The sequence below is a fragment of the Pseudonocardia cypriaca genome, assembly GCF_006717045.1.
Taxonomy (GTDB): domain Bacteria; phylum Actinomycetota; class Actinomycetes; order Mycobacteriales; family Pseudonocardiaceae; genus Pseudonocardia; species Pseudonocardia cypriaca.
Map to the genome: position 1 here is coordinate 2,169,625 of NZ_VFPH01000002.1, position 55,001 is coordinate 2,224,625.

General features: G+C 72.3%; 56 protein-coding genes and 2 pseudogenes (2 of these 58 only partly in view). 35 read left to right on the top strand and 23 right to left on the bottom strand.

Features of this window, described 5'->3' with window-relative positions; all coding sequences use genetic code 11:
- On the bottom strand, window positions 1-69 hold the start of the coding sequence (locus FB388_RS27825; protein ID WP_142105083.1) for an ArsR/SmtB family transcription factor. It extends 522 nt beyond the left edge of the window; the window shows 69 of its 591 coding nt (coding positions 1-69); it begins with the start codon at window positions 67-69; its stop codon lies beyond the left edge, outside the window.
- Window positions 70-144: 75 nt separating this feature from the next.
- Here FB388_RS27825 and FB388_RS27830 point away from each other — a divergent pair, with 75 nt between their 5' ends.
- The 3 genes and pseudogenes from FB388_RS27830 (at window position 145) to FB388_RS27840 (ending at window position 1,393) form a co-directional block, all read left to right on the top strand.
- Window positions 145-354, top strand: coding sequence for a hypervirulence associated TUDOR domain-containing protein (locus FB388_RS27830; RefSeq protein WP_142105084.1), 210 nt, complete (start codon window positions 145-147; stop codon window positions 352-354).
- A gap of 47 nt (window positions 355-401) precedes the next feature.
- A pseudogene (locus FB388_RS27835) lies at window positions 402-675 on the top strand (DUF3140 domain-containing protein).
- 43 nt (window positions 676-718) lie between these two features.
- Window positions 719-1,393, top strand: a complete 675-nt coding sequence (locus tag FB388_RS27840; RefSeq protein WP_142105085.1) for a class I SAM-dependent methyltransferase — start codon at window positions 719-721, stop codon at window positions 1,391-1,393.
- On the opposite strand, the gene FB388_RS27845 is transcribed toward FB388_RS27840, so the two are convergent.
- Window positions 1,377-2,678, bottom strand: a complete 1,302-nt coding sequence (locus tag FB388_RS27845) for a lipopolysaccharide biosynthesis protein (protein ID WP_142105086.1) — start codon at window positions 2,676-2,678, stop codon at window positions 1,377-1,379. The two genes, FB388_RS27840 and FB388_RS27845, sit on opposite strands and share 17 nt — an antisense overlap.
- The gene (locus FB388_RS27850; protein ID WP_142105087.1) at window positions 2,671-4,341 is read right to left on the bottom strand and encodes a choline dehydrogenase; all 1,671 of its coding nucleotides are present in this window, start codon (window positions 4,339-4,341) and stop codon (window positions 2,671-2,673) included. The genes FB388_RS27845 and FB388_RS27850 overlap by 8 nt, the downstream gene beginning before the upstream one ends.
- A 362-nt stretch (window positions 4,342-4,703) precedes the next feature.
- On the opposite strand from FB388_RS27850, the gene FB388_RS27855 reads away from it, so the two are divergent.
- Genes FB388_RS27855 through FB388_RS27865 form a run of 3 tightly spaced genes read left to right on the top strand, consistent with a single transcriptional unit; the run spans window position 4,704 to window position 7,743 of the window.
- Complete coding sequence (locus FB388_RS27855) at window positions 4,704-6,113, top strand: APC family permease (RefSeq protein WP_142105088.1); 1,410 nt, start codon at window positions 4,704-4,706, stop codon at window positions 6,111-6,113.
- Window positions 6,110-6,952: a class I SAM-dependent methyltransferase gene (locus FB388_RS27860; RefSeq protein WP_142105089.1), complete on the top strand. Its 843-nt coding sequence runs from the start codon at window positions 6,110-6,112 to the stop codon at window positions 6,950-6,952. The genes FB388_RS27855 and FB388_RS27860 overlap by 4 nt, the downstream gene beginning before the upstream one ends.
- On the top strand, window positions 6,949-7,743 hold the full coding sequence (locus FB388_RS27865; protein ID WP_142105090.1) for a transporter substrate-binding domain-containing protein: 795 nt from the start codon (window positions 6,949-6,951) through the stop codon (window positions 7,741-7,743). The genes FB388_RS27860 and FB388_RS27865 overlap by 4 nt, the downstream gene beginning before the upstream one ends.
- 3 nt (window positions 7,744-7,746) lie before the next feature.
- Here the strand turns inward: FB388_RS27865 and lexA are convergent, their stop codons facing one another.
- The 3 genes from lexA to FB388_RS27880 form a co-directional block, all read right to left on the bottom strand.
- On the bottom strand, window positions 7,747-8,382 hold the full coding sequence (lexA, locus tag FB388_RS27870) for a transcriptional repressor LexA (RefSeq protein ID WP_142106340.1): 636 nt from the start codon (window positions 8,380-8,382) through the stop codon (window positions 7,747-7,749).
- Between the two features lie 100 nt (window positions 8,383-8,482).
- The gene (locus FB388_RS27875; protein ID WP_142105091.1) at window positions 8,483-9,088 is read right to left on the bottom strand and encodes a nitroreductase family protein; all 606 of its coding nucleotides are present in this window, start codon (window positions 9,086-9,088) and stop codon (window positions 8,483-8,485) included.
- A gap of 45 nt (window positions 9,089-9,133) precedes the next feature.
- Entirely contained in the window at window positions 9,134-11,776 is a 2,643-nt protein-coding gene (locus FB388_RS27880) for a helix-turn-helix transcriptional regulator (protein ID WP_142105092.1), read from the bottom strand.
- A gap of 181 nt (window positions 11,777-11,957) precedes the next feature.
- On the opposite strand from FB388_RS27880, the gene FB388_RS27885 reads away from it, so the two are divergent.
- The 3 genes from FB388_RS27885 to FB388_RS27895 are packed head-to-tail and all read left to right on the top strand — an operon-like array spanning window position 11,958 to window position 14,619.
- Window positions 11,958-13,229, top strand: coding sequence for a TRAFAC clade GTPase domain-containing protein (locus tag FB388_RS27885; protein ID WP_142105093.1), 1,272 nt, complete (start codon window positions 11,958-11,960; stop codon window positions 13,227-13,229).
- A gap of 4 nt (window positions 13,230-13,233) precedes the next feature.
- Entirely contained in the window at window positions 13,234-13,983 is a 750-nt protein-coding gene (locus FB388_RS27890) for a hypothetical protein (protein ID WP_142105094.1), read from the top strand.
- Between the two features lie 24 nt (window positions 13,984-14,007).
- Complete coding sequence (locus FB388_RS27895) at window positions 14,008-14,619, top strand: LysE family translocator (protein ID WP_142105095.1); 612 nt, start codon at window positions 14,008-14,010, stop codon at window positions 14,617-14,619.
- Window positions 14,620-14,629: 10 nt separating this feature from the next.
- Here the strand turns inward: FB388_RS27895 and FB388_RS27900 are convergent, their stop codons facing one another.
- Entirely contained in the window at window positions 14,630-15,232 is a 603-nt protein-coding gene (locus FB388_RS27900; protein WP_142105096.1) for a TetR/AcrR family transcriptional regulator, read from the bottom strand.
- Between the two features lie 77 nt (window positions 15,233-15,309).
- On the opposite strand from FB388_RS27900, the gene FB388_RS27905 reads away from it, so the two are divergent.
- Window positions 15,310-16,176, top strand: a complete 867-nt coding sequence (locus FB388_RS27905; RefSeq protein WP_142105097.1) for an NmrA family NAD(P)-binding protein — start codon at window positions 15,310-15,312, stop codon at window positions 16,174-16,176.
- Here the strand turns inward: FB388_RS27905 and FB388_RS27910 are convergent, their stop codons facing one another.
- Window positions 16,177-16,779 (bottom strand): dihydrofolate reductase family protein, encoded by a 603-nt coding sequence (locus FB388_RS27910; protein ID WP_142105098.1) that lies wholly within the window; start codon window positions 16,777-16,779, stop codon window positions 16,177-16,179.
- A gap of 350 nt (window positions 16,780-17,129) precedes the next feature.
- On the opposite strand from FB388_RS27910, the gene FB388_RS27915 reads away from it, so the two are divergent.
- Window positions 17,130-18,722, top strand: coding sequence for a GMC family oxidoreductase N-terminal domain-containing protein (locus FB388_RS27915; RefSeq protein ID WP_142105099.1), 1,593 nt, complete (start codon window positions 17,130-17,132; stop codon window positions 18,720-18,722).
- 6 nt (window positions 18,723-18,728) lie between these two features.
- Here FB388_RS27915 and FB388_RS27920 read toward each other — a convergent pair whose 3' ends face one another.
- Together FB388_RS27920 and FB388_RS27925 are read right to left on the bottom strand one after the other, a co-directional pair.
- Complete coding sequence (locus FB388_RS27920; protein WP_142105100.1) at window positions 18,729-19,232, bottom strand: hypothetical protein; 504 nt, start codon at window positions 19,230-19,232, stop codon at window positions 18,729-18,731.
- 58 nt (window positions 19,233-19,290) lie between these two features.
- On the bottom strand, window positions 19,291-20,175 hold the full coding sequence (locus FB388_RS27925; protein ID WP_142105101.1) for an intradiol ring-cleavage dioxygenase: 885 nt from the start codon (window positions 20,173-20,175) through the stop codon (window positions 19,291-19,293).
- Window positions 20,176-20,389: 214 nt separating this feature from the next.
- On the opposite strand from FB388_RS27925, the gene FB388_RS27930 reads away from it, so the two are divergent.
- Entirely contained in the window at window positions 20,390-21,928 is a 1,539-nt protein-coding gene (locus FB388_RS27930) for an SGNH/GDSL hydrolase family protein (RefSeq protein ID WP_142105102.1), read from the top strand.
- 413 nt (window positions 21,929-22,341) lie between these two features.
- Window positions 22,342-24,108, top strand: a complete 1,767-nt coding sequence (locus FB388_RS27935; protein ID WP_142105103.1) for an alpha-amylase family glycosyl hydrolase — start codon at window positions 22,342-22,344, stop codon at window positions 24,106-24,108.
- Between the two features lie 19 nt (window positions 24,109-24,127).
- Here the strand turns inward: FB388_RS27935 and FB388_RS27940 are convergent, their stop codons facing one another.
- The 3 genes from FB388_RS27940 to FB388_RS27950 all read right to left on the bottom strand — a co-directional run bounded on the left by FB388_RS27940 (window position 24,128) and on the right by FB388_RS27950 (window position 25,708).
- Window positions 24,128-24,799 carry a TetR/AcrR family transcriptional regulator gene (locus FB388_RS27940; protein WP_170225857.1) on the bottom strand — a complete coding sequence of 224 codons (672 nt, stop codon included), beginning with the start codon at window positions 24,797-24,799 and terminating at the stop codon, window positions 24,128-24,130.
- Between the two features lie 226 nt (window positions 24,800-25,025).
- Window positions 25,026-25,319 carry a hypothetical protein gene (locus FB388_RS27945; protein ID WP_142105105.1) on the bottom strand — a complete coding sequence of 98 codons (294 nt, stop codon included), beginning with the start codon at window positions 25,317-25,319 and terminating at the stop codon, window positions 25,026-25,028.
- Entirely contained in the window at window positions 25,316-25,708 is a 393-nt protein-coding gene (locus tag FB388_RS27950; protein ID WP_142105106.1) for a hypothetical protein, read from the bottom strand. The genes FB388_RS27945 and FB388_RS27950 overlap by 4 nt, the downstream gene beginning before the upstream one ends.
- A 332-nt stretch (window positions 25,709-26,040) precedes the next feature.
- Here FB388_RS27950 and FB388_RS40585 point away from each other — a divergent pair.
- From FB388_RS40585 to FB388_RS27960, 3 genes and pseudogenes are all read left to right on the top strand, one after another.
- Window positions 26,041-26,367, top strand: a pseudogene (locus FB388_RS40585) (anion permease); the annotation flags it as partial.
- A 6-nt stretch (window positions 26,368-26,373) separates the two neighbouring features.
- Complete coding sequence (locus tag FB388_RS40590; RefSeq protein WP_246122635.1) at window positions 26,374-26,592, top strand: hypothetical protein; 219 nt, start codon at window positions 26,374-26,376, stop codon at window positions 26,590-26,592.
- A 14-nt stretch (window positions 26,593-26,606) separates the two neighbouring features.
- Window positions 26,607-26,852, top strand: a complete 246-nt coding sequence (locus FB388_RS27960) for a hypothetical protein (RefSeq protein WP_142105107.1) — start codon at window positions 26,607-26,609, stop codon at window positions 26,850-26,852.
- A gap of 7 nt (window positions 26,853-26,859) precedes the next feature.
- Here FB388_RS27960 and FB388_RS27965 read toward each other — a convergent pair whose 3' ends face one another.
- Window positions 26,860-27,483, bottom strand: a complete 624-nt coding sequence (locus FB388_RS27965) for a CBS domain-containing protein (RefSeq protein ID WP_142105108.1) — start codon at window positions 27,481-27,483, stop codon at window positions 26,860-26,862.
- Between the two features lie 103 nt (window positions 27,484-27,586).
- Entirely contained in the window at window positions 27,587-28,480 is an 894-nt protein-coding gene (locus tag FB388_RS27970) for a squalene cyclase (protein ID WP_425468591.1), read from the bottom strand.
- A 174-nt stretch (window positions 28,481-28,654) separates the two neighbouring features.
- Here FB388_RS27970 and FB388_RS40045 point away from each other — a divergent pair, with 174 nt between their 5' ends.
- Genes FB388_RS40045 through FB388_RS27985 form a run of 3 tightly spaced genes read left to right on the top strand, consistent with a single transcriptional unit; the run spans window position 28,655 to window position 32,762 of the window.
- Entirely contained in the window at window positions 28,655-30,634 is a 1,980-nt protein-coding gene (locus FB388_RS40045; RefSeq protein WP_142105109.1) for an MFS transporter, read from the top strand.
- A complete protein-coding gene (locus tag FB388_RS27980) occupies window positions 30,634-31,506 on the top strand; it encodes a tryptophan 2,3-dioxygenase (RefSeq protein WP_142105110.1) in 873 nt (290 codons plus the stop codon). Before FB388_RS40045 ends, FB388_RS27980 begins: the two co-directional genes overlap by 1 nt.
- Window positions 31,503-32,762 carry a kynureninase gene (locus FB388_RS27985; protein ID WP_142105111.1) on the top strand — a complete coding sequence of 420 codons (1,260 nt, stop codon included), beginning with the start codon at window positions 31,503-31,505 and terminating at the stop codon, window positions 32,760-32,762. The genes FB388_RS27980 and FB388_RS27985 overlap by 4 nt, the downstream gene beginning before the upstream one ends.
- A gap of 17 nt (window positions 32,763-32,779) precedes the next feature.
- Here the strand turns inward: FB388_RS27985 and FB388_RS27990 are convergent, their stop codons facing one another.
- Window positions 32,780-33,013 carry a hypothetical protein gene (locus FB388_RS27990; protein ID WP_142105112.1) on the bottom strand — a complete coding sequence of 78 codons (234 nt, stop codon included), beginning with the start codon at window positions 33,011-33,013 and terminating at the stop codon, window positions 32,780-32,782.
- 112 nt (window positions 33,014-33,125) lie between these two features.
- Between FB388_RS27990 and proS the strand changes: the two genes are divergently transcribed.
- Window positions 33,126-34,535, top strand: a complete 1,410-nt coding sequence (gene proS, locus FB388_RS27995) for a proline--tRNA ligase (protein ID WP_211362242.1) — start codon at window positions 33,126-33,128, stop codon at window positions 34,533-34,535.
- Between the two features lie 652 nt (window positions 34,536-35,187).
- Here the strand turns inward: proS and FB388_RS28000 are convergent.
- Window positions 35,188-36,426 (bottom strand): PP2C family protein-serine/threonine phosphatase, encoded by a 1,239-nt coding sequence (locus FB388_RS28000; protein WP_142105113.1) that lies wholly within the window; start codon window positions 36,424-36,426, stop codon window positions 35,188-35,190.
- A gap of 41 nt (window positions 36,427-36,467) precedes the next feature.
- On the opposite strand from FB388_RS28000, the gene FB388_RS28005 reads away from it, so the two are divergent.
- Window positions 36,468-37,457: an LLM class flavin-dependent oxidoreductase gene (locus FB388_RS28005; RefSeq protein WP_170225859.1), complete on the top strand. Its 990-nt coding sequence runs from the start codon at window positions 36,468-36,470 to the stop codon at window positions 37,455-37,457.
- On the opposite strand, the gene FB388_RS28010 is transcribed toward FB388_RS28005, so the two are convergent.
- Entirely contained in the window at window positions 37,441-38,043 is a 603-nt protein-coding gene (locus FB388_RS28010; protein ID WP_142105115.1) for a dihydrofolate reductase family protein, read from the bottom strand. The two genes, FB388_RS28005 and FB388_RS28010, sit on opposite strands and share 17 nt — an antisense overlap.
- Before the next feature lie 128 nt (window positions 38,044-38,171).
- On the opposite strand from FB388_RS28010, the gene FB388_RS28015 reads away from it, so the two are divergent.
- On the top strand, window positions 38,172-38,681 hold the full coding sequence (locus FB388_RS28015) for a hypothetical protein (protein WP_142105116.1): 510 nt from the start codon (window positions 38,172-38,174) through the stop codon (window positions 38,679-38,681).
- Window positions 38,682-38,705: 24 nt separating this feature from the next.
- Here FB388_RS28015 and FB388_RS28020 read toward each other — a convergent pair whose 3' ends face one another.
- Both FB388_RS28020 and FB388_RS28025 read right to left on the bottom strand, forming a co-directional pair.
- A complete protein-coding gene (locus FB388_RS28020) occupies window positions 38,706-39,047 on the bottom strand; it encodes a cupin domain-containing protein (protein ID WP_142105117.1) in 342 nt (113 codons plus the stop codon).
- Between the two features lie 24 nt (window positions 39,048-39,071).
- A complete protein-coding gene (locus FB388_RS28025) occupies window positions 39,072-39,344 on the bottom strand; it encodes a hypothetical protein (protein ID WP_142105118.1) in 273 nt (90 codons plus the stop codon).
- Window positions 39,345-39,588: 244 nt separating this feature from the next.
- Here FB388_RS28025 and FB388_RS28030 point away from each other — a divergent pair, with 244 nt between their 5' ends.
- The 6 genes from FB388_RS28030 (at window position 39,589) to FB388_RS28055 (ending at window position 46,274) form a co-directional block, all read left to right on the top strand.
- Window positions 39,589-40,368, top strand: coding sequence for a DeoR/GlpR family DNA-binding transcription regulator (locus FB388_RS28030; protein WP_142105119.1), 780 nt, complete (start codon window positions 39,589-39,591; stop codon window positions 40,366-40,368).
- Between the two features lie 276 nt (window positions 40,369-40,644).
- The gene (locus FB388_RS28035; protein WP_142105120.1) at window positions 40,645-41,730 is read left to right on the top strand and encodes an ABC transporter substrate-binding protein; all 1,086 of its coding nucleotides are present in this window, start codon (window positions 40,645-40,647) and stop codon (window positions 41,728-41,730) included.
- Between the two features lies 1 nt (window position 41,731).
- On the top strand, window positions 41,732-43,318 hold the full coding sequence (locus FB388_RS28040) for a sugar ABC transporter ATP-binding protein (RefSeq protein ID WP_142105121.1): 1,587 nt from the start codon (window positions 41,732-41,734) through the stop codon (window positions 43,316-43,318).
- Entirely contained in the window at window positions 43,311-44,273 is a 963-nt protein-coding gene (locus tag FB388_RS28045; protein WP_142105122.1) for an ABC transporter permease, read from the top strand. The genes FB388_RS28040 and FB388_RS28045 overlap by 8 nt, the downstream gene beginning before the upstream one ends.
- The gene (locus tag FB388_RS28050; protein ID WP_142105123.1) at window positions 44,270-45,292 is read left to right on the top strand and encodes an ABC transporter permease; all 1,023 of its coding nucleotides are present in this window, start codon (window positions 44,270-44,272) and stop codon (window positions 45,290-45,292) included. The genes FB388_RS28045 and FB388_RS28050 overlap by 4 nt, the downstream gene beginning before the upstream one ends.
- Window positions 45,285-46,274: a Gfo/Idh/MocA family protein gene (locus tag FB388_RS28055; RefSeq protein ID WP_142105124.1), complete on the top strand. Its 990-nt coding sequence runs from the start codon at window positions 45,285-45,287 to the stop codon at window positions 46,272-46,274. Before FB388_RS28050 ends, FB388_RS28055 begins: the two co-directional genes overlap by 8 nt.
- Window positions 46,275-46,295: 21 nt before the next feature.
- Here FB388_RS28055 and FB388_RS28060 read toward each other — a convergent pair whose 3' ends face one another.
- Window positions 46,296-46,796, bottom strand: coding sequence for an NUDIX domain-containing protein (locus FB388_RS28060; protein ID WP_142105125.1), 501 nt, complete (start codon window positions 46,794-46,796; stop codon window positions 46,296-46,298).
- Between the two features lie 188 nt (window positions 46,797-46,984).
- Here FB388_RS28060 and FB388_RS28065 point away from each other — a divergent pair, with 188 nt between their 5' ends.
- The gene (locus FB388_RS28065; protein ID WP_142105126.1) at window positions 46,985-47,965 is read left to right on the top strand and encodes a sensor histidine kinase; all 981 of its coding nucleotides are present in this window, start codon (window positions 46,985-46,987) and stop codon (window positions 47,963-47,965) included.
- Window positions 47,966-47,968: 3 nt separating this feature from the next.
- Here FB388_RS28065 and FB388_RS28070 read toward each other — a convergent pair whose 3' ends face one another.
- The gene (locus FB388_RS28070; RefSeq protein WP_142105127.1) at window positions 47,969-48,598 is read right to left on the bottom strand and encodes an MFS transporter; all 630 of its coding nucleotides are present in this window, start codon (window positions 48,596-48,598) and stop codon (window positions 47,969-47,971) included.
- Between FB388_RS28070 and FB388_RS40595 the strand changes: the two genes are divergently transcribed.
- Both FB388_RS40595 and FB388_RS28080 read left to right on the top strand, forming a co-directional pair.
- On the top strand, window positions 48,574-49,080 hold the full coding sequence (locus FB388_RS40595; protein ID WP_142105128.1) for a CGNR zinc finger domain-containing protein: 507 nt from the start codon (window positions 48,574-48,576) through the stop codon (window positions 49,078-49,080). The two genes, FB388_RS28070 and FB388_RS40595, sit on opposite strands and share 25 nt — an antisense overlap.
- 148 nt (window positions 49,081-49,228) lie before the next feature.
- Window positions 49,229-49,861: a dihydrofolate reductase family protein gene (locus tag FB388_RS28080; RefSeq protein WP_142105129.1), complete on the top strand. Its 633-nt coding sequence runs from the start codon at window positions 49,229-49,231 to the stop codon at window positions 49,859-49,861.
- 27 nt (window positions 49,862-49,888) lie between these two features.
- Here the strand turns inward: FB388_RS28080 and FB388_RS28085 are convergent, their stop codons facing one another.
- A complete protein-coding gene (locus FB388_RS28085) occupies window positions 49,889-51,067 on the bottom strand; it encodes an ROK family transcriptional regulator (protein ID WP_142105130.1) in 1,179 nt (392 codons plus the stop codon).
- A gap of 128 nt (window positions 51,068-51,195) precedes the next feature.
- Here FB388_RS28085 and FB388_RS28090 point away from each other — a divergent pair, with 128 nt between their 5' ends.
- The 4 genes in view from FB388_RS28090 to FB388_RS28105 are tightly spaced (at most 53 nt apart) and all read left to right on the top strand, a layout consistent with a single transcriptional unit that may run on beyond the window.
- Window positions 51,196-52,287, top strand: a complete 1,092-nt coding sequence (locus tag FB388_RS28090) for a substrate-binding domain-containing protein (protein ID WP_142105131.1) — start codon at window positions 51,196-51,198, stop codon at window positions 52,285-52,287.
- A gap of 53 nt (window positions 52,288-52,340) precedes the next feature.
- Window positions 52,341-53,075, top strand: coding sequence for an ATP-binding cassette domain-containing protein (locus FB388_RS28095; RefSeq protein WP_142105132.1), 735 nt, complete (start codon window positions 52,341-52,343; stop codon window positions 53,073-53,075).
- Between the two features lie 5 nt (window positions 53,076-53,080).
- Window positions 53,081-54,286 carry a sugar ABC transporter permease gene (locus tag FB388_RS28100; RefSeq protein ID WP_211362244.1) on the top strand — a complete coding sequence of 402 codons (1,206 nt, stop codon included), beginning with the start codon at window positions 53,081-53,083 and terminating at the stop codon, window positions 54,284-54,286.
- Window positions 54,283-55,001, top strand: partial view of an ROK family protein gene (locus FB388_RS28105; RefSeq protein WP_142105133.1) — the 5' portion only. Its footprint extends 181 nt past the window's final position; 719 of the gene's 900 nt are visible here — the first part of the coding sequence; the start codon lies at window positions 54,283-54,285; its stop codon lies beyond the right edge, outside the window. The genes FB388_RS28100 and FB388_RS28105 overlap by 4 nt, the downstream gene beginning before the upstream one ends.

Here is a 55,001-nt window from a genome sequence, read left to right on the forward strand (position 1 = left end):
CCGGGCCCGGATCGGGTCGAGCGAGACGCCGGCAGCCGCCGGATCGTCGATGACGGTGAGCTCCTGCACCCGTCGACGGTCTCACCGACAACTTTTTTTGTCAAGCCATCGTTTGTCGCGGTCGGTGCCGGGTACGAGGACGACGTGGCTGAGCGATTCCGCAAGGGCGACCGCGTCACCTGGTCCTCGCACGGCGGCACGGCGGAGGGCGTGGTCGAGGAGGAGATAACCTCCGACACCGAGGCGGCCGGGCGCACCGTGCGTGCGAGCGAGGACGACCCGCAGTACCGCGTGCGCAGCGAGAAGAGCGGCGGCGAGGCCGTCCACAAGCCGTCGGCCCTGAAGCGGAAGTGAGCGACGACAGCGACCGCGTCCGCACGGATTTCGACGACGCGGTGAACATGACCGGCCGCGCGCTGGCTCGGGACCGACGAGTCGAAGTCGGTCGGCGTGTCCAAGGGCGGCGGCGAGTCGGTCGGGCACGGGTCCGGGCGGAGGATCGTGGAGATCCTCGGGAAGAAGAACCAGCTCGCCGACGACGACTACGCCCACATGCGCAAGGTCGTCGGCTACGTCCGGCGACACCTGGCCCAACGACCGTCCGAGGAGGACATCGAGGGCTCCCGCTGGCGCTTCTCCCTGATGAACTGGGGCCATGATCCCCTGAAGCGCTGAAGAGGCACTCCATCCACCCGGCGCCGCCGTGCACACTGGCCGGATGGAGCCGCCGTCGCCGACCGAGATCGCCCGGCGCCCGGCACCCACCGATCCGCGTCTCGACCTCCTCGCCGGCTCCATCGACCTGCACGAGGGCCGGATCCGGTTCGTGCACCCGCGCAACCCCGCCGCCCTGCTGTACGAGGACGACGTCGCAGCCGACCAGGCCTACCCCCCGTACTGGGCGGAGCTGTGGCCGAGCGGGATCGAGCTGGCCCACGCCGTGTCGGAGCGCGACTGGACCGGGACGCGAGCCGTGGAGCTGGGCTGCGGCCTGGCCCTCCCCGCAGTGGCCGCCGCTCTTGCGGGCGCGCGGGTGCTGGCCACCGACCGATCAGCGGACGCGCTCGCCTTCGCCGCGGTCAACGCCGAGCAGAACGGAGCGAGCATCGAGACCGCCCGCTGCTCGTGGGAGGACCCCGGCGAGCTCGTGGCCGAGGCACCGTTCCAGCTCGTGCTCGCCTCCGACGTCCTGTACGGCCAGCGCAACGTGGACGAGATGCAGGCCCTGCTCCCCCGGCTCGTCGGCGACGGCGGTCAGGTCTGGATCGCCGACCCGGAGCGCCCGCTGACCGGGGAGTTCCTCGCCGCCGCACGCACGCGCTGGGCGTCGGTGGAGACCTCGCCGACCCGGCTGCCGAAGGTCTGGATCCACCGGCTCACGTGGGCCGGCTGACCCGCTTCCTCGAGATCCAGTAGCCGACCAGGATCGCTGCCGCCACCACCGACTGCCCGACCAGCAGCGCGACGCCCACCCCGGTGAGCCCGAGCGCGGGCATGAGCACCAGCGCGGGCGGGATGACCAGCACCGCGAGCACCGCGGGCACCCCGATCAGGACGCCTCGTCGCTGCTGCACACGGGCGCCGAAGAGGGCCGCCGTGACGATGACGTTCGGCACCGCCGAGAGCGCGGCGAGCGCGAGCAGGGTGGTGCCCGTCGCGGCGTAGTGCGCGCCGAAGACCGACAGGATCAGCCCCGCGCCCGGGACGATCACGAGCGCGGCGGGCAGGACGAGGGCGAGCGACCGGGTGACCGTGCTGCGCCGGGCGGCGTCCAGCGCAGCGGGGTCGGTCGCCACGTGCGCCACGAGCGACTGCCCCATCCCGTGCGACACGAGGTAGAGCCCGTACGCGATCGCCCACGCCACACCGAACGTCGCGGCCTGCTCGGCCCCGAGCGTCACCAGCACGAGCAGCGGCAGCCCGAACTCGACGGCGTTCGTGAACAGCCCGCCGGTCCAGTCGGCCGACACGAACCGGGCGACGGCGCGGGGACGCACCGGTGACGCCGCGGGCGACTCGCCGGGCACCGGAGCGGGCAGCACCCGCAGCAGGTACGCGGTGATGGCGAGCACGATCAGCGCGGTGGCCACGATCCAGGAGACGGCGATCGACCCGCCGAACGCGACCATGGCCCCAACCCCGAGCAACGCGATCTTCAGCAGGGAGAAGACCAGGTTCTCCAGCGGCACGACCGTGGCCCGCTTGACGGCGGTGAGGACGTAGTCCTGGATGACGAACACGGTCCAGATCGGCGTGGACAGCACGAAGAACAGCGCCAGCGGACCCGCACCGACCGCGCCCTGCAGCTCGGGAGCCCACCATCCGGCGCCGAGCGCGAAGATCCCGCCCGCCAGGGCGGCGGCCACGGCCCCCACGGCGTAGCAGGTGAGCACCAGGCGCCTGGCCGAGCGCTCCGCAACGGGCACGAAGCGCAGCAGGGCGTTGCCGAGGTTGAGCTGCGCGGCCACGCCGATCAGCGTCATCGTCGAGATCAGCGTGTTGTTGACGCCGACGACGTCCGGCGGGAACAGCCGGGCGGCCACCACCCAGTAGAGCAGCCCGATGACCGACGTGAGACCCGAGCTGAGCACGAGCGCGAGCCCGTCGCGGTGCTGCGGGGCGCTCCAGCCGGCGAGTGCTCCGCGGAGCCGGGACGCGCCCGCGGGAGCGTCAGGCATTGCCCGCGGTGTCACCCACCGGGGACGGCACAGCCGGGTACTCCGGCGCGAGCGGGGTGTTGCCGAGGACGATGTCGGCCGCCTTCTCCGCGATCATCAGCGCGGGAGCGTAGGTGTTGGCGTTGGTGATCGACGGGAACGCGGCGGCGTCGACGACCCGCAGGCCCTCCACGCCGCGCACCCGCATCGTCGCCGGGTCGAGCACCGCGCCGTCGTCGGCGCCCATCCGCGCGCTGCACGACAGGTGCAGGCCCGTCTGCCCGGTGCGGGTCACCCAGTCCATGATCTCGTCGTCGGTGCGGACCTCGGCGCCGGGCAGCCACTCGCCGCCGTCGAGCTGCTGCATCGCCTCCTGGGAGAGCAGCTCACGGGCGAGCCGCACGGCGGCCAGCCAGCGCGAGCGGTCCTCCGGCCCGGAGAGGAAGTTGACCTGCACCGCCGGGTGGGCAGCGGGATCGGCCGACCTGATCTGGACGGATCCGCGGGCCTCGGACCGCATCACCTCGACGTGCATCTGGTAGCCGTGCTGGTCGACCGGCATCGATCGCTCCTCGCTCTGCATGGCGAGCGGGGCGAGCACGAAGAACAGGTCGGGGTAGGACTGCTCCGGCGAGCTGCGGACGAACCCGCCGGCCCGCATCGGGTTCCACGCGCCGGGCCCGCGGCCGAACAGCAGCGCGTCAGCGACGATCTTCGGCCAGTGCGACTTGCGGCGGACCGCCGCCATCGACACCGGCTGCGTGCAGGTGTGCTGGATGTGCACGGCGAAGTGGTCCTGCAGGGACTGTCCGACACCCGGGAGGTGCTGCACCACGGGCACCCCGAGCGCCTCCAGGAGCGTCTTGTCGCCGATCCCGGACAGCTGCAGGATCTGCGGCGAGCCGACCGCCCCGGCGGACAGCACGACCTCCTTCGCCCGCGCGAGCGTCTCGGTGGCGCCGTGGCGGAACCGCACGCCGACCGCGCGACCGCCCTCGATCTCGACCTTCGTGACCAGCACCCGTGTGCGGACGTCGAGGTTGGCGCGCCCGCGCACCGGCCACAAGTACGCCCGGGACGCCGACTCCCGCCTGCCGCCACGCACACCCTGGTCGAGCGGCGCGAAGCCCTCCTGCTCGGAGCCGTTGGTGTCGTTCAGGACCCGGTAACCCGCCTGCGCTGCCGCCGCGAAGAACGCCTCGAAGATCGGCCCCTCGGTCGGGCTCGGCGCGATGGTGTGCGGGCCGCTGCGACCGCGGAACGCGTCCTCCGCCGGACCGACCCGCCGTTCCAGCCTGCGGAAGTAGGGCAGGCAGTGTGCGTAGTCCCACTCGTCGGTGCCGGTCTCCTGCCCCCACCGGTCGTAGTCGGCCCGGTTGCCCCGGGTGTAGAGCATCCCGTTGATGCTGGTGGAGCCGCCGAGGATCTTGCCGCGGGGGTGCCCGAGCCGCCTGCCCTGCAGCAGCGGCTCCGGCTCGCCCTCGTAGCGCCAGTCGTGCGCCGGGCTGCCGACCGGCATGCCCATCGCGAGCGGCAGGTGAACGGCGAGGTCCCACCAGTAGTCCGGCCGTCCCGCTTCCAGGAGCAGCACCTTGGTGTCGGGGTCGGCGCTCAGCCGATTGGCGAGCACGCATCCAGCCGCCCCGCCGCCCACGATCACGAAGTCGTACATCTGCTCGGACATGCGGGCTTCACACCTCGGGTTCAGCTGTCATCCGGTGGACGGCGGCCAGGCTAGCCCCGAAGCCTGAAAGCAAACTGTGAGTGACGGATGACGGAACGCTCGCCGACACCGTCGTGTCACGGGGTCGAATGTGCCCCACGTCACATGAATCCCGTTCGGACACCGCCCAGATCGAGGAGCGGCGCACCCTGCTGCGCCACCTCGACGACCTGCCCGCCGCGCGCGTCGCCTACCGCCGAGCACGTGACCGAGGCCGCCCCCCGGTCCGAGCAGCGCCCGGCTGCCTACGAGTCGTCAGACAGGTCTGGCCCATCGGTCCGACAGGTGTGATCATCGATTCCTCCTCGGAGGAGGTAGCGCTCATGACCGACCACGAAGGCACCGGCTTCATCAAGGCCCTCGGACGCTGGGACACCCTGGCCGTGGGATTCGGAGCGATGATCGGCTTCGGCTGGGTCGTGCTCACGGGCGGCTGGCTCGAGGACGCCGGCACGCTCGGCGCCGCGCTCGCGTTCGTCGTGGGCGGCCTGATCATGACGCTCGTCGGGCTGGCCTACGCGGAGCTGGTCTCCGCGATGCCGAAGGCGGGAGGTGAGCACAACTACGCGCTGCGCGCCCTCGGCTCCCGGCCGGCCTTCGTCACATCGTGGGCGATCGTGCTCGGGTACGTCTCGGTGGTCGCGTTCGAAGCCGTCGCGCTGCCGCAGACCGTGCTCTACCTCGCCCCGGACATGCTCGCCGGGCGGCTGTGGTCCGTGGCCGGCTACGACGTGTACGCGACGTGGGCGCTGGTCGGGATCGCCGGCGCGGTCCTGATCACGTGGATCAACTACATCGGCATCCGCCCGGCCAGCGTCGCGCAGACCATCGCCGTCGCGTTCCTGATCGCGGTCGGTCTCGTCCTGCTCACCGGCGCGTTCGTGGGCGGCGAGACCAGGCACCTCGAACCGTGGTTCACCGGCGGGCTGGCCGGGTTCGTCGGGGTGCTCGTCGCCACCCCCTTCCTGTTCGTCGGCTTCGACGTGATCCCGCAGTCGGCGGAGGAGATCAACCTGCCGCAGCGGCAGGTCGGCAAGCTGCTCGTGGTCTCCGTCCTCATGGCGACCGTGTTCTACATCGTGGTCGTCCTCAGCGTCGCCTCCGCGCTCCCGCACAGCGAGCTGGCGGCGGCCGAGCTGGCCACGGCCGACGGGATGACCGCCCTGTGGGACAGCCCGACGATGGGCACCCTGCTCATCCTCGGTGGCATCGCGGGCATCCTCACCAGCTGGAACGGGTTCCTCATCGGCGCGAGCCGCATCCTCTACGCCATGGCCGAATCGGGCATGCTCCCCCGCTGGCTCGCCTACCTGCACCCGCGCTACCGCACGCCGACGCACGCGCTGCTGGTGATCGGTGGCCTGTCGGTCATCGCCCCCCTGTTCGGGCGGCAGATGCTGGTGTGGCTCGTCGACGCGGGCGGGGTCAACATCGTGATCGCCTTCTTCCTCGTCTCCCTGTCGTTCATCGTGCTGCGCCGCCGCGAGCCGGACATGCCTCGGCCCTTCCGCGTGCCGGCCGGTCCGGTGATCGGCTGGGCCGCCGCCGGGCTGAGCCTCGTGCTCGCGGTGCTGTACCTGCCCGGTATGCCGGCGGCGCTCGCCTGGCCGGCGGAGTGGCTGATCGTCGGCCTCTGGTGGGTGGCCGGCCTGTGGTTCGTGCTGCGGCTGCCTCGGATCGCCGCCGGACCGGACGCGGAGGAACAGCTCATCGCCGCGACGGGGAAGAGATGACCGAGATCGACCCGTCCAACGCCGACGCCGCCACCGCGTGGGACGGCCCCACCGGGGAGTTCTGGGCCGACAACGCCGACCTGTTCGACGCGGGCGTCGCCCGCTACCTGCAGCCGTTCCTGGACGCAGCGGCGATCAAACCCACCATGCAGGTGCTCGACGTCGGCTGCGGCAACGGGCTGACCACTCGCGAGGCGGCCCGGCGGGCGGCCGGCGCCACCGGGGTGGACCTGTCCGCTCGGATGCTCGACACCGCCCGCAGGCGGGCCGCTGTCGAGGGCGTCGCGAACGTCTCGTTCGTGCAGGCCGACGTGCAGGTCGCCGACCTCGGTGAGGCCCGCTACGACCGGATCATCAGCCGCAACGGCGTGATGTTCTTCGGCGATCCCGTCGCCGCCTTCGCCAACCTCGCCCGCGCCCTGAAGCCCGACGGCCGGATGGTGCTGCTGGTCTGGCAGGACATGGGGTCGAACCCGTGGCTCACGGCGTTCCGCCGGGCGGTTGCCGTCGGCCGGGACCTGCCGATGCCGCCGCCCGACGGCCCAGGACCGTTCGCACTCGGCGACCCCGGCCGCGTACGCACCCTGCTGACGGCAGCGGGCTTCGCCGAGCCGCAGCTGCAGGGCGTCAGCGAGCCGATGTACTACGGCCCGGACGTGCCCGCCGCCCAGCGGTACGTGGCGGCGCTGCTCGGCGGCCTGCTCACCGAGCTCGACGACGCTGGCCGAGCCGAGGGAGAGGCCGCCCTGCGCAGGACGCTCGAGGAGCACGTCGGACCCGACGGGGTGACGTACCCCTCGGCGATGTGGATCATCACCGCACGCCGCGCCACGTCATGATCGCCCGGATCGTCGCGGGCGCGGTCGCCGCGGTGGCGCTCGTCGCCGGGTGCTCGACGGAGCCCCGACCCGAGCCGGCCCCCGCGCAGAGCGTGCTCGACGCCGTGCTCGCGAACGGCGAGGTCAAGGTCTGCAGCACCGGCGACTACCGCCCCTTCACCCACCTCGACGAGGCCACCGGGCAGTGGACCGGCATCGACGTCGACATGGCCGGCGACCTGGCCGCGAATCTCGGCGTGCGGCTCACGCTCGTGAAGACCACGTGGGGCACGCTCGTGGACGACCTCGGCAGGACCTGCGACATCGCGATGGGCGGCATCTCCGTCACCACCGACCGCGCGAAGCGCGCGTTCTACAGCGACCCCTACCTCGTGGACGGCAAGACGCCGATCACGCGCTGCGAGAACGTGGCCCGGTTCCAGACCCTGGAGCAGATCAACCAGCCCGGGGTGCGGGCGGTGGTCAACCCCGGCGGCACGAACGAGAAGTTCGCCGACGCCAACCTGACGCGGGCCACCATCGTCCGGCACCCCGACAACAACACGATCTTCGAGGAGATCCTGGCCGGCCGAGCGGACCTGATGATCACCGACGCCACCGAGACCCGCTGGCAACAGCAGCAGCACCCCGAGCTGTGCGCGGTGCACCCCGAGGCGCCGTTCACGTTCTCCGAGAAGGCGTACCTGCTGCCCCGGGGCGACGTCGTGCTGAAGGAATGGGTTGACGGCTGGCTGCGCATCGCGCAGAACGACGGCACGTACGCCCGCTTCGCGCAGCCGCACCTCGGGTGAGGCTCAGACGCTGCGCAGCACCGAGACGATGATGCCCAGCACCGCGGCCTCGTCGCCGTCGATCACCTCGTACGCGGGGTTGCGCGGCTCGAGGTACACGTGGCCGTTCCGGCGGCGGTACACCTTCACGGTGGCCTCGCCGTCGATCATCGCGGCCACGATCTGACCCGAGTAGGCCTCGGACTGCTGCCGCACCACCACCGTGTCGCCGTCGCAGATCGCGGCGTCGATCATGGAGTCGCCGCGGACGCGGAGGGCGAAGACGTTGCCGCGCCCGGCGAGCTCGCGAGGCAGGGTCAGGACGTCGTCGACGTGCTCCTCCGCCAGGATCGGGGTGCCGGCGGCGATGTCGCCGACCACGGGCACGGACACCGAGTCGCCCGCGTCCCGCGCCTGCGGCTCGTGCAGGAAGGCCCGCACGTCGATCGGCCGGGCCACGGTGGCGCCCCGCCGCAGGAACCCCTTCTCCTCCAGGCTCGCGAGGTGCTTCGACACCGACGACGGCGAGCGCAGCCCCACCGCGTCACCGATCTCCCGCGTGCTGGGCGCATACCCGTACCGGACCACCCAGTCCCGGATCGCGAGCAGGATCCGCTGCTGCCGCAATGGCAACGAGGCGGCATCCAGCAGCTCGAACATTTCCAGGTCATCGGTGACGGACACCCGCGAATGATAGAGGCACCCCGCGGAGCCCCGATGGAGCTGCTGGCCGAGTGACCGGATGGGAACGGGGAACTGCTCACACCTGCCAATGACCACGGTGCACCACGTCGGCCACCGAGCGGCGGCCGCGCCGCAGCGAGGGGGAGCGCCTGTCGTCCTTTCCCTCGTAGCCGACGGATATGCAACCGATCGGGCGGTATTCCGCCGGCACCCCGAATTCCTCCCGGAAGCCGGCGGTCCGGTCGGGCGGAATACCGAAGAAGCACGCGCCGAGGCCCTCGTCCACCGCGGTGAGCAGCATGAGCAGGGCGGCCATCCCCGTGTCGATGTCCCAGTAGGGCACGGGCCAGCGCCGCTCGTCGCGGTCGGACCACCCCTTGTCCGGCTCGGCGTAGCGATCCAGGTACGCCGCCTTGTGCGAGAGCGGCACGATCAGCAGCGGCGCGCGCCGCATCCGGCTGAGCCAACGGTCGGGCGCGCCGTCACCGGCGGTCGCCGCCCAGAACCGGTCCCGCTCCTCGGGGGACTCCAGCACCAGGAACGCCCACCCCTGGCTGAACCCCGCCGACGGCGCCCGGATCGCGTGCGCGAGCAGCCGCTCCCGCACCTCGGGTGGCACCGGACGGTCGGGGTCGTAGTCCCGGACCATGCGCCGGCGGCGCACGACGTCTGCAAACTCCACAGCGGAACACTGCCCGATACCGACGAACGGCGCGTCGGTCGGTACCTATCCGACGAACGGACCGTTCGTCGATGATCGGTTATGCCCTTGGCGGAACCGAGGCCTAGCGGCCCTCAACGCGGGCTCCAGCTCGCCTCGACGGGTGATGCCGAGCTTCACGTACGCCGATCGCAGGTGGTTCTCGACGGTGCGCACCGACAGCACCAGCTCGGCGGCGATCGCCCGGTTGCTGAGACCGCGGGCGGCGAGCAGAGACACCTCTCGCTCACGAGGCGACAGATCGTGCCGGTGGTACGACGGCCACCACGGCAACGGCCCGACGTCGCACTCACCCAGCAGCTCGTCCCGAAGGGCCGCGGCAGCCGCGGCCGCTCGTACCCGCTCGGCAGAGGCGTGCCGTGCGGCGGCCATGTCGGCCGCCTCAGCAGCCGTGTGGAAGGCGCCGAGACGCGCATAGCCGTCGGCCACCGCGAGGAGTGCACCGGGCTCGCGGGTCCGCAGTGCCTGCACGTGCTCGGTCTGCACGCGCAGCAGCGGCGTGTCCGCGTGCCCGGTCGCCTCCTCGAACAACCGCCCCGCAGTCGTCGGGTCGCCGAGCCGGGCGAGCAGGGTCGCAGCCACCGCGACGTACAGCAGGGCGCCCTCCTTCGCGCAGACCTGGCCCAGCACGGCGAGGGTCTCGCGGGCATGGGCGATCCGGCCGAGGGAGGCCAGTACGAGCGCGTGGGCGACGTCCTCGTTCTCGGCCACCATCCGCTTCGCCGGCCGCGCTTCGCGCAGCGCCCTGGCCTCGGCGTCGAGCTGCGCGGCGGTCTCGCCTGCTCCGGCCATCGCCTCGGCGGCGGCGAGCCACGCGAGGCCGAACCGCACCATGCCGTGCGGGTCGTTCGAGCGGCCGAGGCTCACCCCTTCCCGCAGCAGCCGCGCAGCGTCGCGGCAGCGGCCTCGCTCCAGCACGACGGGCCCGCCGAGGAAGCAACCGTTGGCGAGAGCGCCCGGATGACCGGACTCGACGCCCCACGAACGCAGCTCCTCGGCGGCCCGCTCCGCCTCGTCGAGCAGGCCGGCGTGGTGCAGGGCATTGACCAGCGCCGATCGCGCGGCGAGAGCGGTCTCCCCGGTGCGGGGCCCGGCGAGCACGCGGCGGACCACCTCGATCGCGGCCGGCGGATCTCCGATCTGGGTCAGCGCCACCGCGTGCGTGCTGGTCCCGATCCCCAGGTCATCCCGCCCGGACGCCTCGAGCTCGCTCGCGTACCGCCGGTGCACGTCGACCGCGTCCCGGTAGCGGCCGGCGAAGGTCAACGTGGTCACCAGCGCATCGACGAGATCGACCCGGTTCTCGTCGGTGGCCCCGGAGAGCGCCTCCCGGAGCAGCTCGCTGGCCCGATCCGGCCGGTGCAGGCCGAAGGCGAGGTTCCGCGCGCGGACGGGCAGGAGCGAGCCATCGCCCGAGCCCGCGAGGAGCGCCTCGGCCTCGGCCGCTCGTCCTTGCAGCGCAAGGGCACGAGCCAGCAGGACGGTGCGCTCCGGCCTCGTCTCGGGCATCACCGCTGCGCAGCGTTCGGTGAACGCGCCGTCGAACAGGTCGACCGCGACGGTCGCCGCCCGAACCAGTTCCTCGGCGTCGGGCGGCTCCTCGGCGTCCAGGCGCAACGCAACCGAGCGCAACAGCTGCTGCGGATCGACGTCGCCGGAGGCGGTCATCGCGTCGGCGAGTGCGCGCCGCAGCCGCTGGACGAGGAGCGGGGTCGCGGTCACGAGGACGGCGTCGGCATACAAGGGGTGCGGCATCCGGAACGCGTATCCGTTGCCCGCGCGCTCGACGGCGAGCAGCCCCGCGTGAGCGAGGTCGTCGAGCGTGCGAGCCGAGCAGAGCCGGTGCAGCGTCGCGCTCTCCAACGGTTCACCGAGGGCGACCAGGACGAGCGCCTCCCGCTGAGGGGCGTCGAGCACGCCGATGCGGTCGCCGAGCAGGTCGAGCACGCCCGCCGACACACCAGAGGGCCCCACCCAGCTCCAGAACCCGTCGGTGAGGACGAGCCGTCCCATGCCGCGTCCCGCCCGGACGAGCTCGTGCAGGAACAGCGCATTCCCGCCCGTCCACCGCCACAACCGGTGGGCGCTCAGGGAGTCGATGGGACCGCCGAGCCCCTCGGCGAGGAAGGCGCGGGTGCGGTCGAGGTCGAACGGCTCGACGTCGATCAGGGCGGCGAACCGGTCCAGCCACAGCCTGCGTACCGCGTCGGTGACCGGCTCGTCCGACCGCACCGTCAGCAGCATCGGCACCCGGCCGGACACGGCCAGCTCGTGCACCAACGCGGCCGACCCCTCGTCGAGGTGCTGCGCATCGTCGACGACCAGCAGCTCCGGGACGCCGGAACCCGGCGCGACGAATCGCGAGATGATGCCGCGGAGCACCTCGGTGCGGTTGGTGAGGTCACGGACCTCCGGGCCGACGAACCTGGTGAGAGCCCCGAACGGCACCGACCGCATGGCCGCGGTCGCCGACACCCACTCACTCGTCCAGCCCCGGCCCGTGACGGCTCGGGCCACGGCACGCGCGAGGTGCGTCTTACCGACGCCGGCTCCGCCCCTGAGCACGACGCGCCCCGGAGCGGACGTCACCCCGGCGAGGATCGTCTCGAGCTCGGCCTTCCGCGCGTGCGACGGCCACACCTGCGTCACCGGCTCCCCCCACCGCCACCCTCACTCATTGTGAGGGTTCGACACCACGGTGCACAGCAAGTTGAGTAGTCGACCTCCTGGGCGACGCGGCGCTGCCCCACCACACTCCCGCCAAGGACAGAGCGTGAGGAGCACGCCGTTGGAACTGGTCATCTTGGTCGTCGTGGTGGTGGTGATAGTCATGGCCGTCAAATCCCGCCGACGCGGCAAGGCCGACCGGCACGCGGAGCAAGCGCCCGACGAGGCCGGCAGCGAGCAGCTGGCCGCGTCCGTCCCCACCTTCAAGGTCGTGGCACTCGGGCTCCCCGGATCCGGGAAGACCGTGCTGCTCGCCAGCATGTTCCACGAGCTCGACCACCTCGCGCCCGGACGCTCCTTCTACCTGGACGCCACGCCGGAGCAACGCGTCGCGCTCAACGGCGTGTACCGGACCGTCAGCGACACGCGGCGCGAGTGGCCGCGATCCACCCGGATCGCCGAGCTCACCGACTACGTCTTCAACTGCGTGGCGCTCGACGACGGCGGCGCCCGCCACCACCTCCTCGACGTCGTCTACCTCGACTACGCGGGCGAGCTGCTGGAGCACGCGCCGGAGACGGGGCGGAGCAGCTTCCAGGAGCTGCAGGGTCACATCCGCTCGGCGCAGGCGCTGCTCGGGCTGCTCGACGGGCAACGGATCCTCCAGTTGCTGCGGGGAGAGCCCGCCGGTCACGACTACCTCCAGTTCGAGCTGCGCTCCTTGCTCGGGCTGCTGCAGAGCGCGCGGGCGCCCGTCCAGCTCGTGATCACCAAATGGGACCTCGTGCGCGGCTTCGGCGAGCCACCGGATGCCGACGACGAGCTGCGGCTCGACCGCGTTATCGGCGCGTTGATGGCCTTCGACCACGTCCGCGGTCTCGTGTACTCGAGCCCGAACCAGCTCGTCCGGCTGATCCCGGTGAGCGCGGTCGGCCGCGGTTTCGCCGAGCTGCGGGAGGACGGCTCCGTCGTCAAGAGATCGGGCGGGACCGTCCGGCCGATGAACGTCGACGTCCCGCTGTGCGCTGTGGTGCCGGACCTCTTCCGCCAGGTCGAGCGCACGATCGACGACGAGACGCGGCGGAAGTTGGAGGAGTCCCTTCGCCGGTCGCTGAAGGGCCGCTCGATGCGGGTGCGAGCCGTCGACGTGCTGTCGGGTCTCGGGACGTTCTTGAACGGGTCCGCAGGACGCGCGCTGGGGGCGGTGTTCGCCGGCATGATGCCCGGGGTCGTCGGGGTGGCGGCCACCGAGGTGACCCGCATGTTCGCGGAGTGGGCCGCAACCCCGTACGAGCGGGTTGCCGACGCACGCGAGCTGCACGAGGCGGAGTTCGGCCGGTACCGGGCTGCGCGCGAACGGGTGCTCGTCCAGTTCGACACCGCGGTGCGCAGGCTCGAGGCGATCATGCCCAACTCCGAGCTGGGCAGGAGGTGAGCGGGTGAGCCGATGGCCGTTCCTCGTGGCGCGCGGGCGGCGCGTCGGGTACCGCGTGGTGCTCGCCCCCGACTTCCTGGTGCGGAACCGGCAGCACCACCTCCTGGCCGAGCACGTGGGCGCCGGGCCTGCCGGTCCGGACGGCCGCTCGGTGGTGGAGCTGCCGACGACGGGGTTCGGCCCGGTGGTCGTGACGTACCGGGAGGAGCACGCGGCCGCGGCGGAGCTGCTGCCCGGCAGCGAGCCGGAGACCCTGCGCGATCGTCACGGGCGGCCACTCGAACTGCTCTACGGCGTGGTGACCGCCGGCCGACCCGAGCCCGTCGACGACCGCGACCTGGCCGAGGCCCGTGATGCGGCGATCGAGGCCTACCGGCGGTTCCTCGCCGACGAGGAGGGTGCCGACGTGCAGCCCTCGCCGGGGTCGGCGCCGCACGCCGCACCGCCTGCGCCACAGCCGGTGGCCCGGCCGGAGCGGCCGGCCCGACCTGTCCCGGCGCGACGACCGGCACCGCAGGCCCGGCCGGGCGGCCGACGATGGGTCGTGGCCGCAGCGGCGGTCGTGGCGGTCGTGGTCGCGGTGCTGTTCGGCGGCCGGTTGCTCGCCGGGGACGGGGACGGAGACCCCGTAGGCGTCACCGAGACGCCGGGAGCGACCCCGGCGAAGTGCAGCGAGGTCGAGGCCGGGCCGATGACCGAGCAGCCGGAAGGCCCGGACCGGAAAGGCGAGCCGGACAAGGTGCCGTGCCGCTGATCCGCGAGCCGTACGCTCCGCGGCATGGAGCTCTACCTCGCGTTCGTCGCCCTGGTCGCCGTGCTGGTCACGATCCCGGGCCCGGCCGTCGTGCTGGTCATGCAGAACGCGATGGGCCGCGGCGCCGGGGCCGCGCTCGCGATCGCCGCCGGTGTGTTCATCGCCGACCTGATCTGGGTCGGGGCGGCGGTGGCGGGCGTGACGGCGCTGCTGGTCTTGTCCGGGCCCGCGTTCACGGTGCTGCGGCTCGTCGGCGCCGCGTACCTGATCTACCTGGGCCTGCGCCTGGTGCTCGCGCGGCGTCAGGCACCGGCCGTCGTCGGCGCGACGGGCCCGGTCTCGACGGCCCGCGCGTTCCGCCAGGGCTTCGTCTGCGACCTGTCCAACCCGAAGACCGTGCTCGTGTTCACGAGCGTGATCCCCCAGTTCGTCCCCCACGACGCCGGTCCGCTGCTCCCCACCGCGCTGGGCCTCACGTTCGCGGTGCTCGGCCTCGGCTCCCTCGTGGGCTACGCCGTCGCCTTCGCCGGGGCCGGGCGGTTGGTCAAGCGTTCCGGGTTGCGCGAGTGGCTCACCCGCGCATCCGGTGGCCTGCTCATCGCCTTCGGCATCGGCGTCGCCGCCGACGCCCGCTGAGCCGGCCGCATCACGTCGACCGGCGCAGCCGCAGGAAGGCGGACACCGCGCCGCGGGCCCGGGAGTCGATCTCCGCGGGTGTCGGCGGGTCGGTGACGCGGAGCAGCAGGGTGATCATCAGGTCGCCCCACAGCAGCGCGGCGAGCTGCTCGGCCAGCTCCGGCGGGCGCCCCGTGAGCAACTCGTGGGCCACGGCCTGCTCCATGATCCCGGTCAGGGCGGCGCGGGCGGGCTGCTGCCCGAGCACGTGCAGCGTCCGTGCGATCTCGGGCGCCCGCACCGCCTCCGCGATCGCGAGCCGGAAGACGGCGACGACGGTGGGATCCGTCGTCGCGCGCAGGAGCTGCGTCCCGAACCCGACCAGCACCGCCTGGAGGGTCTCGACGTCGCGGGGCTCGGGTAGGTCGGCGGGCACCCGCAGCCGCGCGGCGCGCTCGCGGACACAGGCCTCGAGCATCTGCTGCTTGTTGCCGACCAGCGCGTAGAGCTCCCGTTTGGACACCCGTGCCCGGGTGGCGATCTCGAGCGTGCTGGTCGCGGCGTAACCGCCCTCCACGAACGCCGAGAAGGCGGCGCTGAGGATGCGCTCGCGTGCCCCGTCCGCTGCCGGCATCGCCCCTCCTTGACATCTGGTACCTGTTGGTACCACAGTCGCTGGTACCAGGTGGTACCAGCGGAGGAGGGGACGTCATGGCGAGTGGAACCGTGCTCGTGACCGGCGCGGCCGGCGGGCAGCAGGGCAGGACGGGCCGACGCGTCACCGAGTTGCTGCTGCAGCGGGACGTGCCCGTGCGCGCGATGGTCCGCACACTCGACGATCGGGCCGAGTACCTGCGCGGTCTCGGGGCGGAGGTGGTCGAGGCCGACTTCCTCGACTTCCTGTCGGTCCAGCGCGCGGTGGAGGGCGTCTCCGCCGTCTACTTCGCCTACCCGGTCCAGGCCGGGCTGCTCGACGCCACCGTCAACATGGCGGTCGCCGCCCGGAACGCCGGGGTGGAGCGGCTGGTCGACATGGTGATGCTGGTGTCCGCTCCGGACGCGCCGACACCCCGCATGCGGGAGAACTACCTGTCCGAGCAGGTCTTCGAACGGGCCGGGATCGGAGCCGCCCACGTCCGGGCCACGGTGTTCTTCGAGAACATCCACGCGCTCGCGACCGCCTCCGGAGCACTCACGATGCCCCTCGGCGACGACAGCACCGTGCTCCCCCTGGTCGCCGGGCAGGACGTGGCCCGCGTCGCCGCAGCCGTGCTCACCGCGGCGGACGTGCCGGAGGGCAACGCGTACCCCGTGGTCGGCCAGCTCCTGACCGTGAAGGAGATCGTCGCCACCCTGTCCGCCGGGCTCGGCCGGGACGTCGCCTACGAGAACGTCACAGACGAGTCGTGGGCCGAGGCCGTCGGCGGCCGCATCAACGCCCACGCCGTGGCGCACCTGTCCAAGCTGTGGGCGACGCTGCGCACCCGCCCCCAGGACGTGGAGGTGACCGACACGATCGAGAAGCTGGGCGGACGCAGGCCGAAGACGTTCGCGGAGTTCGTCGCGGAGGCGGCGTGACTAGCGGCCGCCGCCCACGGCGTAGCGCACGTGCGTCACCAGGTCGGTGTGCCGAGCCGCGACGACCTTGAGGTCCAGCCGGCCGACGCCCTCGAACAGGCGCTCGCCCTTGCCGAGCACCACCGGCGCGACGTGCAGGTGCAGCTCGTCGACCAGGCCGGCGGCGAGGTACTGGTTCACGGTGGCGGCACCGCCGGCGATCGCGATGTCCCGGTCGCCCGCGGCGGCGCGGGCGCGGTCGAGCGCCTCGGTGATCCCGCCGGTCACGAAGTGGAACGTGGTGCCGCCCTTCATCTCGACGGGCTCCCGCTCGTGGTGGGTGAGGACGAAGACCGGCGCGTGGTACGGCGGCTCCTCGCCCCACCAGCCGGTCCAGTCCAGGTCCCACTCCCCGCGGCCGGGGCTGAACATGTTGCGGCCCATGATGTAGGCCCCCGCCGAGGTGAGCGCCTCGATCTCGGCGGTGTTCTCGTCGGCGGCCTCGAGCATCCACCGGTGCAGGCTCTCGCCGACCCCGTCACCGAACGGGGCGTCGGCCCGCTGGTTCGGGCCGGCCGTGTAGCCGTCCACCGACATCGCGATCCCGCAGATGACCTTGCCCATCGTCGCTGCTCCTCGTGCCCCGCGGGGGAGCTGCTCTCCCCCGCCTCGCCAACTGGTCGGAGCAGGACGACAGCCTTCGACATCCCGGCCGAAGATTTTTCTGGGCGGCCCGGCCGGGCGCGGCATCCGCGCGGGACGATCGCCGGGAGTGGGGTGTGGGCGACGGATCTGGCGTCTCCCACCACTTCCGTGATCACCGCCAGAACCCCGGCGGCCGCCGCGAAGTGCGCCGGGTCGACCGGCCGCGACCCGGTCACGCCGTGTACCGTCCAGCGCGATCAAGAGGCGCTCCTGCGCTCCGATCGGGTGAAGCGACCCGCCATGGCCGGCATTGCCACGAGGGGGACCCCGTGACCGGGTCGTTCGATCACGTCATCGTCGGTGGTGGTTCGGCGGGCTCGGTGTTGGCGAACCGGTTGTCGGCGGATCCGGCGCGCCGGGTGCTCGTGCTCGAGAACGGACGGGCCGACCACTCGTGGGACGTGCTGGGCAGGGCGTTCGCGCGGGGTCCGGGTCGCTGGCGTCATCGCAGCGAGCCCGAGCCGGGCCTGCTGGGGCGGCGCTTGAACCTGCCGGCGGGCCGGGTGCCGGGTGGCATCAGCAGTCTGCGCGGGATGCTCCACCAGCGCGGTAACCCCCTCGACTACGACGGCTGGGCCGCGCAGCCCGGGATGCAGAGGTGGGGCTTCGCCCATCTCCTGCCGTACTTCAAGCGCATGGAGGACGCGGAGGTACCCGGGCCGCTGCGGGGCAGGGGCGGCCCGCTGGCGGTGGCGAAGGCGCGCCCGGGAAACGTCCTCGCCCAGGCGTTCCTGCTGGCCGCGCAGGAGGCGGGGCACCACGCCACCCCGGACGTCAACGGGTACCGGCAGGAGGGCTTCGGGGCCCTCGACCACAACGTCCGGAGGTTCCGGCGCTGGTCGGCCACCCGCGGCTACCTGCGACCGGCGATGGACCGCGCCAACCTGACCGTCGGCGCCGGCACCACGGTCACGAAGATCGTGTTCCGCGGCACCCGCGCGGTCGGCGTCGAGTTCGCGGACCGGCGCGGCCGCGTGCACCGCGTGCTCAGCCGCGACACGATCCTGTGCGCGGGTGCGATCAAGAGCCCGCACATCCTGCAGCTCTCCGGCGTGGGCGACGCCGCGTTCCTGGAGTCCGTGGGCGTGCCGGTCGTGCACCACCTCCCGGGCGTGGGCGCGAACCTGCAGGACCACCTCGTCGTGCGGATCCAGCACGCCTGCACCAAGCCGGTGTCGCTGCGGTCCGCCGCCAACCCGTCGGACGTGGGCGGCTTCGCCCGCAGCAACGACGACCTGGCGTTCCCGAACCTGGCGTACGAGTTCCTGCCGACGGCCTCGAAGACGTGCCCGACCTCGCCCACCGGCCCGTACGGGTTCCAGGTTCAGGTCGGGGTGACGAGATCCGGCTCGCGCGGCAGCGTGCGGCTCGCCTCGCCGAGCTGGCGCACGCCACCGGCGATCCGGTTCGGCCACCTGTCCACCGAGCAGGACCGGCGCGACTGGGTCGACGCGATCCGCGTGACCCGGGAGATCATGGGGCAGTCGGCGCTCGCCCGGTACGACGGCGGGGAGCTCGCTCCCGGACCGGACGTGCGGGGCGACGACCGGATCTGGGACTGGGTGGTGGGGCACGCCGAGTCGGCGATGCACTACGCCGGGTCCTGCAGGCTGGGCACCGACGACCGGGCGGTCGTCCACCCGGACACGATGGAGGTGCACGGCCTCGACGGCGTGCGCGTGGTGGACGCGTCGGTGATGCCGGTCGTCACCAACGCCGGCACCTACGCCCCGGTGGTGATGATCGCGGAGAAGGCGGCCGACCTCATCCTCGACCGGCCCCCGCTGCCTCCCGCCCACACCGAGTACTTCCGGCGCGACCACACCAGGACCATCGAGATGCGCGTGGCCACGACCGAGTAGCGGACGTCAGTTCCGCTCGCCCTGGAACGGCAGGATCCGGGCCCACTGCTCCCGCACCTGCTCCTCCATCTCCTCCGCCTCGGCGGAACCCTCCGCCGGTACGACCACGAGATCGGGCTCCCCCGGCCCGCGCTCCTCGGCCATCTCCAGCACGGTGACGAACACCTGCGCGCACGCGAAGGCGTGGTCGACGTTACTCTTGACGCCGTCGTAGCGGTCGTCGTCGACGTCCATGACGAGCGGGTAGATCCGGCGCAGCACGGCGACCAGGTCCCGCGCCGAGCCGAGCGCGCCGTCGTAGTCGCCGACGAGCGGGGCGCGGATGGACAGCGCGTCCAGGAAGGCGTCCTCGAGGTCGCGGGCCAGCGCCCGCGCGCGGAACAGCGTGGCCTCCAGGCCTGCCTGGCCGCGGGCGAGCCCGAGGCAGTCCTCCAGCTCGACGGCCACCTCGAGAGCACGGCCGAACGTGCCGTTGAGCACCAGGCTGAGGGATCTTCGGCGGCCGGCCACGGCGGCGACTCTACCGACAGTCCCCGCCTGAACACAGGGCGTCGAACAAGTCCCCCGCTCAGCGCGACGGCGGCGGCCCGCCGGGAGCGCTGCCGGCGGTCGGGGTGGTCGTCGTGTCGACGGCGGCGGTGAGGGACACGGTGTAGCCGGTGGTGACGTCGCCGGTCACGGCGCCGAGCTCGCGCGCCCCGCCGTCGTCGCCGAAGACGTTGTCCGTGGCGAGCGTGACCTGCGACAGGTTGCGGACCGACTGCTCGTAGCCCGGCTGGGCGTACACGACCTCGCACGCGTCCTGGGGAAGCGCGATCTGGGACGTGGCGATGGCGTTCGAGGCATCCGTGATGCCGGCCTGGTCGGGGTAGACCTCGAAGTGGATGTGCGGCCAGCGTCCCGAGTAGCAGGCCGGGAAGATGCTGGTGAAGCTCACGCGGCCGGCCGAGTCGGCGATCTGGACCCCACGCAGGTAGTTCTGGTCCTCGATCGCGTCCGAGTACATCGAGTAGCCGCCGTCGCGGTTGCAGTGCCAGACGTAGACCGCGGCACCGGCGAAGGCGGACCCGCCGTTCGCGATGTCGAGCACGGTCAGCCGGATGGTCAGCGGGACGCCATCGGCCGTGCCGCTCGCCCCGGCGAAGCTGGACCGGATGTCGCTGCGGACGATGCCGCTCTCCGCCAGCACGTTGGGGCCGTTCGAGCCGTCGCCCGGGTAGGGGCCCGCGGTCTCGTCCGGGATCTCCACCAGACCCGTGCCGGACGCGGCTGTCGTACCGGTCGTGCCGCTGCCGCAGGCACCGAGGCTCGCGGCGGCCGCGCCGAGCCCGAGCGCCCGCAGCATCCGCCTGCGGCTCAACAGGGTCGTGACGTCGAAGCCGAGGCCCTGGTCCACGACCTCCTCGTCCGGTCGGACGAGTGGGCGTCCTTCGTAGGTGGGCTCGTGCCTCACGGTTCCTCCGGTGCTGGGACGGCTGGTCGAAACCCAAGGTAGGAACGGGCGGTGGGGCGTTCCTGTGCGCTTCCTGTCCGGTTCCTGTGGCGCGCGGCCCGCCGGGGTCTCCTGTCCGTGTTCGGTCGGGTGCGGTGGGTATCAGCGCTCCGCGCTCGCCTCTCCTCCACGGCCGGACCAGGATGGACCGGCGAGGGATCACGAGGAGGGGAACATGGCCGCGCTGCCACCGGAGTACCTGGACCCGAACACCCCGCCCGACGTCGTGGTGACCGACCTGCTGCGGCCGCGCATCGACGACCCGGCGCTCGGGGTCGAGCTCGGTCAGCGCGACGCGGACGTCCCGGCACCACCCACCGACCCGGTGCACCGGCTGGTCACGGTCGGCGACTCCCTGACCCATGGCCTGACCAGCGGGGCCGTGTCGCGAACCGACCTCTCGTGGCCCGCCCTCCTGGCCCGCTGCCTCGACGTCCCGTTCCAGGTGCCCGGGTACGGGGGCCCGCTCGGCGGGCTGCCGTTCAACATCGAGGGCCTGCTGCGAGGGCTGCAGGCCGAGTTCGGCGACCGCATCAACGCGTTCGAGGCGCTGGCGCTGCCGTTCTCCCTGCAGCGGTTGGCCGACGAGAACGAGGACTTCTGGGAGCGCGGCGACGGGAGCAGGCCGCCCCGCACCGACCTGCGCTACGAGAACCTGGGCATCTACGGCTGGGACGTGCGCGACAGCCTGTCGTACACCGCCGGCCGGGCGACCGCCCTGATCGCTGCCAACCCCGCGCACGACGACCTGCTCGGCGCGGTGCCCTCCAACGACAACGACATCGCGGCCTCGTCCGTGCTCGCGCCGTTCGGTGTGGCCGCGACCCAGATCGGGGCCGCCGGGTGGCACGGGCGCAACGGCGGCATCGACACGCTCGTCGTCGTCCTCGGCGGGAACAACGCGCTCCGCTCCGTGGTCGACAAGGTGGTCCGGTGGAGCGGCGACGGCTACGACGACCTGGACCGCAAGGGCAGCTACAACGTGTGGCGCCCCACCCACTTCGCCACCGAGTTCGCCGAGCTGGTGCGGGCCCTCGAACCGATCAGCACGCGCCGCGTCGTGCTCGCCACCGTGCCCCACGTGACGATCGCGCCGATCGCGAAGGGCGTGAACCCACAGGCGCCGGGCCAGAAGTGGCAACCGGGCTCGCGGTACTTCCCCTTCTACACCGACCCGTGGATCGACGAAGCCCGCTTCGACCCCACCAAGCACCGGCACCTCACCCACCAGCAGGCGCGCGCCGTCGACTCGGCGATCGACCAGTACAACGACGCCATCGCCGACGCCGTGCGCCAGGCGCGCAGCCACGGCCGGGACTGGTTCCTCTTCGACCTCTGCGGTGTCCTCGACGGCCTGGCCTACCGCCGGTTCGTCACCGACGCGGATGCCCGTGCACGCAACGCGTGGCAGGCCCAGCGGCTCCCGTCGGAGCTCGCAGACCTCGACACCCGCTTCTTCCGCTCGGACCGGACCGGCAGGCTGCAGGGCGGCCTCTTCGGGCTCGACGGTGTCCACCCGACGACCTCCGGGTACGGGATCGTCGCCGACGAGCTCGTCGGCCTCCTCGCGACCGCGGGTGTCGCGGCCAAGCACGTCGACTTCGCCGCGCTGCGCCGCGAGGACACGCTCAACCAGGACCCGCCCGCGCTGATGGCGACCGCGTTCGACCTCGCGACGCCGTTCCTCACCCGCCTGCTCTCCCGCGGGCGCTGAGATGCCCGGCATCACGATCCACTACGACAACTCCCGGTCGTTCGCCGCCCCGCACCTCTGGGTGCGCTACCCGGGGTCGGACGAGTCGCACGACGTCACACCGTCCACGCAGGACTCCTTCGGCCCGGTCTTCACGGTCGAGCTGATGCGGCCCGCGCTCGACCTCACGTTCACGGACGGCGCAGCACCTGTGTGGCGGGACGACGCCATGCACTTCGACCGGGTCCCACCCACCGGTGCCGAGATCTGGTGCCGAGCGGACAAGGCGTTCGTCTACGACGTCGAGCCCCGCCGTCCGGAGCCCGGGACGGCGGCCGAGCTCCTCGCGGCGATCGACGCGGTCGACGGGTGCTACGTGCCGGACACCGACGGCCGTTCCGGCCTGGGGGCAACGGCGCTCCGCGGGGGCCGGCGTGCTGTTCGGCCTCTACCAGCCCAACGCCGCTCGGGTGTTCGTGCGCGGCTCGTTCGACGGCTGGCAGGAACCCGGCCGCGAGCTGGCGCTGCACCGCGGTTACTTCGGCATCCCCAACCTGTGGCTCGGCGTGGTGCCGGAGGCGAGGGCCGGCGACGAGTACGCGTACGTCGTGCAGGGCGGGGTGCCCCGGAACGCGGCCGGCCGCTTCGAGCGCCGGTGCACCGACCCGCTCGCCCGCCGGCTCGGCACGAGCTTCGACGACGACACGGCAGTCGTCGTCGACCCGAGCACCTACGCCTGGACCGACCACGCGTTCCGGACGCCCGACCGGGCCGACATGATCCTCTACGAGCTGAGCGTGTACGGCTTCACCGAGGGCGACCCCGGGATCAAGCAGCCGGGCCGGTTCGCCGGGATCACCCAGCGGATCAGGGAGGGCTACTTCGACGAGCTGGGGGTCAACGCGCTGTCCCTCATGCCGCTCTCCGAGTTCGCCGGCGAGCAGGGTCCCCACGCCCTCGGCTACAACACCTCGGTGTTCGCGGCGGTCGAACGGGACTTCGGCACCGCCGACGACCTGCGCGAGCTGGTGGACGCGGCCCACGACCACGGCCTCGCCGTGCTGCTGGACCAGGTCTTCAACCACACCAGCAACAAGCCGAACCCACTGTGGCAGGCGATCCTCGAGAGCCCCCGTGAGGACGGGAGCCCGACCGAGGGCGGCCTGTACTTCAGCGGCAGCACGGAGTGGGGCAACCGCGTCGCGACCGAGAAACGGGACGTGCAGAACCTGCTGATCGACACGTGCAAGCTGTTCCTCACCGAGTACCACGTCGACGGGTTCCGCCTCGACTCCACGCGCAACGTCGACCGCGGCTTCCTGTTGCGGTTGGCCGACGAGCTCACCCGCTTCCGACCCGAGACCGTGCTGGTCGCGGAGCACCTGCCCAACGAGAGCGGCCTCAACCGCTCCGGCTACGACGGCTACTCGCAATGGGCCGACCCGTTCCACGACAGGATGAAGGTGCTGCTGCGCGAGGGAGCGATCGACGCCGACCAGATCGGCGACGTCTTCTACTTCTCGCACGCGGCATACGCGGCGCACACGAACAACACGGTCAACTACGTCGAGAGCCACGACGAGACCAGCCCCGCCTTCGAGGTGGGCACGAACCCCACCACGAACCAGCCCGCGACCAAGGACCGGAAGGGGCGGCTGGGCCTCTTCTCCACCGTCGTCGCGCTCGGCATCCCCATGATCTACATGGGCCAGGAGTTCAACGTCGAGCGCGACCGCAACGTCGTGAGCTTCCAGTGGCCGCCGGGCGGACCGGAGAACAGCGGCTTCTACCGGTGGGCCCGCCGCCTCGTCCACCTGCGCCGCCGCTACCCGGCCCTGCGCATCGCGGGCTACGACCCGGCAGGCGACGGCCGCTTCACCTGGATCCTGGGCCCTTGGATGGACCCGGCGCACGGCGGCGGGCACAAGGTGCTCGGCTGGCGGCTGCGGCCCGGCCGGTCCGCCCACGACGCCATGGTGGTGCTGCTCAACTTCGAACAGTTCACCGTGCGGGTCGAGGTCGAGCTCGGCCTGGCCGGCAGCTGGGTGAAGCTGGCCGACCTCGACCGCGTCGACGACATCCCGCCCGGTGGCACCAACTCGACGGCCGACCCGGCCACGCTGCACAGCAACGACGGCCGGTTCGGTGCGTTCGAGCTGCCCAGCAGCAGCGCCTACCTCTACAAGTGGGAGTCCGGATAGGGCTGCAGCCGGCCGGACGTCAGCCCCACGGGCTCCCGGCACCGTCGCGGGCGATGACGAGCTCCGGCCGGAGCGCGCCGAAGAGCAGCGTCAACATGAGGTCGGCGGTGACGGCGGGCGGCTCGTCCTCGCGGTTGATGCTCCGCACGAGCAGCAGGTTGACGACCATGCCGCTGATCTCGGAGGCGGGCGGGTGGGAGCGCAGCTCGCCGTTGGCCTGCCCGTGCTGGATGAGCAGCAGGAGTGCCATGTTGATGGGGGCGAGGACCCGCGGGTCCGCCTGGTCCTCCGGATCGGGCGCCTTCCCGGTGCGGATCGTGTAGTCGAGCACGGCCGCGGTGAACGACGCCGTCAGCCCGCGGTGGTACCAGCTGAGCCGCGCCAGCGCGTTGATCTGCTCCACGAGCGCCCCGACGACGGGCCGGCCGGCCGCGATGTCCGCCTCGGCCTGGCGGATGAGGCCACGGACGTGGGGTTCGTAGACCGCGCCGAGCAGGGCGTGCTTCGTCGGGAAGTGGTTGTACGCGGTGGCGGAGCTGACCCCCGCGGCGTCCGCGATGTCCTCGATGCGCGTCGCGGCCCAGCCGCGGCGGCTGAAGGCCGAGTCGGCCGCTGCAATCAGCGCGGCGCGGGTGCGGACCCGTTTCGTCCGAGCCGCGCGAGTACGGGGGTCGGCCGGCCGCTCGTCCACTTTCCACCGTCTCCCGGTCGTCCGGCCCGCCCGCGAATCGCGCTGACCGTACAGCAGCGGTTTCCGGCGGTTTACCTGGTCCTCGGGATGAACAGCAAGGAGTCGAGTGACGACGCTCCGTAGCGGCGCGCCGACACGCCTCTGACTTCACAAACCCCGTACCGACCTCACAAATGGCGGGCCCTGTGTGAGGTCCGCACACGGTTTGTGAAGTGATCCGTCAGCGTCAGTTGCCGGGAAATCTGGGGCGGAGATCACGACGGGCTCTGCGCAACCGCTGATACCACAATGATCCCAACAAGACCGCGAGGATCACCGCCGTGGCGAATCCCACGAGAACGTGCGCGGGGCCGGATTCCTGGATCGTCTGGAAAGCCATCGAACCGAGCAGTCCGGCAACCACAGCGTCGATCACCCCGACGATGAAGGGCGAGCCGGACAGCAGGTGGACGATGCCCACCTTGCGACGGAAGCTGTAGGTCTGCAGCACTCCGGCGAAGTCGTCGTGCGGGCTGGTCACGAGGTACGGCTCGAGATCAGGGGCCAGCTCCAGGTAGCCGTGGCGCAGCCGGCCATCCCGACGATGAGCCAGGCGTCCTCGATGTCGGCCTCGACCAGGCGCACGTACGTCCCCAGCCCCACCAGCAGGGCGATCGGGAGTACGACGAGCGCGAACCCCCGGAAACTCTGCCCGAACCCGGTCGCCTGCGCCGTCAGGGAAAGGGCCACCGCCACGGCGGACAGGACCGTCAGGAACGTTCCGGTGCGACTGAATATCTCCGACCACGTCATGCTGCGCGTTGCCAGCAGGCTCCAGTGTTCGGTGGCGAGCAGTTGCGCGCGCAGCGCCGCCTCGGCGCCGCGGTGATCGAGGGGTGGGGTCGGGTCGCCGTCCTCGTCCTGCGTCATTCGGAACTCCAGCCCTGGTTCGGCCGCGCGCCATGCCGCGCGGGTCCTCGTACATGCCAGACCATGTGTGCGGCGACCACAACCCACCCGTGACGACTCCGGGACCGCTGGGGCTGGAGGTGATGGCCGGGAGTGGTGCCCGCACCTCGTAGAGCAGGCTCGGGCAAAGGGCGCGAAACGTACGAATACAGGTGTTCCGGATCGCCCGATACGGCACTTCTGCGCTATTCGCGCGGATTCCCTGGTTCCACCGATCGTAAATGCTCCGTTGGCCCGCGGTGGGGATACGGGGAGTGGAGTTGAGCTGTCCGGTCCGAGCTGGGAAGGCACGCATGGACGTCACCGTGATCGTGGTCGTGGTCGTGGTCGTGGTCACGGCTCTCGTCTTCGACTTCACCAACGGGTTCCACGACACGGCCAACGCGATGGCGACCTCGATCGCCACCGGCGCGCTGTCGCCGAAGCGGCGGTGACGATCGCGGGCCTGCTGAACCTCGTCGGCGCATTCCTCTCGGTCGAGGTCGCGAAGACGATCTCGAGCGGAATGGTCGACGAGACGCGGATCGGCCCCGTGGTGATCTTCGCCGGGCTCGTGGGCGCGATCCTGTGGAACCTGCTGACGTGGCTGCTCGGCCCTGCCGTCCAGCTCGTCCCACGCGGGCCAGATGGCCGTCGCCTGGATCCTCACGCCCCCCGCCGCGGCCGCGGTCGGCGCCGCTGCGGCGTGGCTCGCCTCCACCGGAACGGTGGGGACGATCATCGTCGCGCTGGTCGCCGCCGCACTCGCAGGCGGCATCTACGCCGCGGCGCGGCGTCGTCCCGTCACGGCCGAGAACGTCGACGACGTCCCGGCCCCGAAGGCGTCCGCGCACGCCGCGGCCTGAACAGGAGACTCCGGATGAACATCGCGTGGGGTTCGCTGCTGACGGTGTGCGTCGTGTCGCTCGCGGTCGGGGTCGCGGTGGTCTCGCTCGTGGCGTTCGCGCTCGTGGGTCTGTCGGCGCGGGCGACGCAGCCGGCCGGGGGCCCGGACGACGGCGCCGCGCCGCCCGTTAGCGCACCGGTCCGCACCGCGATCGCGGCGCTCTGCCTGCTGGCGGTGGCGGCGATCGTCGGTTACGGCCTCTACGTGATCGTCGCCTGAGCGGGCGTCACCGAGGCGAGGCCGAATCGGCGGACTCGGCCGTGTCAACGACCCGGCACCGCGAGACACCGAGCACCGACTCCGCCACCCGGATCGCGCCGCTCCGCGCCACCGGGTCGGAGTGGTCGTCGAAGATCGTCACTTCGCCGCCGCGCACCTCGGCGCGCCACCTGCCGACGCCTCCGTAGATGTCGAGCTTGCGCCGGACGTCCGCCTCGATCGACGCGTCGTCCCGCGCGAGCGCCCGGAGCAGGTCGCGATAGGTGACGACCCCGACGACGATCCCGTCGTCCACCACCGGAACCGAGCGGACGTGCGCCGCACGCAGGACGGTCAGCAGGTCGGCGACGCCTTCCCGGGGATTGGTCACGAGCACGTCGCGCACCATCACGTCACCGACGGTCGCCCCGGGAACGTCCGGGGCGCGGTCGAAGATCGGCACGTTCGGGTCGGGCGGGAACCGGCCGGCCAGCAGCTCCGCCTCGCCGACCACACCGACCAGGCGACCTTCGCCGCCGACCACCGGCAGGCAGGTGAAGCCGGTTGCGTCGAGCTTCGCGATGGCCTCCTTCACCGGGAGCTCCGGCGGCACGACGACGGCGGGCTTGGACATGATCTCGCGGATCCGCACGGGCAGCTCCTCTCCGGGGCTTCTGCCACCGAGGGTATGCGCGCACCGATCGATGGTCCGGAGGCGTCGGGCCCGCGGCACAGGGGCGAAGGTCCCGCTCGGCTCAACGATCCCGCTGGTCCCACCAGGCGAGCACGCGCGTCCCGAACAGCGTCAGCCACTTCGACGGCTCCCCCGCCGGCACGTCGACCTCGAACCACACCCGGCCGGGATGCCTCCCGGCCTGCACCCACGTGCCGTCGGGCCCTCTGGCAGCGCGGACGATCGCGATCGCGTCGGCCATGCGCGGGTCCGGCGCCGTGCCGTCGACCAGTGACGCCTGGCGGAAGTACTCGGCGGCGTTGAGCACGTCGTAGGACCAGCGGAACGGGTAGGCGAAGCGGCCGACCCACGGTCCGACGGGCTCCCCCGTCGACAGACGCCGGAACAGCTCGCGGCGGAGGAGGTACTCCTCACCGGAGCGGCGGGCGGCGCGCGTCGCCTCCGTGCCGCCGGTCGCCGCGTCGTACGCGAGCAGACCCTTGAGGGAGTTCAGCGTCGAGTGGAACGACGACCTGGTCGAGCCCTCCACCCACTCGCAGTTCCAGCCGCCGTCCGGCAGCTGGTGGTCGACGAACCAGGAGACGATGCCGGTGACGTCGGCGCCGAGCCACAGTCCGTTGGCGACGGTCCAGGCGTTGATGCAGCAGTCGACCTCACCGGCCCAGTACGGCAGGTCGTCGTACTCCCAGCGGCAGTTCTCGGCGAGCAGCTCGGCCGTGCGGCGCTCCCGCAGGACGGCGGCGTCGAGGCCCCATTCCCGCAGCGAGTTGAGCGTCCAGGTCGTGGCCGTCCACGGCTGTCCGGCCTCTCCCGCCTCCGGCGTGAAGCCGGCGGGGAAGAACGCGCCGCCCGCCCACCGGCCGTCCGGCTCCTGGAGCGCGAGCAGGCGCGCGCCGAAGCCTTCGGTGGCGATCCGGGCCCGCGTCGACTCCCAGACCTCGGGCGGGGCAGCCATGAGGTCGCGCTCGACCTGCCAGCGCAACGTGGGGTCGGAGTTGTGGAGCCACGCCGTCACGTCGTTCAGCACAGCCCGCGACGCTAGCGCCCCGCCCCGTCGACACGGTTGTCCCGCAAGCGCGGTAAGAGTGTAATCCGTTCCGGTACCCCAACCGGGAGGCGGTGAGGCGCGATGGCGGCGTCAGGCCGGGTGGTCGGAGACCTCCGAGCACGGCGCCACGGTGTCGCGCGGCTGATCCCGGCGGCCGGGCTCGGTGCCTGCCCCGCTCATCCGGACACGCCGGCGGCGGCGCGGCCGGCCGGCGAGACCACCGAGGGCGCTCGGCGGTGTCAGCGGTGGACGCTTGCCGTGGTGTGCCTGGCCTCTGCACTGCTGCTGTTCAACGTGACCGCGCCGAACGTCGCGCTGCCCGCGATCGCGGTCGATCTGTCCGCGGGCTTCAGCGCCCAGCAGTGGGTGCTGTCGGCGTACGCGATGGTGCTGGCGTCGCTGCTGCTGGCCGGCGGCGCGCTCGGCGACCGCTACGGCAGGCGGCGGCTGTTCCTGCTCGGCCTCGCGGGCTTCTGGGTGGGGTCCCTGCTCTGCACGCTGGCGCCGACCACGGAGCTGCTCATCGTCGGACGGCTGGTCCAGGGCGCGGGCGCCGCGGCGCTCTTCCCGTCCGGGCTCGCGCTGATCGCGGCGGAGTTCGACGGGCCGGCTCGGGCCCGCGCGATCGGTGTCTGGGGAGCCAGCGTGTCCGGCGCGATCGCGCTGGGACCGTTGCTCGGCGGGATCCTCGTGGAGGTCGTCGGGTGGCGCGCCCAGTTCGCCCTCGCCGTGCTGCTGGTGCTCCCCACCGCCGCGGTGGGGCTGCGGCACCTCCGGGAGAGCCGGGACAGCTCCTCCACCAGGCTGGACTGGCTGGGCGCCGGGCTACTCACCGGCGCGATGGTGCTGCTGATCGTGCTGGTCCAGCGGGGCAACGGGGTCGGCTGGCTCTCCCCCGTCACGCTCGCCATGGCCGGCGGGGCGCTCGTCCTGTTCGCGCTGTTCACGCTGGTCGAGTTCCGCAGCACCGCACCGCTGATCGCGCCTGCCCTGATGCGCAACCCGACCTTCCTCGGCGCCACGCTGGTGGCCGTCGTGTTCGCCGCCGCCGGGTTCGCGCCGCTGGTGTACCTCACCTTGTTCCTGCTGCGGGTGCACGGCTCGGGGCCGACGCTCGCCGGACTGGAGGTCGCGCCGTTCGCGGTGGCGTCGCTGGTGGTGTCGCTGCTCGCGGCGAGGGTCGTGGCCCGCCTCGGCGTGCGGATCGCGCTCGTGGGCGGCCTCGCGCTGTGCGGGGTGGGCCTCGCGCTGATGCTCGACCTGGGACCGGACTCCGGCGGCCTGCGGCTCCTGCCGGCGCTCCTGGTCTTCGGCGTCGGTGCAGGCGTCGTCAACCCCACGATGACGGTCGCCGCGCTCAGCACCGTGGACGCCGCGCACAGCGGCATGGCCTCCGGCATCAACAACACCGCCCGCCAGCTCGGCATCGCCGTGGGGATCGCCGGACTCGGCGCGGTGTTCGAGTCCCGGCTCGCCGACGGCACGGGCGCCCGGCTCGCCGCGGGCGGGGTGCCGGGACCGCAGGCCACCGCCGCAGCCGAGCTGGCCGCGTCGGGTGACCTGGACGCCGCAGGGCGCTCCCTCGGCCAGGCCGCGACCGCCCTCCTCCCGGCGTACACGAGCTCGTTCACGCACGCGCTGACGGTCGTGTTCCTCGTGGGCATCGCGGTCATCGCACTCGGGGCGCTGGTGACCGTCGTCCTGATCCGCCCTGCCGCCGAGCCCGTACCCGCGCAGACCGGCGGCTTCACGGTCGTCGGGGACGCGGACGGCCGTCCAACCGAGGCGACCTGCACGCACCTCGGCGAGGTCGCCGCCGACGTGACCCCGAGCACCGATCGGGGCTGCGAGGACTGCCTGCGGGACGGCGGTACCTGGGTCCACCTCCGCAAGTGCCTGCACTGCGGCCACGTCGGGTGCTGCGACAGCTCGCCGGGCCGGCACGCGTCGCAGCACTGGCACACCAGCTCGCACCCGCTCGTCCAGTCCTTCGAACCCGGGGAGGACTGGGGCTGGTGCTACCCCGACCAGTTGCTCGTCGCGCCGTCTACGGTGACCTGATGACCGGGAACGGCAGGAACCTGCGCCCTCTCGAGGAGGGTGTGGTCCGGGAGTTCGGTGGGACCGGGGAGCGGGTGAACCTGTCCTACGGGGCCTACCTGCATCTGGACCAGTTGTTGTCGGCGCAGCATCCGGTGAGCCGCCCGGTGCACCACGACGAGCTGCTGTTCATCGTGCAGCACCAGACCTCCGAGCTGTGGTTGAAGCTGGTGTTGCACGAGCTGCGCGCGGTGCGGGACCGGTTGCGGGCCGACGAGCTGCGCCCGGCGCTCAAGGGCCTGGCGCGGGTGAAGCACATCCAGCGGCAGCTGACCGAGCAGTGGTCGGTGCTCGCGACGCTGACGCCGTCGGAGTACGCGGAGTTCCGCCGGTTCCTGGGCACCTCGTCGGGGTTCCAGTCCTACCAGTACCGGGCGGTCGAGTTCGTCCTCGGCAACAAGAACCCCGCCATGGTCAAGCTGTTCGAGCACGACGATCAGGCCCGTGAGCTGCTGGAGACGCTGCTCGGGGAACCGACCGTCTACGACGAGTTCCTGCGCCACCTGCACCGGCACGGGCACGCGATCCCCGAACAGCTGTTGCACCGGGACGTGGCGGCGCCGCACGAGTTCACCCCGGAGCTGGTGCCGGTGTTCCGCCGCATCTACGAGCACTCCCGCCAGTTCTGGGAGGCCTACGAGGCGTGCGAGGAGCTGGTGGATCTGGAGGAGAACTTCCAGCTGTGGCGGTTCCGCCACCTCAAGACCGTGGAGCGCACCATCGGCACCGTGCGGGGCACGGGTGGCTCCAGCGGGGTCAACTTCCTGCGCGCCGCGCTGGACCTGACGTTCTTCCCCGAGCTGTTCGCCGTCCGCACGGAGATCCAGGCATGACCACCAGCACTCGCACCTGGGCGGAGCGGGCTGCCGCCCTGGACGCGGCCGACCCGCTCGCCGGGCTGCGGGACCGGTTCCTGCCCGCCCCCGACGTCGTCGCCTACCTGGACGGCAACTCCCTCGGCCGCCCGGTGGCCGATGCCGCGAACCGGCTGGGCGAGTTCCTCCGGCAGTCCTGGGGGGAGCGGTTGATCCGCGGCTGGACCGAGGACGGCCCGGACGGTCCGTGGATGGACTGGCCCGGCCGGGTCGGGGACCGGATCGCCGCGGCCGCGCTGGGCGCTGCGCCGGGACAGACCGTGCTGGGCGACTCCACCACCGTGTGGCTCTACAAGCTCGCCCGCGCCGCCGTCGACGCCGCCACCGCGGACGATCCGGCCCGCCGGGTGATCGTGGCGTTCGCCGACGACTTCCCCACCGACCGCTACGTCGTCGAGGGCATCGCCGCCGAGCGCGGCGCCACCGTGCGCTGGCTGCACGCCGATCTCGCCGGAGGAGTCACCGCCGAGCAGGTCGCCGCTGCGGCCGGCCCGGACACCGCGCTGGTGCTGCTGTCGCACGTCGCGTACCGGTCGGGGTGGCTGGCTGACGCCCCCGCGATCGCGGCCGCCACCCGCGACGCCGGCGCCTACCTGCTGCTGGACCTGTGCCACTCCGCCGGGTCCGTGCCCCTCGCCCTCGACGACTGGGGCGTGGACCTGGCGGTGGGCTGCACCTACAAGTTCCTCAACGGCGGGCCCGGCTCGCCGGCCTTCGGCTACCTGCGCCACGGCCTGCAGGAGCGGCTGCGGCAGCCGATCCAGGGCTGGATGGGCCGCGCCGACCCGTTCACCATGGGGCCGGGCTACCAGCCCGCCGCCGGGGCGCGGCACCTGGTGTCCGGCACCCCACCCATCCTCGCCGCGGTGCCCCTGCTCGCCTCGCTCGACCTGCTCGAGGAAGCCGGCGTCAGCGCCGTGCGCACCAAGTCGGTCGCGCTGACCGAGTTCGCGCTCGAACTGGCCGACGAGTGGCTGGCCCCGCACGGCGTGCAGGTGATCTCCCCCCGCGAGCCCGGGCGGCGCGGCGGGCACGTCACCCTCCACCGCCCCGGCTTCCGCGACACCGTCGACCAGCTGTGGGCCCGCGGGGTGATCCCCGACTACCGCGAACCCGACGCCATCCGGATCGGACCCGCACCGCTGTCCACCTCGTTCACCGAGGTCCACGACGGGCTCGCCGTGCTCCGCGACATCCTCGACGGCGGCGCCTGATACGGGCGCCCCGCCCGTCAGTCGGGTACGTCGTCGCGCAGCTTCAGCACCGTCCGCAGCACGTACTCGACGGCCGAGGCGAACGCGCTGCCCCTCAGCTCGTCGCGGGTGGCGAGGTTCCGCGACGCGAACTCGAGCATGTCGTCAGGTCCTGCCCGGCCGACGACGAGCGCCGCGATCTCCTCGACGTCGAGGCCCGGGTTGTCGATCCGGGCCAGCGCGAACTCGACGACCAGCTCGTCCACCGTCACGGGTCCGCTCCCTCCCGGGTTGTCAGAGGACTCCATGCTGGCCCACTCGGGCGACCAGCAGCAAGCACGTCTTCGCCGGATAAGCGTTTGCCCGCGCAGCTACCGTCGGCACGTGTCGAAGCCCGTACTCACCCCGCAGGCGGAGAACTTCCCCGCCTGGTACCAGGACGTCGTTGCTCGCGCCGAAATGGCCGACAACGGTCCGGCGCGCGGGACCATGGTCATCCGACCGTGGGGGTACGCCATCTGGGAGCTCATGCAGGCGGACATGGACCGGCGGATCAAGGAGACCGGGGCCCAGAACGTCGCGTTCCCGCTGTTCATCCCCATGAGCTTCCTGGAGAAGGAGAAGCAGCACGTCGAGGGCTTCTCCCCCGAGCTCGCCGTGGTCACCCACGGCGGCGGGGAGGAGCTCGCCGAACCGCTGGTGGTGCGCCCCACCTCCGAGACGGTCATCAACCACTACTTCGCCAAGTGGGTGCAGTCCCACCGCGACCTGCCCATGATGATCAACCTCTGGAACAACGTGGTGCGCTGGGAGCTGCGCCCCCGGGTGTTCCTGCGCACCACCGAGTTCCTCTGGCAGGAGGGGCACACCGCCCACGCCACCTTCGAGGACGCGGTCGAGGAGACCCGGCGCATGCTGGAGGTCTACCGGCGGTTCATGGAGGAGACCCTCGCCATCTCGGTCGTGGTGGGCGAGAAGTCGCCGGGCGAGCGCTTCGCCGGCGCCGACCACACCTTCACCTGCGAGGCGCTGATGCGCGACGGCAAGGCGCTGCAGATGGGGACCAGCCACAACCTGGGCCACAACTTCGCCCGCGCCTTCGACATCCAGTACCTGGATGCGGGCGGCGAGCGCCGCCACGTCGCCACCACCTCGTGGGGCACGTCCACCCGGATGATCGGCGGGACGATCATGGTCCACGGCGACGACCACGGCCTGCGCCTGCCCCCTGCGATCGCACCGCACCAGGTGGTGATCATGCAACTGGACGCCGAGGGCACGGCGGCCAGGCGCGTCGAGGCGGAGCTGCGCGCGGCAGGCGTCCGCGTCCACCTCGACTCCCGCACCCACACCTCGTTCGGGCGCCGCTCCGTCGACTGGGAGCTGAAGGGCGTACCCGTCCGGATCGAGCTGGGCGCGCGGGAGCTGGCCGCGGGGAACGCCACCCTGGTCCGGCGGGACGACCGCAGCAAGAGCACGGTGCCGCTGGACGGTGCCGCGCGCGCCGCCACCGATCTGCTCGACGAGATCCAGCAGGTGCTGCTCACGCAGTCGCGGACGTTCCGCGAGGAGCACACCCACCCGGTCACCGACTTCGACGAGCTCACCGAGCGCCTGGGTGACGGTGGCCTGTTCCTCGCCGCCTGGTCCGGCACGGAGGAGTCGGAGAAGGCGCTCGGCGAGCGCACCAGCGCCACCATCCGCTGCATCGTCGACGCCGAGCCGCCCGCGCCGACCTGCCTGATCACCGGCCTGCCGGCCGAGCACACGGTGCTGATCGGGCGGGCCTACTGACGCACGCCTGCTTCTCCGGCCGCAGATCGATGAAGCCTTCGGGGCGCGTTCCGCGGAACGCGGTCGGTGCCGGCGGTGCCCTCGTGGTGGGAACCGTTCCGGTGGGCGCGCCGTCCCGGCTCGGGGGCGCCCGGCCTCACCTATCCGCCCGATGTTGCTGATGCGGCTATCCGGTTCGCCTCGTTGCCGCCCCCACCGAGATGGCCGGTTGGGTTCACTACCGAATTTCGTGGTTGCTCTGGCGGCCGCCCACGCAACCACAGAATTCGGTAGTGAACCCAACCCGGCCGACCCACAAGGCGAGGGTCGACGGGACCTGGAGGATCGTGGGAGAGGCCGGCAGCGGGGGCGAGCGCCGGTAGGCCTGAGCCGGGAACGGCGCGCCCACCGGCAGTTTCTGACCGGGCCGACCCGACGGGATCCGATCATGACAAGGCCGAGGCTGGCCCGCGCCATGATCCGAACTGGCGGTTGCTCATGACTGCTCCCACAACCATCGACGCCCGATACACCGGATCTTGCTCTCCAAGATCGCGTGTAGCGGTTGTCCATGGCTGTCACCACAGCCACAGGCGACCGATACAGCGGATCATGCGCGCGACCACCACCGAACGTCCTGATCACGAATCCGCCTGCCGTACTGGAGCCGAACTCAGTTGGGCATCGGCGATTCGACGCCGTCCACCAGCAGCCGAGACAGCATCAGGACGGCGACGTCGTCGTCGGCCGTGTCGGCGCCGAGCAGCTCGAACATCACCTTCCCGCAGATCGCGTCCGCAGGCCCGGGGCAGAGCGCCGCGCGCAGCCGCTGGATGCCGACGTCCGGGGAGAGTCCGCGCCGTTCGACGAGGCCGTCGGTGTAGAGGAAGAGGGCGTGGCCGGGTGGCAACGCGATCGACCTGGTACGCCTCGGGTGGGTGGGGTCGATGCCGACCGGCAGGTCGGGCGGCACGTCCACCACCTCGGCCGGCGCGTCGGGTGACGTCGAGATGGGTTGCGGGTGTCCGGCGGAGGACACGACCAGCTCGTCGTGGGACGGCGACAGGACCGCGCACAGCACGGTGGCCATGACGCCACGCTCGTGGTGCCGGACGTGGGTGTCGAGGCGGGCGAGCAGGTCGGCCGGGTCCTGGGTCTGGAGGGCGTACGCGCGCAGGGCCGTGCGGAGCCTGCCCATGGCGACGGCGGCGTCCATGCCGCGGCCGGCCACGTCGCCGACGACGACGTAGATGTGCCCGGACGGGACGTCGAAGACGTCGTACCAGTCGCCCCCGACCTCTCCGCCACCGCCGGGGGCGTACCGCGAGGCGAACTCAAGGCCCGGCACGGCCGGCAGCTTCGTGGGCAGGAGGCTGCGCTGGAGAGTGGCCGCGGCGGCCTGCGACACCTGGACCTGTCGGGCCTGGGTGGCGAGGGCGACGCGATCGGCCGCGAGCTGGAGCAGCTCGGTCTCGTCGTGGGTGAAGATCCGGCTGGTCAGGCTGCCGACGTGCAGAACGCCGATCGCCTCGCCGCCGGACATCAGCGGGACGCCGAGGAGGGAGCAGATGCCCTTCTCCCGCAGGATCGGGTTGAGGACGTTCGAGTGGTCGACCGTCTCGAGGATGACCGGCGCCCTCGTTGCCGCGATGCGCCCGGCGAACCCCTTGCCGAGCGGGATCCGGACGCCCTGGCGCACCTCCTCCTCGATGCCGCGGGCCGCCGTGGCGACGAGGTACTGCCCGGACGGGTCGAGCAGGAGCACCGCAGCGGTGTCGACCTCGAGCAGGTCGCGCACCCGGTCGAGCAGCTCGACGAGCAGCGCTTCGACGCCGAGATGGCCGAGCGCGGTGTCCGTGACCGCCTCGATGCGACGGAGCCGCTCGCGCGGAACCTGGACGTCCGTCGCCATGGATGGAGACTAGCCGCATGGATCGGGCTGAGAGACCGGGTGTGCCCCTCTCAGTACTGGACACCTCGCCGGTCGTGGAAGGGTCCGACCCGAGGCGGGCCCTGTGCAACTCGGTCGACCTCGCGCTACTGGCCGACGCTCTCGGCTACCACCGGTACTGGGTCCCGGAGCACCACGGAATGCGTGGCGTCGCAGGCTCGGCCCCGGCCGTCCTCGTCGGCCACCTCGCGAGCGCCACGCGGCACCTCCGCGTCGGCGCCGGAGGGGTGCTCCTCCCGAACCACGCCCCGCTCGTGGTGGCCGAGCAGTTCGGCACGCTCGCCGCGCTGCACCCCGACCGGATCGACCTCGGCGTCGGCCGGGCGCCCGGGGGGCCACGGGCGGCGGTCGAGGCGGTCCGCCCCGAGAGGGAGCGGACGGCGAAGACGTTCCCCGAACAGATCGCGGAGCTGCGGTCCTACCTCGACCCGGCCGAGGACGCGCCGGTCAAGGCGATCCCCGTCCTCGGCGGGAACACGCCGCAGGTCTGGCTGCTCGGCTCGTCCACCGCCAGCGCGGAGCTGGCAGGCGAGCTGGGCCTTCCGTACGCCTTCGCGCACCACCTCGCCCCGGGCGCGGCCGCCGAGGCAACGCGCGTCTACCGCGAGCGGTTCCGCCCGGCGGAGTCCGGTGCGACGCCCACGACCCTGGTCAGCGTGTCGGTCGTCGCGGCGGACGACGACGACCGCGCCCACTGGCTCGCCGGTCCCATCAGGTTGAAGGTGCTCAGCCGGGCCAGGGGACGCCGCATCCTGTTGCCGAGCCCCGAGGAGGCGGCGACCCACCCGCTCCCGGACGGCGACGGCGCTCCCGGCCTGCTCACCGGGAGCCCGGCGACGGTGGCCGAGCGCCTGCAGGCGGTGCTCGACGAGACCGGTGCCGACGAGGTGATGGTGACCACGCCCGTCCACCACCACGCCGACCGCCTGCGCTCCTACGAGCTGGTGGCCTCGGTGGCCGACCGCCTCCGACCGGTCACACCTGGCCCTTGACCTCGTCGTAGCCGACCTTGCCCGGCGCCTCGCCCAGCGCGTAGATCACGCGGATCACGCCGGTGGGGAACACCTCGGTCGCGGTGACCTTCAGGTGGTACGGCACGTCGCCGTCGTCGAACAGCCGCTGGCCCTTCCGGGCCGCGACCGGGTGCACCAGCAGGCGGAGCTCGTCGACCAGCCCGGCGGCGAGCAGCTGCTGGACCACGGAGACCGAGCCGGGGATGACGATGCCCTGGACGCCGGGGTCGGACTTGAGCGCGGTGACGGCATCGACGAGATCGCCGTCGATCAGCTCCGAGTTGCGCCACGAGAACTCGAGCGGCTGGCGCGAGACGACGACCTTGCGCGTGTCGCCGAGGCGCTTGGCGAAGGGCGCGTCCTCCCCGCCGGCGGCTTCCCGCTCCGGCCAGGCCCCGGCGAAGCTGTCGTAGGTCCCACGGCCCAGGAGCAGTACGTCACCGGTGTCGTAGTCCTCGACGACGGCGCGGCCCATGTTCTCGTCGAAGTAGGGGAAATGCCAGTCCGGATCGATCTCGGCCACGCCGTCGGCCGCGATGAACAGTGTGGAGACGACCTTCGCCATCGTGATGATCCCTTCGCATCGGGTGTGCCGGTGTGTAGACCGGTCCGGCACCGGAACCTCATCGCACGTTCGGACGGATCATGGCCGGGAGCGGCGCGGGACGGCGAGGCCGCCCGTACCGTCGGCCCATGCCGCGCGGGTCGCCGACCACCTGTGACCTGCAGGTCTCGCTCACGGTCGACCAGGAGCCTGCAGGCGTCGCCGTGGCGCGTCTCGTCGTGGACGAACCGGACGGGCTGCTGGTGGAGGTCGACCTCACCGGCGACGAGCTCGCGCTGCTGCTCGCAGGCGAGACGATCGCGGTGCCCGGGCGGGTGAGCGGCATCGAGCAGCCGCCCGTCGACGAGCCGGCGACCGAGCCGGACGTGGTCGAGCCGGACGTGGTCGAGCCGGAGGAGCCGGTGCGCGCGAGCACGGCTCTCGACGAACCGCCCGCCGGGACGGAGCCGATCGCACGCAGCACCGACGTCCGGCCGGGCGAGGCGGTGGTGGCCTACATCCGCGGCCGCTGGCGCGACGTGGTGGTGGTCCGGCGCGACATCGGCAGCCTGCTGGTCGCCTACACGAGGCCGGGCTCGTTCGGCCGGGTGCAGCAGCGGGTCGCCACTGGTCAGGTGCGCCGACGGCTGGGGCACTAGGGACGCCGCGGTCGGCCGCCCTCTTCAATGCGCGGGCACCGACACGCAGACCATCGTGGTGTCCTCGAGGGCCTCGACGACCCCGGGCGCCTGCTCCGGAACGTGCACGAAGTCGCCTGCGCGCACCGTCACGGCATCGCTCGCGGCGCCCACCCGTATCGCTCCCCTGAGCACCACCCAGACCTCGGCGTAGGAGGCCGGCAGGTCGGCGCGCGCCCCCGCGTAGAGGAACGACGTGTAGGCGCTCATCGACCCGCCGGCCTCCTTGCCGAGGGCAGGCGCGATGAGGATCCGGTCGCCGAAGCGGACGGCGTCCTCGCCGATCGCCGAGCTGAACCTGCGTGCCCTCGGGGGCGTGGCGGCCATGCCGAAACCTCTCTCGCTGCGTGGTCAGGCGTCGAGCTCGACCGCGGCCACGGCGTGCACGGGCGGGGCCTGGATCCCGAGAGCTCGCGCGATGGCCGGGATCTCGGGGTCCTCGAGGAACCCGTCGTAGTCCTTCGCGTCCCAGTCGAAGACGGACCACACCCGGTGCGCGTCGTCGGGGTCGAAAAAGACCCGGGCGCCCCGGCAGCCGTGCTCCCGCCGCTTCTCCGCGCCGACGGTCTCGAAGACTTCCAGGAACCGGTCGGGGTCGCTGACCCTCGCGACGGTGACGATCATTACCGCTCCTGCACCCGTGGACGACTTCCCGCTGGTCAGGACCGTAGAACCTCGACTGCGGTCGAGGTCAAGCGCCGGCGGTCGGCATACTCCGCTTCCGGCAGGACGGCACACTGGAGACCGCGTGCACCGCCCGAGCATGCCACCACGTGACCAACCGTGCCCCGAGCTGACGTGTAGTGACAACTCCTGCTATAACGGGTAGCCCGGTCGGACAGCACAGCAGGTCAGGTGATCAGCGGAGATGCTCATCGCGGAGCGGCGTCGCCGCATCCTCGACCACGTGCAGGTGCGCGGGTACGCGTCCTTCCGCGACCTCGCGGACGAGGTCGGCATCTCGGAGTCGACCGTGCGGCGCGACCTGCGCGCGATGGTCGCCGAAGGGCTGCTGGGTGCCACCCGTGGCGGCGCCGTCCAGGTCGACCACGCCGTCCCGGACCACGCCCGCGGAGGTCTCCCCGCCGATCCGGTGGCCGCCGAGCGGGCGGCGATCGCGGCGCGGGCCGCCGAGCTGGTCGAGCCCGCGAGCGCGATCCTGCTCGGCCCCGGCCGGACCACGCTGCAGCTCGCCAGGTGCCTGGCCGACGTCGAGCCGTTGACGGTGATCACCAACTCGGTACCGGTGACCACGGCCCTGCTCGACGTCGAGCACGTCGACCTGGTCATGGTCGGCGGCACGCTCGGCCGGTCGATCGGGGCGCTCGTCGGCCCGATGACGGAGCAGAGCCTCAAGGGCCTGCGCGGCGCGCAGGTGTTCCTCTCCGGCGACGGCGTCACCGTCGATCGCGGCCTGACCACCCCGAACGTCTTCGCCGCTGCCACGGACATGGCGCTCGTGGCCGCGGCGCGCCAGGTGATCGTGCTGGCCGACCACACGAAGCTCGGCCGCGAAACGATGTGCCAGACCGTGCCGACGGAACGGATCGACGTGCTGATCACCGACTCCGCCGCGGACCCCGCCGCAGTACGGGCGCTCCGGGACGCGGGTGTCGACGTCCTGGTTGCCGACAGCCGGAGTTCGTGACCCCGGCCGGCCTCCTGCTCGACCGGAGTTGAGCACCGGCTCGCAGTGGCCTGATTCGTTCTGACGGGCGAACGCCCCGCGTCGACCCGCATGTTCCGTCGAATGCCGTCCTGAACAGGGTGAAGGCGTCTCGGATGCGTCACGGGCGCACGTCCAGCCCTTGACAGGCGATGGCGACGAGCCGCTAGCATTCCCGCAAGTTCCGGTCAACTCATGTCACAACTCGGCAGGTCCGCTCGGGTCGTTCGCTCCGCCCAACGAAGGGAGAGCTCTCCGATGTACCGCTCCAGGCGATTCGGCAGCACCGGCGGGGTGGCCGTCGCAGCTCTACTCCTGCTCTCGGTCACCGCTTGCACCAAGAGCGCCGACAGCGGCGCCCCGCAGCAGGCGGGAAGTGCCGCCCAGCAGCAGGTCCAGGCGACGGCGAGCGCAGGCGAGAGCGGCTGCACCGCGGAGAGGTACAACGGCGGGGTACCGAAGCAGGACCTCGGGACCATCACGGTCGGCTTCGCCCAGTCGGAGAAGGAAGCCAACCCCTTCCGGATCACCGAGACCGAGTCGATCAAGGCGGAAGCCGCGAAGCGGGGCATCAACCTGATCACGACCAACGCCCAGTCGGACCTCAACAAGGAGATCGCCGACATCCAGAGCATGATCGCCCAAGGGGCCAAGGCCCTGATCATCTCCCCGCTGAACTCCGAAGGCCTCGACCCGGCCCTCAAGGCGGCGCAGGACGCCAAGGTCCCGATCATGACGATCGACCGGCTGCTCACCTCGAAGACGCCGTGCGTCGACTACATCGGCTGGATCGGCTCGGACTTCGTCGAGCAGGGCAAGCGGGCGGCCGATGCGCTGATGCAGGCCACCGGCGACCGGGGCGAGGCCGCGATCCTGCTCGGGGCGTCCGGCGTGAACGTCACCGTGGACCGCACCAAGGGCTTCAAGGACCAGCTCGCCGCCAAGAACTCCGGCCTCGAGGTGGTGGCCGAGCAGACCGCGGACTTCACCCGCGAGAAGGGGCGCACGGTCACCGAGCAGCTCATCTCCGCCAACCCCGGCATCACGGCGATCTACGCCGAGAACGACGAGATGGCGCTCGGCGCGGTGGCGGCGCTGCGGGCGGCTGGGAAGGGGCCCGGTGACGTCAAGATCGTCACGATCGACGGTACGAAGGGCGCGGTGCAGGGCATCGTCGACGGCTGGATCTCCGGCGTGATCGAGTCGAACCCGCGCTTCGGGCCGCTCGCCTTCCAGGCCCTCGAGGACTTCTACAGCGGCAAGGGCGTGGCGGCGAAGACCATCATCTCCGACAAGGAGTACACCACGGTCAACGCCTCGGCAGAGCTCGGCAACGCGTACTGAGGTGGCCGTACCCGAACCGGACTCGCCCACCGTCGACGTCGTCGAGGTCTCCAAGCGGTTCGCCGGCACCATCGCGCTCGACCGGGTGGACCTGGCCCTGCACGCCGGCCAGGTCCACGCGTTGGTCGGTGAGAACGGCGCCGGCAAGTCGACCCTGATCAAGATCATCACAGGTGTGCACCGGCCGGACGGCGGCGTCGTGCGGTACCGGGGTGAGCCGGTGGGCTTCGGGGCGCCGCGCGACGCGCAGGCCGCCGGGATCAGCACCATCTACCAGGAGCTGAACCTCGTGCCGGGGATGAGTGTCGCGCGCAACCTGTTCCTCGGCCGGGAGCCGTTGAACCGGCTCCGCCTCATCGACTTCGCCACCATGCACCGCGCCGCGCGCGACCTGCTCGCCCGGTACGGCGTCTCGGTGGACGTCCGGCGGCCGGTCGGCGAGCTGGGCGCCGGTGTCCAGCAGATGGTCGCGGTGGCGCGGGCCGTGTCCGCCGACGCGCGAGTCGTGATCATGGACGAGCCGACGTCGTCGCTGGAGCCGCGCGAGGTCGACCGGCTCGCGAGCGTCATCGAGCTGCTGCGCGACGACGGCGTCGCGGTGCTGTACGTGACGCACAAGCTCGACGAGGTCGAGCGGCTGTGCCAGCGGGTCACGGTGCTGCGCGACGGGCGCCGGGTCCACACCGGTCCGGTGGCCGGCACCAGCCGGCTCGCGCTGGTCGCCACCATGCTCGGTCGCCGGATCGACGAGGTGCGCGAGCACGGCATGACGCGGTTCGGCGAGGCTCACGGCGGCGGCGAGCCGGCGCTGCCTGATCCGGCGCTGCGTGATCCGGTGCTGCTGGCGACCGGCCTGACCCGCCCGCCCGTGCTGGCCGGCGTGAGCGTCGACGTGCACGCGGGCGAGGTGGTGGGACTTGCCGGGCTGCTCGGTTCCGGGCGCACCGAGACGGCAAGGGCGGTGTTCGGCGCGGACCCGGTCGACAGCGGCTCGATCAGCGTCGACGGTGTCCGGCGCAGGCGCTGGTCGCCCGCGGCCGCCATCGCAGCAGGCGTCGCCCTCGTACCCGAGGACCGCAAGGCGGAAGGCGTCATCCCGGACCTGTCCGTGCACGACAACATCGTGCTGGCGGCGCTCCCCCGGCTGACCAGGGCCGGCTTCGTCACGGAGCGGCGGTGCCGCGAGATCGTCGACGTGTTCGTGCGGCGGCTGCGCATCAAGATCGCGGGGCCCGACCAGCCGGTACGGGACCTGTCCGGCGGCAACCAGCAGAAGGTCCTCCTGGCGCGCATGCTCTGCCTCGAACCGAGGGTGCTGCTGCTCGACGAGCCCACCCGCGGCATCGACGTCGGCGCGAAGGCCGAGATCCAGTCGCTGATCGACGAGCTCGCCTCCCACGGCCTCGGGGTCGTACTGATCTCCTCGGAGCTGGAGGAGATCGTCGAGGGCGCCGACCGCGTGCTGGTCCTGCGGGACGGCGCCGTGGTCGGCGTGCTCACCGGCGACGCGATCAGCGAGAGCCAGATCATGACCACGATCGCGGCGGCGTCCGACGATGCGGACCGGGCGGTGACGGTCGATGGCTGACCCGATCACGGCACCGCCCGGACCGAACGACCTCGCGCTGCGACGGCTGCGCGACCACGGCGTGTACGTGGCGCTCGGGGTGCTCGTGCTCTTCAACCTCGCGTTCACGCCGCACTTCGCCACCCTGGCCAACCTGCGGCTGCAGTTGGTCCAGGTCGTGCCGATCGCGATCGTCGCGCTCGGGATGGCGCTGGTCGTCGCCACCGAGGGGATCGACCTGTCGGTGGGCTCGGTCATGGCGCTGGCCGCCGCGGTGGTCCCGCTCTACCTGGGCTACGGACCCTGGCCTGCCATCGCGGTCGCGATCGTCGTCGGCGCGCTCGTCGGCACGCTGACCGGCGGGCTGGTCGCCGTCTTCGGCATACAGCCGATCATCGCCACCCTCGGGGTGCTGGTCGCCGGCCGGGCGCTGGCGCTCGTGTTCGCGGACGGCAGGCTCGTCGAGATCTTCGACCCGACGCTGGGGGCGCTCGGCAACGGCAGCGTCCTCGGGGTACCGATCACGGTGCTCATCGCCGCGGTACTGGCGGCCATGGTGATCGTCGTGGTCCGGCGGTCGATCTTCGGCCGCAGGCTCGTCGCGATCGGCGGCAACCGCACCGCGGCCGTGCTGGCCGGCCTGCCCGTGCGGCGCACGCTGTTCGCCGTGTACATCCTCAGCGGGATGTTCGCGGCGGTGGCCGGGGTGGTCAACACCGCGCGGCTCGGCGCGAGCGACCCGTCCTTCACCGGGCTGCTCATCGAGCTGAGCGCGATCACGGCGGTCGTCGTCGGCGGCACCCCGCTGTCCGGCGGGCGGATCAAGGTGGTCGGCACGCTCGCCGGGGCCGTCCTGATGCAGCTCATCGCGGCGACGGTGATCCAGCACAACCTGCCGGACTCGCTGTCGCGGATGATCCAGGCGGGCATCATCGTCGTCGCGGTCTACGTCCAACGGGATCGAGGTGGCGCATGACCGCGCAGGTGGTGGACCCGTTCCGCGTCGACGCCGGCAGCACGGCGGCCTCGTTCGCCCGCCGCGGCAGCGCGCCGATCGTGCTCGCACTGGTGGTCGCGCTCGGCGCGGTGGTCTTCGGCGGAAGCTTCATCGGGCCCCGGAACCTCGGCAACATCGCGCTCGACAGCTCCTACCTCGTGCTCATCGCGGTCGGGATGACCTTCGTGATCATCAGCGGCGGCATCGACCTGTCGGTCGGATCGGTGTTCGCGCTCTCCGGCGTGCTGACCGCCTACGGGGCGCAGTGGGGATCGGTCGCAGCGGTGGCGCTGCCCCTCGCGGTGTGCGGCCTGATCGGGCTCGTGAACGGCGTGCTGGTCGGCCACGCCCGGATGGCGCCGTTCATCGTCACGCTCGCCACCCTGCTGTTCGCACGCGGGTTCGCGCTCGCCGCTTCGCAGGAGGGCAACGAGGTCCGCCTCATCCCCGCGGAGCTGGTGCTGACCCGCGTCGGCCAGGCCACGATCGCCGGGATCGGCGCGCCCGTCTACGTCGCGCTCGTCGTGCTCGGCGCAGGCGCGCTCGTGCTGAGCCGAACCAGGTTCGGCCAGTCCGTGTACGCGATCGGCGGCTCCGCCGACAGCGCCGAGCTGATGGGCCTCCCGGTGTCCGCGGTGAAGGTCACCGTGTACGTGCTGAGCGCGCTGCTCGCCGCGGTCGCCGGGGTGCTCGTCGCCGCCCAGACCTCCTCCGGGTTGCCGACCATCGGGGAAGGTCGCGAGCTGGAGGCGATCGCCGCGGTCGTCATCGGCGGCACGCTGCTCGCGGGCGGGAGCGGCGGGTTGAGCGGCACCCTCGCCGGGGCGCTGCTGCTCAAGGTGATCCAGAACCTGATCAACCAGGTCGGGGTCCTCAGCTCGTACTACCAGCAGGTGGTCAGCGGTGTCTTCCTCCTGCTCGTGGTCCTCGTCCAGACCCGGCTGAGCCGGCGGCGCGCCCGGCCGGCCGCCGAGCGAAGGGAGCAGCGCCATGGGTGAGGAGCCCGTCCGCGTCGCGGTGGTAGGCACCGGCGACTGGTGGGGTCGCCAGCACGCGAAGGCGTTCTCGACGCGCACCGACACCGAGTTGTGCGCGGTGGCCGGGCGAACCCCGGAACGCACGGAACGGCGCGCCGCCGAGTTCGGCGTGCCCGGCTACACCGACCTGGACGCCATGCTGGAGCGGGAGCGGCCGGACCTCGTGTCCGTATGCCTGCCGAACATGGGCCATTTCGGGCCCACCCTGCAGATCATCCGGGCCGGCTTCCCGCTGCTGGTGGAGAAACCGCTCGTGTTCGAGCTGGACGAGGCGGACACCCTGCTGGCCGAGGCGGCCGAGCGCGACCTGTTCTTCGCGATCAACTTCAACCACCGCTACGCGCGCCCGATGCGACTGGCCGTCGACGCGATCGACGCCGGGGAGCTCGGCCGGTTGACGTTCGCCAACTGGCGCTTCGGTGGCGAGCCGGGCACGAGCCCGCACCCGTACGCGAACCTGATCGAGACCCAGTGCCACGGCCTGGACCTGCTCGAGCACCTGTGCGGGCCGGTGGCATCGGTGATGGCCCAGATGAGCGACGTGACGGGCCGCGGGTGCTCGACGACGAGCGTGGCGCTCGAGTTCGCGAACGGGGCGGTCGGCGCCCTGCTGGGCACCTACGACTCGTCGTACAGCTATCCGGGGACGCACCTGCTGGAGGTCAACGGGCTGGACGGGCGGGTCCTGATCGAGGACACGGTCCGCCGCTACACCTTCACCCCGGCCGGCGACGAGACCAGCCGCGTGTGGCAGGCCGGCTACTTCAACGACCGCGACCGCGACTTCCACGCCACGTTCGACCGGTACCTCGACGCCATGCTCCCCGCGTTCACCGAGGGCCGTCCCCCGCCGGTCCACGCGGGGGCCGGCCGGCGCGCGCTCGCACTGGCCCACGCGATCATCGAGTCCTACGAGCTCGGGAAGCGCGTCCCGACGGTGTGACGGCCGTGGCGGAGGGCTCGCTCAGCCGAACCGGTCCCCGGACCGGAGCCGGCTGCGCGGTGGGCGCGACCGGGACAGGGCGTCGCCGACCCGCCGCCGCATGCTCGGGTGCATCGGCATCCGCGGCACCTGCCGGGGGTGGACCCACGCCGCTTCGCAGGTCTCGTCGTGGTCGGGCTGCGGACCGCCCTCGACCGGCCGGGCGTGGAAGCACACCGCGAACTGCTGCCGCGCCTCCCCGGTGGCCGGGTACACCATGATGTGGCCGGGGTCGCTGTACACGCCGAGGAGATCGGTGATCCTGATGATCACACCGCTCTCCTCGGCCACCTCCCGCTCGGCCGCGACCTCGGCGGACTCGCCGAGCTCGACCCTTCCACCTGGCAGTTCCCAGTTCCCGGTGTCCATCCGACGCACGAGCAGGATGCAGCCCGCGTCGTCGCGCACCGCCGCGAAGGCGGTGGGTGTCAGGGAGTTGGCCGGAGGGGCGCCGGGATCGTGGTAGTACTCCTGCCGCACCATCCGCCAACGATTGCGCACCTTCCCGTCGGCCGACCGGCTGCTTCAGCATCTGGCCAACCAAAATTCACCTTCCCGCAACCCGGTGTCCCGGCCGTGCGCCGCACCCCGTCCCAGCTGCACCGACGCTTCGCGAATAGGACAGCTCGGGCCGGGAACACGCTCAACGTGACGATCGGGGATCTGGCGGCGTGACCATCCACCGGGGGAGCGAGACGGCGGCAGGCGGTCCGCCATGCCACGCTGTCGCGCTGTACGAGTCGGCGGACGATCTACGGCGGCGGGTACTGCCGTTCCTGCGGTCCGGGCTGGCCGGCCGCGACACGACGCTCGCGATCGTCTCGCCGGAGGCGGCATCGCAGCTCCGGGACGCTCTCGGCTCCGACCACGACGAGGTGCGGTGGCACGTGCCCGGCGTCGACTACGACAGCCTCGGCCCGATGTTCTCGGGGCTGCGAACCTTCATGGCCGAACAGGCCGAGGCCGGGAACGCCGTCCGGCTGCTCGCGGAGAACCCGACCGCCACCCACGACGGGCGCATGGCTGCCTACCTCCGGTTCGAGGCCGCGAGCAACGACGTCATGGGCGTCTACGGGTTCCCGTGGGCCTGCCTCTACGACACGCGCCGCTACCCGGCCGCCGTCGTCGAGCAGGTCGGACAGGTGCACCCCTACCTGCTCGAACCCGACGGCAGCACCGTCCGCAGCGACGCCTACCTCCCGCCCGACACGTTCCTGGGCGCCCACCCGGGCCCGCTGTCGCCGACGCCGCCGAACCCGCCGCTCGACATCTGGCTCACCGCGGCCGAGCAGCTGGCCAAGACCAGGCACACGGCATCGGAGACGGCAGCATGGCTCGGGCTGCCCCGGAACGACGACTACGACTTCGAGCTCGCGACCGCTGAGGTCCTGACCAACGCCGTCCGCCACGGCGAACGGCCCTGCCGGGTCCGGGTCTGGGCCACGCTCACGCACGTCATCCTGCGCGTGGACGACCAGGGTCCTGGAGACGACATCGCGACCAAGGGCTTCCGCCCACCGGACCCCAGCCGCGGGCACCTCGGTGGCATGGGGATCTGGATGATCCGGCAGCTCGCCGACGTCGTCCACGTCGAGACCGGCTCGGCCGGCACCGCCGTGGAGATCCAGTTCCCCCGCGGGCGCGACCGGTAGCGATCACGAGCGGACCCCGCGCAACGCGACGGCCGCCGCGACCGCGACCACCGCGAGGAGACCGGCACCGACCGCCGCGACGGTCGCGAACGCGGTGTCGTAGGCGGCACGCGCGGCGGCCACCAGCTGCGCGGCCGGACCGTCCGGCAGTTGCTCTGCGGCGGCCACGGCCCCACCGAGGGTGCCCCGCGCGTCCACCCAGAGGCCCGGCGGAACCGCCGGAGGCGCCGCCGCGCCCATCGCGTACCGGTAGCCGGCCGCGCCGATGCTGCCCAACACCGCGACACCGAGCGCGCCGCCCAGCTCGACGCCCGTCTCGGAGATCGCCGACGCGCTTCCCGCCCGGTTCGCGGGCGCGGCCGAGACGATCATCTCGGTGGTCAGCAGGTACACGGGCGCGAGGCCGACGGAGAAGACGACCGTTCCGGTGACGAGGACGGCCGGTCCCGCGCCGACCTGTGTGAGCAGCCCGAAGCCGAGCGCGGCCAGCACCAACCCGGCCGCGATGACGAACGCGGGCCGCACCCGGCGGCCGATGGGCGGGCCCAGCACCGATCCCAGGAGGTACCCGAGTGCGGACGGGACCGTCCACGCCGCCGCCTCCAGCGGTGGGAGGCCGAGGACCAGCTGCATGTACTGGGGATCAGCTGACCGACCCCGGTGAGCTGCGGAACTGGCTCGCGTCCCGCGACCTCCTCGCGCCGTCCGCGGCACTCACCGCGGCCGACCTGCGGCGGGCACTCGCCATCCGCGAGGGCCTGCGCGTCGCGCTCCAGGCCCACGCAGGGCATCCCGTCGACCCAGCCGGTCTGGAGCCGCTCCACGCCGCACTCGACCGCGCGCCGCTCCACCTGCGGTTCGACGGCGCCGGCGGGCGCAGGCTCGTTCCCGCGGCGGACGACCCGCTCGGCGGCCTGACGGCCGTGCTCGCCGCGGCGACCGAGAGCGACGGGTGGGACCGGCTGAAGGTGTGCGCGAGAGAGTCCTGCCGCTGGGCGTACTACGACTCCTCGCGCAACCGCTCGGGGCGCTGGTGCTCCATGGCCGGCTGCGGGAACCTGGTGAAGATGCGCCGCGCCTACGCCGCACGGAGGCGTGCAGGTCGTCCCGGCTGAGACGGCGTGGCGCCGACTGTCACGACCACCGAGCGAGAGCCCGCCCGGAACCCTTGCGCCGAGTGCCGCAACTCCGGTACACAGTGTCCACCAGATACTGTTTCTGCTAGACACAGTATCGCCGTCGCTTACCGAAGGAGCACCGACGATGTCGCTCGCCCGCGTCCAGAACTTCGCCATCTCACTCGACGGCTTCGGCACCGGTGAGGGACAGAGCGCCGATGCCCACTTCGGTCACGCCGGGGATCGGCTCCACCAGTGGATGTTCGCCACCCGGTGGTGGCAGTCCGGCGGTAGCGGCGGCGTCGACGACGCCTTCGTCCAGCAGCACGACGTGGGCATCGGCGCCGAGATCATGGGTGCCGGGAAGTGGGGCCACCCCGGATGGCACGAGGACCCGGACTGGAAGGGCGCGTGGGGCCCCAACCCGCCGTTCCACACCCCGGTCTTCGTCCTCACCCACCACCCGCGCCCGTCGATCGAGATGGAGGGCGGCACGACGTACCACTTCCTCGACACGTCACCCGCGAAGGCGCTCGAGGCCGCCCGCGAGGCCGCAGGCGGCAAGGACGTCCGCATCGGCGGGGGCCCCACCGTGATCCGCGAGTTCCTCGCTGCCGGGCTCGTCGACCACATGCACGCCGTGGTGGTGCCGATCCTGCTCGGCCGGGGCGTGCGGCTCTGGGACGGACTGGAGGGCCTCGAGAGGGACTACCAGGTCGAGGCGACCTCCTCACCCAGCGGGGTCACGCACATGACCTTCACCCGCAGGGGCGCCTGAACGCACCGGCGTCCGGGGAACACGCCGTCAGGCGCCCTGGGAGCGGCGCTCGAACAGCTGGTCGCGGGCCACGTCGAGGGCCCGCGCGACGGCGCCGAGCAGCACTCCCCCGTCGCCGAGGGCGCTCGGCACGATCCGCGGCCGCAGCGGCCCGAGCTCGGCCATGCGGCGCGAGATCGCGTCGCCGAGCAGGTCGAGGTTGCGGCCGACACCGCCGCCGAGCACGACGAGGTCGGGGTCGAGGATCGCGGCCACCGCGGTGATCAACGCACCGATCCGGCGCCCCTCCGCCTCGACGACGACCTGCGCCTGCTCGTGCCCGGCGGCAGCGGCCGCGAAGACCTCCTCCGCCGAGCCGAACGGCAGCCCGGCGTCGCGAGCGGCCTGCACGAGACCCGACGCCGACGTCGCGGCCTCGGTCATGCCGCGCTGGCGGGTGTCGAACCGCGGCACCTCCAGGTCGCCGCTCGGGAGGAACGACACCTCGCCGGCCGCGCCGGTGCTGCCGACGTACAGCGAACCGTTGATCACGATGCCCATGCCGACGCCGGTGCCGACCGAGACGAGCACGAAGTTCCGCACGCCCTGGCCGGCACCGAACGTCAGCTCCCCGACCGCCGCGAGGTTGATGTCGTTCTCGATCGCCGACTCCACCTGCAGCGCGGCGCGCAGCTGCTCGACCAGGCCGGCCTTCCCCCAGCCGGGCAGGTTGGGCGCCAGGTCGAGGCGTCCGGTGGTGGGGTTGAGCACGCCGGGGCTGCCGATCACGGCGTAGCGCACGGCCGCCCACTCGATCCCGGCGTCGGCCGCGACCTCGCCGGCCAGCGCTTGCACGCGCCGCACCAGCTCCGCACCTGACCGCGCCGTGTTGCGCACGTCGCGGCGCCCGACGAACCGGCCGCGCAGGTCCGCGATCGCCAGCCTGATCCACTTGCGGCCGATGTCGACGCCCGCGACGAGGCCGGCCCGCGGGTTCATGTCGTAGATGGCCGTGCTCGGCCCCGGCTTGCCGCCGCGCGACTCGACGAGGTGCACCAGCCCGGCCGACTCCAGACCGGCGAGCGCCGCGGAGACGGTCGGCTTCGAGAGCCCGCTCGCCGCCGCGAGGTCGCCGCGCGAGGACGGGCCGTGCTCGCGCAGGTGGTCCAGGAGGAGCCGCTCGTTCATGACCCGCAGGAGCTGCGGGTTCCCGACCTGCTTCTTCATCGGCCTCCCGCCCCGCTCCCGGCCGGGGCCCGCCGCCGAAGGCGTCTGGACACCAGCACCATCAGTAAACTACCTTTCTTACCAACGCTCAACCGGGCGCCTCCCGCTCGCATCAAGAGGGTGACTCCATGCGCCGAGGACGTCTCATCATCGCGGCAGGGGCCGCAGTGCTCCTCGCGGCCGGCTGCGGGTCGGGCGGGGGTGGGGGCACTGCCGCGAGCAGCGCCCCGGCCGCCGAGTCGGCGACCGTCGCGCTCTTCCTCCCCGAGTCGAAGACCACCCGCTACGAGCAGTTCGACAAGCCGGTCTTCGAGGCGAAGCTGAGGCAGCTGTGCCCGGACTGCGCATTCCTCTACTTCAACGCCGACCAGGACGCGGCCAAGCAGCAGAGCCAGGTGGAGTCGGCGCTCACCCAGGGCGCCGACGTGCTCGTCCTCGACGCGGTCGACGCCGACGCCGTCGCGCCGCTGGTGAACCAGGCCAAGCAGAAGAAGACCCCGGTCGTCGCCTACGACCGGCGGATCTCCGGCATCGGCTACGACTACTTCGTGTCCTTCGACAACGTCAAGGTCGGCGAGGTGCAGGGCCAGGCGCTGCTCGACGAGCTGACCGCGCGGGGCACCGCCGCCACCGGCCAGATCGTGATGATCAACGGGTCGCCCACCGACCCGAGCTCCGCCGACTACAAGAAGGGCGCCCACAACGCGCTCGACGGCAAGGTCACCATCGGGCGCGAGTTCGACACCCCGGACTGGAGCCCCGACAAGGCGCAGGAGCAGATGGAGCAGGCGATCACGTCGCTCGGCCGCGACTCGATCGTCGGCGTCTACTCGGCCAACGACGGCATGGCCACCGGCGCGGTCGCCGCGCTCAAGCGCGCCGGCTACGCCACCCTCCCCGCGCTGACCGGCCAGGACGCCGAGCTCGCCGCGGTGCAGCGGATCCTCACCGGCGAGCAGACGATGACGATCTACCTGAACATCAAGGAGCAGGCCGAGAACGCCGCCGAGGCGGCCGTCGCGCTGGCCAGGGGTGAGAAGCCGAAGACGACCACGACCGTCAACAACGGCACGGCGGACATTCCCACCACGCTGCTCGACCCGATCGCCGTCACCAAGGACAAGATCAAGGACACGATCGTCGCGGACGGCTTCTACGCCGTGTCCGACATCTGCACCCCTGACATCGCGGCGGCGTGCACGGCGGCAGGGTTGTCGTGAGCCCGAGCGGAGCTTGCGGAGCGAGCAGCAACTCGGCCGCCGAGCAGAAGCCCGTGCTCTCGGTCCGGGGCGCCACCAAGCGGTACGGCGCCGTGCAGGCGCTCGCCGGAGCCGACCTCGACGTCCACGCGGGCGAGGTGGTGGCGCTGGTGGGCGACAACGGTGCCGGCAAGTCCACGCTCGTGAAGGTGATCTCCGGTGCGATCACCGCCGACAGCGGGACCATCACGTTCGAGGGCGAGCAGGTGCGCGTCACCCGCCCGCAGGACGCGCAGTCGCTCGGCATCACCACCGTGTTCCAGGACCTCGCGCTCTGCGAGAACCTCGACGTCGTCGCGAACCTGCACCTCGGCTCCGAGGTGCGCAGCCACAGCGTGCTCGGCGAGATCCGGATGGAGCGCGCCGCGCGGGACCTGCTCCGCTCGCTCGACGTGAAGATCAAGGACGTGCGCACGCCGGTGGCGTCGCTGTCCGGCGGGCAACGCCAGTCGGTGGCGATCGCGCGGGCCCTGCTCGGCGAGCCGAAGATGGTCGTCCTCGACGAGCCGACGGCCGCGCTCGGCGTCGAACAGACCGCGCAGGTGCTCGGCCTGGTCAAGCGGCTGCGCGAGCGCGGGCTCGCCGTCCTGCTGATCTCGCACAACCTCGTCGACGTCCGGGAGGTGAGCGACCGGGTCGTCGTGCTGCGCCTCGGGCGCAACGCCGGCACGTTCGAGACGGCGTCGACCACCCAGGAGGAGATCGTGGCCGCAATCACCGGTGCCGACGCGTACGGGGCCGCATCGTGACGGAGGTGGCCGTGAAGGTCTCCGCTCCCCACCCACCCGGCCGCGGCGTGCTCGACGCGGCCCGGGACCGCCTGCGCCGCGGCGACCTCGGGTCGATCCCCGTCGCGGTCGGGCTGGTCCTCATCGCGATCGTGTTCTCCTCGCTCAACCAGCACTTCCTCTCCGCGGAGAACCTCACCAACCTCGCCCTGCAGATGGCCGCCACCGGCACGATCTCGCTCGGGATCGTGCTCGTGCTGCTCCTCGGCGAGATCGACCTCTCGGTCGGCTCGGTGAGCGGCCTGTCCGCCGTCGTCATGACGCTGCTGTACACGCAGCAGGGCTGGAACCCGGTGCTGGCGCTGCTCGGCGCGCTGGCCGCCGGCGCGGTGATCGGCCTGCTGCACGGGCTGATGCGCACGAAGCTGTCGATGCCGTCGTTCGTGGTCACGCTGGCCGGGCTGATCGGCTGGCTCGGGGTGATGCTGTTCCTGCTCGGCGGTGCGGGCACGATCAACCTGCCGTTCGACCGGGGCATCGCGTTGCTGTCCGACACCTGGCTGCCGTCGTGGCTCGGCTGGGCGCTGGTCGTCCTGCTGGTCGGGACGCACCTCGCGTCGTCGCTGGTCACCCGGCGGATGCGCGTCGCGGCGGAGCTCGCCGTGCCGAGCACGGCGTGGGTGCTCGTTCGCTCGGCCGGGCTCGCCGTGCTCCTGTCGGCCGGCGTGGTCGTGCTGAACGCCGACCGCGGCGTCCCGCTCACGCTGGTGATCTTCGGCGGCCTGGTGGTGCTGCTCGACCTCGCGCTGCGCCGCACCGTGTGGGGCAGGCGGATGTACGCGGTCGGGGGCAACCCCGAGGCGTCGCGCCGAGCGGGCATCAACGTCGCGCAGGTGCGGATACTGGCCTTCGTCGGCGCGTCGACGCTCGCCGCGGTCGGCGGGGTGCTGGCCGCGTCCCGGCTCGCCGCGGTCAACCAGACCTCCGGCGGCAGCGACATCCTGCTCAACGCGATCGCCGCCGCCGTGATCGGCGGCACCAGCCTGTTCGGCGGCCGCGGCCGCGCCTACGCGGCGCTGCTCGGCATCCTGGTGATCCAGTCGATCACCAACGGCATGCTGCTGCTCAACGTCGACTCGTCGGTGCGGTTCATGGTGACGGGCGCGGTGCTCGCGATCGCGGTGGCGATCGACTCGCTGGCGCGCCGCGGCGCCGCGGACGGGTCGACGTGACGGACGGGTTCGTCCTCGCCGTCGACTTCGGCGGCACCAAGGCCGGCCTGGCCGCGTTCGACGCGACGGGCGCCGTGCTGGCGAGCGAGCGCCTGCCGATCCACGCGGAACGGGGCGCCGAGCAGGCCGTCGCGCGCACCATCGAGGTGGCGCGTTCGCTCGTCGCCGACGTCGGCGACCGCACGTTCCTCGGCTGCGGCGTCGCGAGCCCCGGGATCGTGCTGCGCGACCGGGTGCTGCTCGCACCGAACGTGCCGGGCTGGTCGGAGCTGCGGTTGCAGGACACGTTCGAGGGCGCGCTCGGGGTGCCGGTGCTGTGCGCGACCGACGTCAAGGCCGCCGCACTGGCCGAGGCGCGCTGGGGACACCTGCGCGGCATCCACACCGGCATCCACCTGAACCTGGGCACGGGGCTGGCGCTCGGCGTCGTCGTCGACGGCGTCGTGCTGACCGGCGCGCACGGCGCCGCAGGCGAGATCGGCTACAACCTGGTCGTCGCGGGCGACCGCTCCGGCCCGCACGAGGGGCACGCCCCGCTGGAGGAACGCGCAGGCGGCGGGGCGATCGGCGCCCGCGGCCGCGAGTTCGGCGGCAACGGCGACGCCGCGTCGGTCTTCGCGCTGGCCAGAACCGAACCCGCCGCGGGCGCCTTCCTCCAGGAGGCGCTCGGAGAGCTCGCCGTGCACGTGGCCAACGCCGCGATCCTCGTCGACCC

What these genes read in the sequence shown, in the direction of transcription:
- FB388_RS27840 (WP_142105085.1), top strand. Translation starts at nt 719, where the DNA reads ATGGAGCCGCCGTCGCCGACCGAGATCGCCCGGCGCCCGGCACCCACC.
- FB388_RS27845 (WP_142105086.1), bottom strand. Translation starts at nt 2,678, where the DNA reads ATGCCTGACGCTCCCGCGGGCGCGTCCCGGCTCCGCGGAGCACTCGCC.
- FB388_RS27850 (WP_142105087.1), bottom strand. Translation starts at nt 4,341, where the DNA reads ATGTCCGAGCAGATGTACGACTTCGTGATCGTGGGCGGCGGGGCGGCT.
- FB388_RS27855 (WP_142105088.1), top strand. Translation starts at nt 4,704, where the DNA reads ATGACCGACCACGAAGGCACCGGCTTCATCAAGGCCCTCGGACGCTGG.
- FB388_RS27860 (WP_142105089.1), top strand. Translation starts at nt 6,110, where the DNA reads ATGACCGAGATCGACCCGTCCAACGCCGACGCCGCCACCGCGTGGGAC.
- FB388_RS27865 (WP_142105090.1), top strand. Translation starts at nt 6,949, where the DNA reads ATGATCGCCCGGATCGTCGCGGGCGCGGTCGCCGCGGTGGCGCTCGTC.
- lexA (WP_142106340.1), bottom strand. Translation starts at nt 8,382, where the DNA reads ATGTTCGAGCTGCTGGATGCCGCCTCGTTGCCATTGCGGCAGCAGCGG.
- FB388_RS27885 (WP_142105093.1), top strand. Translation starts at nt 11,958, where the DNA reads ATGGCCGTCAAATCCCGCCGACGCGGCAAGGCCGACCGGCACGCGGAG.
- FB388_RS27895 (WP_142105095.1), top strand. Translation starts at nt 14,008, where the DNA reads ATGGAGCTCTACCTCGCGTTCGTCGCCCTGGTCGCCGTGCTGGTCACG.
- FB388_RS27900 (WP_142105096.1), bottom strand. Translation starts at nt 15,232, where the DNA reads ATGCCGGCAGCGGACGGGGCACGCGAGCGCATCCTCAGCGCCGCCTTC.
- FB388_RS27905 (WP_142105097.1), top strand. Translation starts at nt 15,310, where the DNA reads ATGGCGAGTGGAACCGTGCTCGTGACCGGCGCGGCCGGCGGGCAGCAG.
- FB388_RS27910 (WP_142105098.1), bottom strand. Translation starts at nt 16,779, where the DNA reads ATGGGCAAGGTCATCTGCGGGATCGCGATGTCGGTGGACGGCTACACG.
- FB388_RS27930 (WP_142105102.1), top strand. Translation starts at nt 20,390, where the DNA reads ATGGCCGCGCTGCCACCGGAGTACCTGGACCCGAACACCCCGCCCGAC.
- FB388_RS27950 (WP_142105106.1), bottom strand. Translation starts at nt 25,708, where the DNA reads ATGACGCAGGACGAGGACGGCGACCCGACCCCACCCCTCGATCACCGC.
- FB388_RS40590 (WP_246122635.1), top strand. Translation starts at nt 26,374, where the DNA reads ATGGCCGTCGCCTGGATCCTCACGCCCCCCGCCGCGGCCGCGGTCGGC.
- FB388_RS27960 (WP_142105107.1), top strand. Translation starts at nt 26,607, where the DNA reads ATGAACATCGCGTGGGGTTCGCTGCTGACGGTGTGCGTCGTGTCGCTC.
- FB388_RS27970 (WP_425468591.1), bottom strand. Translation starts at nt 28,480, where the DNA reads ATGGCTGCCCCGCCCGAGGTCTGGGAGTCGACGCGGGCCCGGATCGCC.
- FB388_RS40045 (WP_142105109.1), top strand. Translation starts at nt 28,655, where the DNA reads ATGGCGGCGTCAGGCCGGGTGGTCGGAGACCTCCGAGCACGGCGCCAC.
- FB388_RS27980 (WP_142105110.1), top strand. Translation starts at nt 30,634, where the DNA reads ATGACCGGGAACGGCAGGAACCTGCGCCCTCTCGAGGAGGGTGTGGTC.
- FB388_RS27985 (WP_142105111.1), top strand. Translation starts at nt 31,503, where the DNA reads ATGACCACCAGCACTCGCACCTGGGCGGAGCGGGCTGCCGCCCTGGAC.
- FB388_RS28000 (WP_142105113.1), bottom strand. Translation starts at nt 36,426, where the DNA reads ATGGCGACGGACGTCCAGGTTCCGCGCGAGCGGCTCCGTCGCATCGAG.
- FB388_RS28010 (WP_142105115.1), bottom strand. Translation starts at nt 38,043, where the DNA reads ATGGCGAAGGTCGTCTCCACACTGTTCATCGCGGCCGACGGCGTGGCC.
- FB388_RS28015 (WP_142105116.1), top strand. Translation starts at nt 38,172, where the DNA reads ATGCCGCGCGGGTCGCCGACCACCTGTGACCTGCAGGTCTCGCTCACG.
- FB388_RS28020 (WP_142105117.1), bottom strand. Translation starts at nt 39,047, where the DNA reads ATGGCCGCCACGCCCCCGAGGGCACGCAGGTTCAGCTCGGCGATCGGC.
- FB388_RS28025 (WP_142105118.1), bottom strand. Translation starts at nt 39,344, where the DNA reads ATGATCGTCACCGTCGCGAGGGTCAGCGACCCCGACCGGTTCCTGGAA.
- FB388_RS28030 (WP_142105119.1), top strand. Translation starts at nt 39,589, where the DNA reads ATGCTCATCGCGGAGCGGCGTCGCCGCATCCTCGACCACGTGCAGGTG.
- FB388_RS28035 (WP_142105120.1), top strand. Translation starts at nt 40,645, where the DNA reads ATGTACCGCTCCAGGCGATTCGGCAGCACCGGCGGGGTGGCCGTCGCA.
- FB388_RS28045 (WP_142105122.1), top strand. Translation starts at nt 43,311, where the DNA reads ATGGCTGACCCGATCACGGCACCGCCCGGACCGAACGACCTCGCGCTG.
- FB388_RS28050 (WP_142105123.1), top strand. Translation starts at nt 44,270, where the DNA reads ATGACCGCGCAGGTGGTGGACCCGTTCCGCGTCGACGCCGGCAGCACG.
- FB388_RS28055 (WP_142105124.1), top strand. Translation starts at nt 45,285, where the DNA reads ATGGGTGAGGAGCCCGTCCGCGTCGCGGTGGTAGGCACCGGCGACTGG.
- FB388_RS28060 (WP_142105125.1), bottom strand. Translation starts at nt 46,796, where the DNA reads ATGGTGCGGCAGGAGTACTACCACGATCCCGGCGCCCCTCCGGCCAAC.
- FB388_RS28070 (WP_142105127.1), bottom strand. Translation starts at nt 48,598, where the DNA reads ATGCAGCTGGTCCTCGGCCTCCCACCGCTGGAGGCGGCGGCGTGGACG.
- FB388_RS28080 (WP_142105129.1), top strand. Translation starts at nt 49,229, where the DNA reads ATGTCGCTCGCCCGCGTCCAGAACTTCGCCATCTCACTCGACGGCTTC.
- FB388_RS28085 (WP_142105130.1), bottom strand. Translation starts at nt 51,067, where the DNA reads ATGAAGAAGCAGGTCGGGAACCCGCAGCTCCTGCGGGTCATGAACGAG.
- FB388_RS28090 (WP_142105131.1), top strand. Translation starts at nt 51,196, where the DNA reads ATGCGCCGAGGACGTCTCATCATCGCGGCAGGGGCCGCAGTGCTCCTC.